Annotated in this window: 50 protein-coding genes and 1 pseudogene (2 of these 51 cut by a window edge); 17 read left to right on the top strand and 34 right to left on the bottom strand. The window is 66.1% G+C overall.

Annotation, left to right across the window (positions count from 1 at the left end; translation table 11 throughout):
• The 4 genes from ABIB26_RS09390 to ABIB26_RS09375 form a co-directional block, all read left to right on the top strand.
• Positions 1–516 carry the 3' portion of a DeoR/GlpR family DNA-binding transcription regulator gene (locus tag ABIB26_RS09390; protein ID WP_354241757.1) on the top strand. Its footprint begins 279 nt before the window's first position, so the window shows 516 of its 795 coding nt (coding positions 280–795); its start codon lies off the left edge, out of view; it ends in the stop codon at positions 514–516.
• Positions 517–794: 278 nt separating this feature from the next.
• The gene (locus ABIB26_RS09385) at positions 795–929 is read left to right on the top strand and encodes a hypothetical protein (protein ID WP_354241754.1); all 135 of its coding nucleotides are present in this window, start codon (positions 795–797) and stop codon (positions 927–929) included.
• Positions 930–1,064: 135 nt separating this feature from the next.
• Positions 1,065–1,421 carry a VOC family protein gene (locus tag ABIB26_RS09380; protein ID WP_354241752.1) on the top strand — a complete coding sequence of 119 codons (357 nt, stop codon included), beginning with the start codon at positions 1,065–1,067 and terminating at the stop codon, positions 1,419–1,421.
• Between the two features lie 121 nt (positions 1,422–1,542).
• Positions 1,543–3,957 carry an ATP-binding cassette domain-containing protein gene (locus ABIB26_RS09375; RefSeq protein ID WP_354241749.1) on the top strand — a complete coding sequence of 805 codons (2,415 nt, stop codon included), beginning with the start codon at positions 1,543–1,545 and terminating at the stop codon, positions 3,955–3,957.
• An 11-nt stretch (positions 3,958–3,968) separates the two neighbouring features.
• Here the strand turns inward: ABIB26_RS09375 and ABIB26_RS09370 are convergent, their stop codons facing one another.
• The gene (locus ABIB26_RS09370) at positions 3,969–4,622 is read right to left on the bottom strand and encodes a GntR family transcriptional regulator (protein ID WP_354241746.1); all 654 of its coding nucleotides are present in this window, start codon (positions 4,620–4,622) and stop codon (positions 3,969–3,971) included.
• Between the two features lie 125 nt (positions 4,623–4,747).
• Here ABIB26_RS09370 and ABIB26_RS09365 point away from each other — a divergent pair, with 125 nt between their 5' ends.
• Both ABIB26_RS09365 and ABIB26_RS09360 read left to right on the top strand, forming a co-directional pair.
• Positions 4,748–5,917: an ATP-NAD kinase family protein gene (locus tag ABIB26_RS09365; RefSeq protein ID WP_354241743.1), complete on the top strand. Its 1,170-nt coding sequence runs from the start codon at positions 4,748–4,750 to the stop codon at positions 5,915–5,917.
• 14 nt (positions 5,918–5,931) lie between these two features.
• Positions 5,932–6,690: an SDR family NAD(P)-dependent oxidoreductase gene (locus ABIB26_RS09360; RefSeq protein WP_354241740.1), complete on the top strand. Its 759-nt coding sequence runs from the start codon at positions 5,932–5,934 to the stop codon at positions 6,688–6,690.
• Between the two features lie 91 nt (positions 6,691–6,781).
• Here ABIB26_RS09360 and ABIB26_RS09355 read toward each other — a convergent pair whose 3' ends face one another.
• From ABIB26_RS09355 to ABIB26_RS09310, 10 genes are read right to left on the bottom strand one after another with little or no spacing between them, the layout of a single operon-like run.
• Positions 6,782–8,536 carry an MGH1-like glycoside hydrolase domain-containing protein gene (locus ABIB26_RS09355; protein ID WP_354241737.1) on the bottom strand — a complete coding sequence of 585 codons (1,755 nt, stop codon included), beginning with the start codon at positions 8,534–8,536 and terminating at the stop codon, positions 6,782–6,784.
• Complete coding sequence (locus ABIB26_RS09350) at positions 8,536–9,438, bottom strand: carbohydrate ABC transporter permease (protein ID WP_354241734.1); 903 nt, start codon at positions 9,436–9,438, stop codon at positions 8,536–8,538. The genes ABIB26_RS09355 and ABIB26_RS09350 overlap by 1 nt, the downstream gene beginning before the upstream one ends.
• 4 nt (positions 9,439–9,442) lie before the next feature.
• Entirely contained in the window at positions 9,443–10,405 is a 963-nt protein-coding gene (locus tag ABIB26_RS09345; protein WP_354241731.1) for a carbohydrate ABC transporter permease, read from the bottom strand.
• 4 nt (positions 10,406–10,409) lie between these two features.
• Complete coding sequence (locus ABIB26_RS09340; RefSeq protein WP_354241728.1) at positions 10,410–11,708, bottom strand: extracellular solute-binding protein; 1,299 nt, start codon at positions 11,706–11,708, stop codon at positions 10,410–10,412.
• Between the two features lie 33 nt (positions 11,709–11,741).
• Positions 11,742–13,355, bottom strand: a complete 1,614-nt coding sequence (gcvPB, locus tag ABIB26_RS09335) for an aminomethyl-transferring glycine dehydrogenase subunit GcvPB (RefSeq protein WP_354241725.1) — start codon at positions 13,353–13,355, stop codon at positions 11,742–11,744.
• 1 nt (position 13,356) lies between these two features.
• Positions 13,357–14,727, bottom strand: coding sequence for an aminomethyl-transferring glycine dehydrogenase subunit GcvPA (gene gcvPA / locus ABIB26_RS09330; protein ID WP_354241722.1), 1,371 nt, complete (start codon positions 14,725–14,727; stop codon positions 13,357–13,359).
• Positions 14,724–16,886, bottom strand: a complete 2,163-nt coding sequence (locus ABIB26_RS09325; protein WP_354241719.1) for a beta-galactosidase — start codon at positions 16,884–16,886, stop codon at positions 14,724–14,726. The genes gcvPA and ABIB26_RS09325 overlap by 4 nt, the downstream gene beginning before the upstream one ends.
• Entirely contained in the window at positions 16,883–17,704 is an 822-nt protein-coding gene (locus tag ABIB26_RS09320; protein WP_354241716.1) for a carbohydrate ABC transporter permease, read from the bottom strand. The genes ABIB26_RS09325 and ABIB26_RS09320 overlap by 4 nt, the downstream gene beginning before the upstream one ends.
• Positions 17,701–18,615 carry a carbohydrate ABC transporter permease gene (locus ABIB26_RS09315; protein ID WP_354241713.1) on the bottom strand — a complete coding sequence of 305 codons (915 nt, stop codon included), beginning with the start codon at positions 18,613–18,615 and terminating at the stop codon, positions 17,701–17,703. The genes ABIB26_RS09320 and ABIB26_RS09315 overlap by 4 nt, the downstream gene beginning before the upstream one ends.
• Before the next feature lie 3 nt (positions 18,616–18,618).
• On the bottom strand, positions 18,619–19,926 hold the full coding sequence (locus ABIB26_RS09310) for an ABC transporter substrate-binding protein (RefSeq protein WP_354241711.1): 1,308 nt from the start codon (positions 19,924–19,926) through the stop codon (positions 18,619–18,621).
• 264 nt (positions 19,927–20,190) lie between these two features.
• Here ABIB26_RS09310 and ABIB26_RS09305 point away from each other — a divergent pair, with 264 nt between their 5' ends.
• Positions 20,191–20,487, top strand: a complete 297-nt coding sequence (locus ABIB26_RS09305; RefSeq protein WP_354241709.1) for a hypothetical protein — start codon at positions 20,191–20,193, stop codon at positions 20,485–20,487.
• Between the two features lie 72 nt (positions 20,488–20,559).
• Here ABIB26_RS09305 and ABIB26_RS09300 read toward each other — a convergent pair whose 3' ends face one another.
• Positions 20,560–23,055: an ATP-dependent Clp protease ATP-binding subunit gene (locus ABIB26_RS09300; protein ID WP_354241706.1), complete on the bottom strand. Its 2,496-nt coding sequence runs from the start codon at positions 23,053–23,055 to the stop codon at positions 20,560–20,562.
• Positions 23,056–23,264: 209 nt separating this feature from the next.
• Here ABIB26_RS09300 and ABIB26_RS09295 point away from each other — a divergent pair, with 209 nt between their 5' ends.
• On the top strand, positions 23,265–23,693 hold the full coding sequence (locus ABIB26_RS09295; protein ID WP_354241703.1) for a hypothetical protein: 429 nt from the start codon (positions 23,265–23,267) through the stop codon (positions 23,691–23,693).
• 53 nt (positions 23,694–23,746) lie between these two features.
• Positions 23,747–24,565, top strand: a complete 819-nt coding sequence (locus ABIB26_RS09290; protein WP_354241700.1) for a DUF1206 domain-containing protein — start codon at positions 23,747–23,749, stop codon at positions 24,563–24,565.
• A gap of 135 nt (positions 24,566–24,700) precedes the next feature.
• Here the strand turns inward: ABIB26_RS09290 and ABIB26_RS09285 are convergent, their stop codons facing one another.
• The 3 genes and pseudogenes from ABIB26_RS09285 to ABIB26_RS09275 form a co-directional block, all read right to left on the bottom strand.
• A complete protein-coding gene (locus ABIB26_RS09285) occupies positions 24,701–25,093 on the bottom strand; it encodes a nuclear transport factor 2 family protein (RefSeq protein WP_354241697.1) in 393 nt (130 codons plus the stop codon).
• Positions 25,094–25,398: 305 nt separating this feature from the next.
• Positions 25,399–26,106, bottom strand: coding sequence for a hypothetical protein (locus tag ABIB26_RS09280; protein ID WP_354241694.1), 708 nt, complete (start codon positions 26,104–26,106; stop codon positions 25,399–25,401).
• A pseudogene (locus ABIB26_RS09275) lies at positions 26,103–27,881 on the bottom strand (CocE/NonD family hydrolase). Before ABIB26_RS09275 ends, ABIB26_RS09280 begins: the two are co-directional and overlap by 4 nt.
• Positions 27,882–28,002: 121 nt before the next feature.
• On the opposite strand from ABIB26_RS09275, the gene ABIB26_RS09270 reads away from it, so the two are divergent.
• On the top strand, positions 28,003–28,644 hold the full coding sequence (locus ABIB26_RS09270; RefSeq protein WP_354241692.1) for a TetR/AcrR family transcriptional regulator: 642 nt from the start codon (positions 28,003–28,005) through the stop codon (positions 28,642–28,644).
• Positions 28,645–28,867: 223 nt separating this feature from the next.
• The gene (locus tag ABIB26_RS09265; protein ID WP_354241690.1) at positions 28,868–29,299 is read left to right on the top strand and encodes a DUF309 domain-containing protein; all 432 of its coding nucleotides are present in this window, start codon (positions 28,868–28,870) and stop codon (positions 29,297–29,299) included.
• A gap of 50 nt (positions 29,300–29,349) precedes the next feature.
• Here ABIB26_RS09265 and ABIB26_RS09260 read toward each other — a convergent pair whose 3' ends face one another.
• The 6 genes from ABIB26_RS09260 to ABIB26_RS09235 all read right to left on the bottom strand — a co-directional run bounded on the left by ABIB26_RS09260 (position 29,350) and on the right by ABIB26_RS09235 (position 35,507).
• Positions 29,350–30,669, bottom strand: a complete 1,320-nt coding sequence (locus tag ABIB26_RS09260; protein WP_354241687.1) for an amidohydrolase — start codon at positions 30,667–30,669, stop codon at positions 29,350–29,352.
• The gene (locus ABIB26_RS09255; protein ID WP_354241684.1) at positions 30,651–31,763 is read right to left on the bottom strand and encodes a mandelate racemase/muconate lactonizing enzyme family protein; all 1,113 of its coding nucleotides are present in this window, start codon (positions 31,761–31,763) and stop codon (positions 30,651–30,653) included. The genes ABIB26_RS09260 and ABIB26_RS09255 overlap by 19 nt, the downstream gene beginning before the upstream one ends.
• 108 nt (positions 31,764–31,871) lie before the next feature.
• The gene (locus ABIB26_RS09250; protein ID WP_354241681.1) at positions 31,872–32,678 is read right to left on the bottom strand and encodes an amino acid ABC transporter ATP-binding protein; all 807 of its coding nucleotides are present in this window, start codon (positions 32,676–32,678) and stop codon (positions 31,872–31,874) included.
• Positions 32,675–33,667: an amino acid ABC transporter permease gene (locus ABIB26_RS09245; protein WP_354241679.1), complete on the bottom strand. Its 993-nt coding sequence runs from the start codon at positions 33,665–33,667 to the stop codon at positions 32,675–32,677. The genes ABIB26_RS09250 and ABIB26_RS09245 overlap by 4 nt, the downstream gene beginning before the upstream one ends.
• The gene (locus tag ABIB26_RS09240; protein ID WP_354241676.1) at positions 33,664–34,614 is read right to left on the bottom strand and encodes an ABC transporter substrate-binding protein; all 951 of its coding nucleotides are present in this window, start codon (positions 34,612–34,614) and stop codon (positions 33,664–33,666) included. Before ABIB26_RS09240 ends, ABIB26_RS09245 begins: the two co-directional genes overlap by 4 nt.
• Positions 34,615–34,640: 26 nt before the next feature.
• Positions 34,641–35,507, bottom strand: coding sequence for a hypothetical protein (locus tag ABIB26_RS09235; protein ID WP_354241673.1), 867 nt, complete (start codon positions 35,505–35,507; stop codon positions 34,641–34,643).
• Between the two features lie 275 nt (positions 35,508–35,782).
• Between ABIB26_RS09235 and ABIB26_RS09230 the strand changes: the two genes are divergently transcribed.
• Positions 35,783–37,210, top strand: a complete 1,428-nt coding sequence (locus ABIB26_RS09230) for a PucR family transcriptional regulator (protein ID WP_354241671.1) — start codon at positions 35,783–35,785, stop codon at positions 37,208–37,210.
• Between the two features lie 126 nt (positions 37,211–37,336).
• Positions 37,337–37,645, top strand: coding sequence for a hypothetical protein (locus ABIB26_RS09225; RefSeq protein WP_354241668.1), 309 nt, complete (start codon positions 37,337–37,339; stop codon positions 37,643–37,645).
• Positions 37,646–37,671: 26 nt separating this feature from the next.
• On the opposite strand, the gene ABIB26_RS09220 is transcribed toward ABIB26_RS09225, so the two are convergent.
• On the bottom strand, positions 37,672–38,865 hold the full coding sequence (locus ABIB26_RS09220; protein ID WP_354241665.1) for a type II toxin-antitoxin system HipA family toxin: 1,194 nt from the start codon (positions 38,863–38,865) through the stop codon (positions 37,672–37,674).
• On the bottom strand, positions 38,855–39,058 hold the full coding sequence (locus ABIB26_RS09215) for a helix-turn-helix transcriptional regulator (protein ID WP_354241662.1): 204 nt from the start codon (positions 39,056–39,058) through the stop codon (positions 38,855–38,857). Before ABIB26_RS09215 ends, ABIB26_RS09220 begins: the two co-directional genes overlap by 11 nt.
• 546 nt (positions 39,059–39,604) lie before the next feature.
• Between ABIB26_RS09215 and ABIB26_RS09210 the strand changes: the two genes are divergently transcribed.
• A complete protein-coding gene (locus ABIB26_RS09210) occupies positions 39,605–39,808 on the top strand; it encodes a hypothetical protein (RefSeq protein WP_354241660.1) in 204 nt (67 codons plus the stop codon).
• Positions 39,809–39,929: 121 nt separating this feature from the next.
• Here ABIB26_RS09210 and ABIB26_RS09205 read toward each other — a convergent pair whose 3' ends face one another.
• The 6 genes from ABIB26_RS09205 to ABIB26_RS09180 all read right to left on the bottom strand — a co-directional run bounded on the left by ABIB26_RS09205 (position 39,930) and on the right by ABIB26_RS09180 (position 47,375).
• On the bottom strand, positions 39,930–41,543 hold the full coding sequence (locus tag ABIB26_RS09205; protein WP_354241658.1) for a zinc-binding metallopeptidase family protein: 1,614 nt from the start codon (positions 41,541–41,543) through the stop codon (positions 39,930–39,932).
• 174 nt (positions 41,544–41,717) lie between these two features.
• Complete coding sequence (locus ABIB26_RS09200; protein ID WP_354241948.1) at positions 41,718–43,088, bottom strand: NAD-dependent succinate-semialdehyde dehydrogenase; 1,371 nt, start codon at positions 43,086–43,088, stop codon at positions 41,718–41,720.
• Between the two features lie 5 nt (positions 43,089–43,093).
• The gene (locus tag ABIB26_RS09195) at positions 43,094–44,692 is read right to left on the bottom strand and encodes a thiamine pyrophosphate-binding protein (protein ID WP_354241655.1); all 1,599 of its coding nucleotides are present in this window, start codon (positions 44,690–44,692) and stop codon (positions 43,094–43,096) included.
• 90 nt (positions 44,693–44,782) lie between these two features.
• On the bottom strand, positions 44,783–45,541 hold the full coding sequence (locus ABIB26_RS09190) for an amino acid ABC transporter ATP-binding protein (protein WP_354241652.1): 759 nt from the start codon (positions 45,539–45,541) through the stop codon (positions 44,783–44,785).
• A gap of 5 nt (positions 45,542–45,546) precedes the next feature.
• The gene (locus tag ABIB26_RS09185) at positions 45,547–46,437 is read right to left on the bottom strand and encodes an amino acid ABC transporter permease (RefSeq protein WP_354241649.1); all 891 of its coding nucleotides are present in this window, start codon (positions 46,435–46,437) and stop codon (positions 45,547–45,549) included.
• A 2-nt stretch (positions 46,438–46,439) separates the two neighbouring features.
• The gene (locus ABIB26_RS09180; RefSeq protein WP_354241646.1) at positions 46,440–47,375 is read right to left on the bottom strand and encodes a transporter substrate-binding domain-containing protein; all 936 of its coding nucleotides are present in this window, start codon (positions 47,373–47,375) and stop codon (positions 46,440–46,442) included.
• 202 nt (positions 47,376–47,577) lie between these two features.
• Here ABIB26_RS09180 and ABIB26_RS09175 point away from each other — a divergent pair, with 202 nt between their 5' ends.
• From ABIB26_RS09175 to ABIB26_RS09165, 3 genes are all read left to right on the top strand, one after another.
• Positions 47,578–48,258 (top strand): TetR/AcrR family transcriptional regulator, encoded by a 681-nt coding sequence (locus ABIB26_RS09175; protein ID WP_354241643.1) that lies wholly within the window; start codon positions 47,578–47,580, stop codon positions 48,256–48,258.
• Positions 48,259–48,271: 13 nt separating this feature from the next.
• Entirely contained in the window at positions 48,272–49,591 is a 1,320-nt protein-coding gene (locus ABIB26_RS09170; RefSeq protein ID WP_354241640.1) for a M20/M25/M40 family metallo-hydrolase, read from the top strand.
• Positions 49,592–49,668: 77 nt separating this feature from the next.
• The gene (locus ABIB26_RS09165) at positions 49,669–50,880 is read left to right on the top strand and encodes an aminotransferase-like domain-containing protein (protein WP_354241637.1); all 1,212 of its coding nucleotides are present in this window, start codon (positions 49,669–49,671) and stop codon (positions 50,878–50,880) included.
• A 176-nt stretch (positions 50,881–51,056) separates the two neighbouring features.
• Here the strand turns inward: ABIB26_RS09165 and ABIB26_RS09160 are convergent, their stop codons facing one another.
• The 5 genes in view from ABIB26_RS09160 to ABIB26_RS09140 are tightly spaced (at most 57 nt apart) and all read right to left on the bottom strand, a layout consistent with a single transcriptional unit that may run on beyond the window.
• Positions 51,057–52,730, bottom strand: coding sequence for an amidohydrolase (locus tag ABIB26_RS09160; protein WP_354241634.1), 1,674 nt, complete (start codon positions 52,728–52,730; stop codon positions 51,057–51,059).
• 55 nt (positions 52,731–52,785) lie between these two features.
• Positions 52,786–53,838 carry a C-terminal binding protein gene (locus tag ABIB26_RS09155; RefSeq protein ID WP_354241631.1) on the bottom strand — a complete coding sequence of 351 codons (1,053 nt, stop codon included), beginning with the start codon at positions 53,836–53,838 and terminating at the stop codon, positions 52,786–52,788.
• Positions 53,828–54,634 carry an amino acid ABC transporter ATP-binding protein gene (locus ABIB26_RS09150; protein WP_354241628.1) on the bottom strand — a complete coding sequence of 269 codons (807 nt, stop codon included), beginning with the start codon at positions 54,632–54,634 and terminating at the stop codon, positions 53,828–53,830. The genes ABIB26_RS09155 and ABIB26_RS09150 overlap by 11 nt, the downstream gene beginning before the upstream one ends.
• Positions 54,631–55,365: an amino acid ABC transporter permease gene (locus tag ABIB26_RS09145; protein ID WP_354241625.1), complete on the bottom strand. Its 735-nt coding sequence runs from the start codon at positions 55,363–55,365 to the stop codon at positions 54,631–54,633. The genes ABIB26_RS09150 and ABIB26_RS09145 overlap by 4 nt, the downstream gene beginning before the upstream one ends.
• Positions 55,366–55,422: 57 nt before the next feature.
• Positions 55,423–55,903, bottom strand: the 3' portion of a protein-coding gene (locus ABIB26_RS09140; RefSeq protein WP_354241622.1) for a transporter substrate-binding domain-containing protein. Its footprint extends 374 nt past the window's final position; only the last 481 of its 855 coding nucleotides appear in the window; its start codon lies beyond the right edge, outside the window; its stop codon occupies positions 55,423–55,425.

Raw genomic sequence — 55,903 nt, 5'->3', positions numbered from 1 at the left:
GGCATGGCGGTGGGGCTCAGCGCCGGCACCACCACCTGGGCGCTGGCCCGGCTGCTGGCCGCCGGGCCCCGGATCACCGTGGTCACCAACTCGGTACGGATCGCCGACGTCTTCCACCAGAGCCCCTCCCCGTCCACCGTGATCCTCACCGGCGGCGAACGCACCCCCTCCGACGCCCTGGTGGGGCCGCTCGCCACCGCCGCCCTCAAGCAGCTCCACCTCGACGTGCTCTTCCTGGGCGTCCACGGCATCGACGCCGACGCCGGATTCACCACCCCGAACCTGCTCGAAGCCGAAACGGACCGCGCCTTCGTGGCGGCAGCCCGCCGGGTGGTGGTGCTCGCCGACCACACCAAGTGGGGCATCCTGGGCATCAGCACCATCGCCGGCCTGGACGACGCCGACGAGCTCATCAGCGACGACCAACTCCCCGGCGAAGCCCGCCGCATCCTCAGCGAACGCGTCGGCCGGCTGCGGCTGGCCACCACCGGTACTGCCGAGGCAGCCGTCGGGTAGACCTCAAGGTCCTGCGTCCAGGAGCGGCGGCCCGCTTCACAGGTCAGGGGTACGACGACGGGACCTCCCGCCAATGCCCAGGAAGAAGCCGACGATGCCGAAGATCAGCGACTTTTCCTTGAATTCGTGTCAGACTCAACGCAATTACGGCAACGGGGGATGCATGGAATCATCAGGTCTACGTTCGTGCAGACTGTGCAGACGGCCAACGTCGGAGCATGAGCGGGATCTCCGGCTCTGGGGCCCGGATGCTGTCCTGGACAGCCCGGAGCAACCCAGTGATTCTTGATTTCATCCTCGCTGTCCTCGAAGTCGTGATGGAGGCCGTGAGCGGCTTGCTTCGCCACCGGAAGCGCGGCGCCAAACCTCGTCAGCAACGCAGAGTCGGCAAGGATTCCGCGGACCAGGACTGACCTTCCACCGGAGCACGCCAGGGGCGCTAGACAACTCCGGTGGGACGTGGCACCATCGGGCACGTCGATTTCCGGACTTCCCGTTCGTCTTTAGGCCAGACAATCCCGACCAGACCCACGACTTCAGGAGTGACCATGACAGGCTCTTCCACCCAGGGAATCAAGACCGTGCTGCATCCCGTTTCCGATCTGGCGACGGCCAAGGCGGTGTACGCCGCCCTGCTCGGCGTACCGCCGCAGACCGACGGCCCCTACTATGTCGGCTTCGAGGCCGCGGGCCAGCACATCGGGCTGGTGCCGGGCGGTGGACCGCAGGGCATGACCTCGCCGGTGGCCTACTGGCACGTGCCGGACCTCGAGGCGAAGCTGGCCGAGGTGACCGCCGCGGGTGCCGTCGTGAAGGAGCCGGCGCACGACGTCGGTGGCGGCCGCCTGGTGGCCACCGTCACCGACCCCGACGGCAACGTGCTCGGGCTGCTCCAGGACCAGTGAGGTAGACAGCGGATCGCGCCGACGAAATGGGACCAGATGTACCGCTCGAAGCTGGTTAGATAGAGCCAGACGACGCCGGCGGAGACCGCGAAGGCGGCCCCGCTTAACAGATGGAGACACGATGAGCATGGCCACGAGGACGGACATGGAGTCGCCCGCAGAGCACGTAGCGGACAGCCACGATCTGATCCGCGTGCAGGGCGCGCGCGTGAACAACCTCAAGGACATCAGCCTCGAGATCCCGAAGCGCCGGCTGACGGTGTTCACGGGCGTCTCCGGCTCGGGCAAGAGCTCGCTCGTGTTCGCCACCATCGCCGCTGAGTCGCAGCGGATGATCAACGAGACCTACAGCGCCTTTGTGCAGGGATTCATGCCCAACCTGGCGCGGCCCGACGTCGACCTGCTGGACGGGCTGACGACGGCGATCATCGTCGACCAGGAGCGGATGGGCGCGAACCCCCGCTCCACGGTGGGCACTGCCACCGACGCCAACGCCATGCTCCGGATCCTCTTCAGCCGGCTGGGATCGCCGCACGTCGGGCCCCCCACCGCTTTCTCCTTCAACGTCCCGACGCGGAAGGCCAGCGGGGTGATGAGCACGGAGAAGAGCGGCAGGGTCGAGAAGAGCGTGGTGCAAAACGCGGTCTACCTCGGCGGCATGTGTCCGCGCTGCGAGGGCATGGGCTCGGTCTCCGACTTCGACCTGACTGCGCTCTACGACGACAGCAAGTCGCTCGCCGAGGGCGCACTGACGATCCCCGGCTACAGCATGGACGGCTGGTACGGCCGCATCTTCAGCGGCGCCGGCTTCGACATGGACAAACCGATCGCGAAGTTCACCAAAAAGGAAATGCACGACCTGCTCTACAAGGAACCCACCAAGATCAAGGTCGAGGGCATCAACCTGACGCACGAGGGGCTGATCCCGAAGATCCAGAAATCGATCCTTTCCAAGGACGTCGACGCGATGCAGCCTCACATCCGGGCCTTCGTGGAGCGCGCCATCACGTTCCAGTCCTGCCCCGAGTGCGACGGCACGCGGCTCAGCCCGGAGGCCAGGTCCTCGAAGATCCGGGGCAAGAACATCGCCGAGCTGTGCGAGATGCAGATCAGCGACCTTGCCGCGTGGGTCCGCGAGCTCAACGAGCCGTCGGTCGCGCCGCTCCTGAAGGGCTTGCAGCACCTGCTCGACTCGTTCGCCGAAATCGGGCTGGGTTACCTCTCGCTGGACCGTCCGGCGGGCACCCTGTCTGGTGGCGAGGCCCAGCGCACCAAGATGATCCGGCACCTGGGCTCGTCCCTCACGGACATCACCTACGTCTTTGACGAACCGACCATCGGGCTGCACCCGCATGACATCGAGCGGATGAACCAGCTGCTGCTGCAGCTGCGCGACAAGGGCAACACCGTGCTCGTGGTCGAGCACAAGCCGGAGACCATCGCCATCGCCGACCACGTCGTTGACCTCGGCCCCGGCGCAGGCACGGAGGGCGGCAGCGTCTGCTTCGAGGGAAGTGTGGAGGGGCTGCGGCAGAGCGACACCATCACCGGCCGCCACCTCGACGACCGGGCCGCGGTCAAGGAATCGGTGCGTACGCCGTCCGGCACGCTCGACGTGCGCGGTGCCTCGACGCACAACCTCCAGGACGTCGACGTCGACGTTCCGCTCGGCGTGCTTTGTGTGGTCACGGGTGTCGCGGGTTCGGGCAAGAGCTCGCTGATCCACGGCTCGGTGGCCGGCCGCGACGGTGTTGTGGTGGTCGACCAGGGTGCCATCAAGGGGTCGCGGCGCAGCAACCCCGCGACGTACACGGGCCTGCTCGAGCCGATCCGCAAGGCGTTCGCGAAGGCCAATGGCGTGAAGCCGGCGCTCTTCAGCTCCAACTCGGAAGGCGCCTGCCCCACCTGCAACGGCGCGGGCGTCATCTTCACCGAACTAGGCGTTATGGCCACCGTCGAGTCCACCTGCGAGGACTGCGAGGGCAGGAGGTTCCAGGCGTCAGTCCTGGAATACAAGCTGGGCGGCCGCAACATCGCTGAAGTGCTGGCAATGTCGATGACCGAGGCCGAGGTGTTCTTTGGCGAAGGGGAGGCCCGTACGCCGGCGGCCCACAAGATCCTCGACCGGCTCGTGGACGTCGGGCTGGGCTACCTCACCCTCGGCCAGCCGCTCACCACGCTGTCCGGCGGCGAGCGGCAGCGCGTCAAGCTGGCCACCCAGATGGCAGAGAAGGGTGACGTCTACGTCCTCGACGAGCCCACCACCGGCCTGCACCTCGCCGACGTCCAGAACCTGCTGGGCCTCCTGGACCGCCTTGTGGAGTCCGGCAAGTCGGTCATCGTCATCGAGCACCACCAGGCGGTCATGGCGCACGCCGACTGGATCATCGACCTCGGTCCCGGCGCCGGCCACGACGGCGGCAGGCTCGTCTTCGAGGGCACACCCGCCGGCCTCATCGCCGCCCGTTCCACCCTCACCGGCGAGCACCTCGCGGCCTACGTCGGCACCGGACCGGGGCTCTCGCGGACACCGTGAGACGAGCTCGCTCATCTGTTTGTTTTGGCGTCCACGACGTCCAGCAGACGGACGGTGCCGTTGTTCCAGTTGGCCTTGAGCGCCGCAATGCATCCTTCAACGTCGCCGCTGATGAGGCGCTCTGCTATCTCCTCGTGCTCCGAGGCTGACCGCTCGATGACCTCCGTGCCGGCCACGAGCAACCTTTCATAGCGGCGCAGGGCGAGTTTCAGTGACGCGATGATTTCACGGAGGCGCCTGCTCGGACACCCGGAGGTCAGCAGGGTGTGGAACTCATCGTCCCGCCGATCGATTTCGTTCGAAGACTCCATTGATGCAGTGAACGACTGGGCCTCCTGCAGCAATCTGGGCGCGATGCTGTCCAGCGCCTCTTGGGGGGTCAACTCAATGGCCAGTGCCTCAAGTGCCGCAATGATCTGGACTACCTCTGCGAAGTCAGCCGCGCTGACCGGAGCCCAGCGGAAGCCTTTGCCGGATTCCCGTTCGATGACGCCCTGCTGCGTAAGCGATATAAGGGCCTCCCTCAATGGAGTCCTGCTGACCCCGAGCTCACTAGACAGCGCCACCTCGTTGATCGGCGTGCCCATCGTGAAGTCGCCGGCACCGACCCGGTCCATGATCTCAGTCTCTATTTGCTCGCGAAGCGACTGACGCTGTATGGACATGTTCATCTCCTAGTGCGGTGGCCCGAGTCGCGCAGCCGGAAGCTTGATCGACGATCCCAGCCTAGGCGACTCATTGCCTGTTCTCTACATTCAGTATACTGTATACAGAGAGGAAAGGGGCGACGTTGCCACGACCATTCATTGTCGGACTTATTGTCAATCCCGTCGCGGGGCTGGGCGGATCCATTGCGCAAAAAGGCAGCGATGCGCCGGACATCCGGGAAACTGCCCTTGCCGCCGGTGTGGAACCCCAGGCACCCGCACGTGCGCGCCGGGCGCTGGAACAGCTCGTCGGCATGCTTGGACGGAGCGGGCGGGAGTGCCTCGTCATGACGGGCGAGGGGGAACTGGGCGCCGACGCCGTCGCCGGCCTGTGCCCCGTGGAACTGCTCTCCTCGCGGGACGAATCCGTCCCCGAACGAACCGATTCTTCCGCTGCCGACACCCGAAGGCTCGCCGCCGCCATCAAGGACGCCGGAGCCGAGCTGCTCCTCTTTGCCGGCGGAGACGGAACCGCCCGCGACATCCTTGACGCCGTCGGGCCGGACCTGCCGGTCGTCGGCATCCCCGCCGGTGTCAAGATCTACTCGGCCGCCTTTGCGCTGACGCCCGTGACCGCTGGGAGCTTGGCTGCCGCCTGGCTGATCTCGGAGCGACGGCAAACCTCCGAACGCGAGGTGGTGGACATCGACGAGGACGCCCTGCGGGCAGGCGCTGCCTCACCTTCGCTCCATGGCTGGCTTCGCGTCCCGGTCGACCCCAGCCGTCTCCAGGACCGGAAAACCCCGACGCCGGCAAGTGATGGTGCCGCTGTGGAAGCCCTGGCACGAACGGTCGCCGGCTCCATGGTCCCTGGCCGCAGTTATGTTCTGGGGCCGGGCGGCACCACGCACGCCGTCGGCCGTGCGCTGGGTTTGGAACTGAGCAGGCTCGGTGTGGACGTGGTGCGGGACGGCCTGCTCTTGGCGCGCGATGTGACTTCCCACCAGCTGGAGCGACTCATCGACTGCACGCAAACCACGGTGGTCCTGACGCCCTTGGGTGGCCAGGGCTTTATCGTGGGCCGCGGAAACCAGCAACTCACGGCCGCTGTGACTGGTGGTGCCTGCGTTCAAGTCATTTCGACGCCGGCGAAGCTCGCGTCACTGGGCGGCAGCCCCCTTCACGTTGACACCGGCAGCACGGAAGCCGACGCCAGGCTGAGCGGGTTCGTCAAGATCCTCACCGGACCAGACACGGCAACTGTGTACCCGGTCGGTAACTTCACAACCGAACAATTCGCTACACATCAATGAGAATGGAGAACGGAATGCGACTGCAGAACAAGAAGGCGCTCATTACGGGCGGAGGCTCGGGCATTGGCCGGGCGACAGCCCTCGCGATGGCTGCGGAGGGTGCCGACGTCGCAGTCGTGGACATCAACCTCGCGGCCGCGCAAGCAGTCGCCAAGGAAGTTGAGGCGCTGGGCGTCAAGGCACTCGGCATCGCCGGCGATGTGGCGGACGAAGCCTCCGTGCAGGCTGCCGTGGCCGAGGCTGCCAGCGCCTTTGGGACCATCAGCGTCCTGTTCAACAACGCCGGAATCATTCGTCGTGCAAACGTCATTGACACAACGACGGCGGAATGGGACCAGGTCATGGGGGTCAACGTCCGCGGCGTCTTCTTGATGTGCAAGTCCGTAGTGCCCCTGATGATCGCCAACGGCGGAGGCTCCATCATCAACACCGGCTCGGGCTGGGGCCTGAAAGGCGGCGGCGATGCCCTGTCCTACTGCGCCTCCAAGGCTGCCGTCGTCAACATGACGCGCGCGCTGGCCATCGACCATGGCAAAGACGGCGTACGCGTCAACTCGGTCAACCCGGGAGACACCAACACACCCATGTTGCGCGAGGAAGCCCGTCAACTATCCCAGGAGGAGGCCAGCTTCCTGACCGAAGCCAACGACCGGCCGCTGCAGCGGATGGGCACGCCGGAAGAGATCGCCGAGGCCGTCGTTTGGCTTGCCAGTGACGCCAGCAGCTACGTGACCGGATCTGCCCTGGTGGTCGACGGCGGCGGCATCGCCTGACCGGCGTGTCCGGCATGCTGTAGCGCAAGAGCCAGTGAAGCCCCGTCCTGCGTGCAGGACGGGGCTTCACCAATCTCAGGAAACGCCGCGGTCACCCGTCACGGTGCGCGAGCCACACGGCCAGGTCAATGAACAACGCCGCCGACCAGCCGAAGCCAGTGGTCGCACCGGCCGCCCTCCGGCCGGTCAACGGATTCCAGTACTCGTGCAGTCCGCCACTGCAGACCACCATTTCCACCGTCTGCTCCGCCAGCGCGGCGGCCTCGGCCTCGAGCCCGCTGCGCAGCAGGCCCTGGACAACCAGCCAGTTCACGTTCAGCCACACGGGTCCGCGCCACATCCGGTCCGGGTTGAACTCCGGCTCGGAGAACCCCACGGTAGGCAGCGGGAAGGATGTACCCAGGGAAGCCGGATCCGCCAGCTGCGCGGCCAGCGCGGCCTTGACCGGCTCCGGCAGGCGCCCGGTCAGCAGCGGCATCAGCGCAAACGGGGTCACCGTGGTCCGGCGCCCGGCCGGAGTCCGGGCCACAAAGCGCCCCAACTCCGGATCGAAGCGCCGGTCCACCAGCTGTGCCGCCGTCTTGTCGGCGCGTGCGCGGTGGCGGGCCGCCGCGGCGGCGTCGCCGGCGTCCTCGGCCAGGTCGGCCATCGCATCCAGCGCCACCACCAGGTAGCTTGGGAGATCCGGCGCGAACACCGGTCCGCCGTCGTCGAACAGCGGCGAATCGTCCAGCCCGGAGGAATAGACATGCTCGTAGCCGGGCAGCCCGTCCGGTGCAGGGCGGGCGAACCACCACTCGTGCAGCCGGTCCAACCCACCCCGAAGCTCGCTCTGCAGCGTGGTCCCGGCGACGGCATCGACGGCGCGGGCCGCCCAGGCCGCCAGCGGCGGCTTGGTGATGGGCATACCGGATTCGGTGACCATGGGCGAGTCCGCTCCGTGGATCCGGGCCATGGTGGCCAGGTCGCCGGGCGGCATGTCCCCCACGCAGGACAGCGTGCCGTGGTCGTGGACCACGTCCGGCAGGCCGCCGTCGGGTGACTGTTCCGCGAAGAACAGCCGGATCTGGTCCGCCGCCAGCCGGCCGTCGCCGTGGCGCAGTCCGATGCTGATGAAGTAGGAGTCCCACTGCCAGGCGGCCACGTATCCTTGCTTGGAGGGCACGACGACGTCGATGCCAGGGTGGGTATCCAGCTGGACGATGTTGCTGGCCAGGATCCACCAGGCGTAGCGGGCCAGTTCCAGATCCGTGCCGCGGACGGCCGGCAGCCGGGTGAACCAGTCCGCCCAGCGGCCTGCCGCGGCCGCCAGCAGCGCGGCGTGGTCGCCGGGTTCCGGGGCCTTGGCCACCGGTCCCCCGATCCGTAGCAGCAGGCTGCCGCCGGGCTGCAGCAGCACCCGGACGGCGCCGTGCGCATCCGGCGACGCTACAGTGCCCTCGGTGCCGTGCCAGTGGATGGGGGCGGCGTCCACCTCGGAAACAGCCTGCCCGTCCGTGCCGGTGCCGAAGGGTTCCAGCAGCACCGTCACGGCTCCCCCGGTGTTGGAGGAGCCGATGCTCAGGGAGTCGGCACCCACCAGCGCCAGGGACGCGGCCGAGGCCCCAAACGCGATGCCCTCCGGGCCTATGGCGGTGATTTCCAGCGGCCGGCCTGCGCCGTCCAGCACGGCGATCCGGCGCAGATGGGTGGACTTTCCCGGGCTGCGCTCGTAGACGGCGCCGGCAACCCGCAGACCCCCGCCGTCGCCGTCATCGGTCCTGTACACCAGCAGCCGCGATCCGCGGTCCGTCAGCGGCACCTCAAGCAGGTCAATGAACCGCTCCGCACCCTCCCAGGCACGCATCAGGAGCCGCCCATGCCGGACATGGCCATGGAGTTGAGGATCTTGCGGTTGCCGATCAGGAAGGCGATCAGCATCGGGACGATGGAGATGGCTGAGGCGGCCATGACCAGCGAGTAGTTGATCCCGCCGTATTGGCCGGTGAACTGGGAGAGCAGCAGCGGCACGGTGAACTGGTTCTCGCTGTTAAGCACGATCAGCGGCAGGAAGAAGTTGTTCCAGGCCGCCAGCGCCACCACGATGGACAGCGCGGCCAGGCCGGGCTTAATGTTCGGCAGCACAATGCTGAACAGGATCCGCCAGCGGCCCGCCCCGTCCAGCCGCGCGGCTTCCTCCAGCTCCACGGGCAGCGAACGGATGAACTGGCGGACCAGGAACACCGCAAAGGGATTGCAGAGCACGGCCGGGATGATCAGCGCCAGATGGGTGTCCACCCAGCCCAGGGCCGAGAACACCATGTACAGCGGCACGATCGTCACCTGCTGCGGGACCATCTGGGTGGCCAGGAAGAGCACGAACAGGAACTTGCTGCCGCGGAAATCGATCCGGGCAAACGCATAGGCCGCCATGGACGCCGTCATGATGGTGCCGGCCACGGTGAGCACGCAGATGTAGATGCTGTTCCAGTAGGCCAGCCCAAACGGCGCCGCGTTCCAGGCGTCGGCGTAGTTGGCGAAGTTCCACGGTGCCGGGAACAGTCCCAGCGGGTCCGCGATGATCTGCGGCAGGGACTTGAAAGACGTCAGCAGCATCCACAGGAACGGTGCCACCATGAGGAAGCCGCCCACGCCCGGCAGTACGTGCAGGAGCACCCGGGATGCCAAGCCGCTGCCGCCGCGGCGCCGGGCCGGGGCCTCAGAGACTGAAGAGCGGACCGGGGGGTCTTGGATCAATGTTGTTGCCACGGAGTCAGCTTTCGTAGTGGACAAACCGGCGCTGCAGCCCGAGCTGCACGGCCGTGACGAGGAGGGTGAGGAGCAACAAGATGATCGAGGCGGCGCTTGCCATGCCGAACTCGAAGTTCTTGAAGCCGTCCTCATAGATCTGGTACACGATGGTCCGTGCCGAGTCGTCCGGTCCACCGCCCTTGGTGAGGATGAAGACGACGTCGAACGTCTGGAAGGAGCTGATCACCGCCACCACGGTGGAGAAGAACACCACCGGGGACAGCAGCGGAAGCCTGATCCGCAGCATGGTGCGCAGCGGGCCCGCGCCGTCCACCTTGGCCGCCTCCAGGATGGCCGGCGAGATGCCCTGCAGACCGGCCAGAAAGATGATCACGTTCAAGCCCAGCGAGGACCAGATGGTCACGATGCACACCGCCGGCAGCACAAAGCGCGGATCCCCCAGCCAGTCCGGACCGGGGATGCCGAACACCTTGGCGAAGGACGCGTTCAGCGGCCCGTCCGCCCGCAGGATCTGCTGCCACACCAGCGAAATGGCGATGGAGCTGGTCATCACCGGAGCGAAATACATGATCAGGTAGCCCGTGCGTCCGCGCAGCCGGTCCAGCCCCACAGCGATCAGCAGGGACAGCGCCAGCCCCACCGGGACGGTGATAAGGGCGATCGCCACGGTGTTGATGATGGCCCGCAGGAACTCCGGATTGCCCAGCTGGGCGGCAAAGTTGTCCGCGCCCACCCATTCCAGCGCCGTGAGCCCGTCCCATTTGGCGAAGGCCAGGACCATGCCGACGGCGAACGGCAGCAGGACAAAGACGATCATGCCCAGCAGCTGCGGGCTGACGAAGACCAGCCCCATCCAGCGGTCGCGCTTGCGCCAGCCGGCTTCCTTGCGTTCCACGGTGGGGGCCTTGTGGGTGCCACCGGACGGGCGGCCGCCGGAGCGGCTGCCCGTCAGCGTAGTTGCCACGACGTCAGGCCGCCTTTTCCATCAGTGTGGTCAGGGATGCCACGACATCGTCCACGCCGGCCTTGCCCTCGTACAGGGAAAGCATCAGTTCGCTGACGTCCGAGGACAGTCCGGGAACCCTGGCCTCCTTGGCGTAGTCGGAGAAGCCGGCGTCGCGCAGGTCCAAGAAGGTCTGGGCGTGGGCCGGGTAGGACCCGTCCAGGACCACGGCGTCGGCGCCCTTGATCGACGGGACGGCGTTGCCGCCGTCGGCCAGGCGGAGCGACTGGCCCTTGGCGCTGAGGAAGTCCGTCAGGAATGTGGTGGCGGCCTCGGGCGACTTGGACTTGGCGTTGATGACCAGATAGGAGGCGGCCACGCCGCTGGCGCCCGGCTTGCCGGAGACGGAGGGCCACGGCGCGATGTCGTAGTCATCCTTGTTGCCGGACTGCGCCGCGGTGGCAATGCCGTAGCGGCCCTGGACGTAAAAACCGGCCTTGTGGGTGGCGAAGAGGCTGTCTCCGCCGGATCCCTCGGGCAGCGTGTCGGCCACCGTGAACAGCTTCTGCTGGAAGCCCTCGCCGAGGCTCTTCAGCGCCGCCTTGGCTGCGGCATCCTCGGGCAGGACAAAATTGCCCGCGGCGTCGAACACCGTGCCGCCGTTGGCCGCAACCCAGCTCCAGTGCGTGGCCCAGTAGTTCCAGAACAGTGCGCCGTGCATGCCGGCGGCGGCCAGCTTGGAGCACATCTCCAGGAACTTCTCCACGGTCCACTTTCCGGCAGCCGCCAGCTCGGCCGGGTTCTCCGTGATGCCTGCGGCGGCCAGTGCCTTCTTGTCGAACCACATCACGTCCGGGTTGCAGTCGTTCGGCAGGGCGAAGAGGCCCTTGTCCGTCCTGGCCGCACCGAACAGGGCCGCGTTGAAGTCCGCGGCCTTGATGGAACCGCCGGCGGCATTCACCACGGAGTCCAGGTTCATCAGCACACCTGCATCGACGAACTTGCCCATGTAGTCATCGCCCACGTAGAAGACGTCCGGCGCCGTGCCGGAGGTCAGCTGGGTGAGGAGCTTGGAGTGGTAGTCCGAGTAGGACGGCACCATCTGCAGCGTGGCGGCGATGGTGGCGTGGTCCTTCTTGAACTGCTCATTGAATTTCTTGAACCGCTCGCCCTCCTCCGGGGTGCCCCAGGTGGACCACGTGATCTTGGCCGACTTGTCGGCAGCTGCCTGTCCGCCGCCGCTGCAGGCCGCGAGGGCCAGCAGCGAGGCCGCACCGAGCGAACCGGCAAAGAACGTACGGCGGTTAAGGGTGGAACTGGTCATGGTGTTCTCCTCAGCAGTGCGGGTGGACGGGTGTCAGCGGACGGCGGGATCGGCGACGGCGGCCGGGGCTGGAGCCGTGGCCGGACCGGTGCCGAAGTACTTGCGCTGGTAGGCGCGCCAGGTGATGGCCCAGCGCTCCGGCGCATCAAGATCGTCGTGGTGGATGTGGTGGACCGTCTGGTTGTGCGGGGCGGTGCGCACCGTTTCCGGTTCCTCGCGGCATTCGCGCACCACCTCGGCCAGGGCCGCCACGTACTCGTCGATCTCGGACTTGGAGTAGGACTCGGTGGGCTCCAGCGTGAAGGGCTGCGCCACCAGGTAGGGGTGGTGGCTGGTCCAGTAGTGCATGCCGAAATCGGAGAGCCGGATGCCGATCTCCTCCGAGGAGATGCCCGTCTCCTCGAAGAGGTCCTGCCAGGAGTAGCGGACCTGCTCGATGCGCCGCTTGCCCTCGGCGTAGGGGGCGCTGGCGCCGGGGATGGCCAGGACCTGGCCGAGCAGGTAGTTGTTGTTCAGCACGGCGATCTCGGCCACCTGGCGCAGGCCCTCGGCACCGAGGGCCATGATCCAGGCGTAGGCGCGGATGATGTTCGGGGTGACGCCGTAGAACGGGGCGATCTTGCCGACCGACTGCGGGCGGTCGCCGTTGATGACGAACTTCTCGCCCACCTTGTCGATGGTCGGGCCCGGCAGGAACGGGACCAGCTTGGCCGAGACGGCGCTGGCACCGGCGCCCGGACCGCCGCTGGCGTGCGGGGTGCTGAAGGTCTTGTGCAGGTTGAAGTGGCACAGGTCAAAGCCCGCTTCCCGGGCGCGGGTGATGCCCAGGATGCCGTTGGCGTTGGCCTGGTCGTATGCCGCGAGGCCGCCGACGCCGTGCACCAGGTCCACGAACTCGCGGATCCGGGCGTTGTAGATGCCGGTGTCCTCCGGGTTGGTGATCATCAGCGCTGCGGTGCGCGGGGAGATGGCGGCCTTGAGGGCCTCGATGTCCGGGTAGCCGTCGGCGTCGGGCATCAGGGTGATGACCTTGTATCCGGCGGCCTTGGCGCAGGCGGCGTTGGAGGGGTGGGAGAAGATCGTGGTGATGACCTCGTCGCGGGTCCCGCCCTCGCCGTTGGACTCGTGGTAGGCGCGGATCATGGCGATGTTGGACCAGATTGCGGCCGATCCGCCCTGGGTCTGCAGGCTCACGCGCTCCAGGCCGGAGATCTCCGCCAGCAGCTGCTCCGTCCGCCAGAAGATCTCCAGGATGCCCTGGACCTTGGCCTCGTCCTGCAGCGGGTGCAGGTCCATGGCCTTGGTGGTGCGCAGCACCACCTCGTTGATCTTCGGGCTGTACTTCATGGTGCAGGTGCCCTGGCCGATGTCGACGTTGAAATCGGCGCCCAGGTTCTCCTGGCTCAGGCGCAGGAAGTGGCGCACCACGCGCATCTGGGCCAGTTCGGGCAGGGCGGGGGCGGCGCTGCGCTTCACGGCGGCCAGCTGGCCGGCGCGGCGCTGCAGGGCCTCGGATTCCCGGGCCGCGGGGCGCTGGACCAGCACACCGCGTTCGCCGGGGGTGCTCAGTTCGAAGATGATCGGCTCATCCCAGCTGGCCTGGTGGAAACGGCGCAGGGCTGGCTTGGGTGCTACGGGAAGGCTCATCTCAGTTCTCCTTGAAGGTGGTGGCCAGCACGGCGGCCAGCTGGTCAATGTCGGTGGTGGCGGTCAGCTCGGTGACGCACACGAGCAGGCGGTGCTCACCCACCACCACACCGGCGTCGATGTCGGCCGCGCGCAGCAGCTCCACCAGGCGGCGTGCGCTCACGCCGGTGGCGGCGAAGTCGATGGTGAACTCGCGCAGGTGCAGCGCCGTGTCGGTGAGCTCGACGCCGTCGAGCGCCGCCAGCGTCTGGCGGGCGTAGGCGGTGCGGGCCAGCAGGGTTTCGCCCAGTTCGGCCATGCCGGCCGGTCCCATCACGGAGAGGTACACGCCGGCGGCGATGCCCCAGAGGGCGGCAGCCGTTCCCACCCATTCCTTGCCCTCTTCGCGCAGCGCAAAGGACGTCCGGTCCCAGGCCACGTCGCCGAAGCCGTACTCGCCGGGCACGGTGGTGCTTTCGATGCCGAAGAGGCGCGAGGGCATTTCCAGCACAAACCTGGGGTCGTCGTGGACGGCGATGAAGCCGCCGCGGCCCCCGCCGAACCACTGCCGCACGCCCAAGGACTGGATGTCGCCGCAGACAATGTCGGCTCCCCAGTCAGCCGGCGGGGCCAGCACGCCGTAGCCAATCGGGTCGGTGCCGACAACCACCAGCGCGCCGCGGCAATGGGCCGCTTCGGCCAGCTCTGCGCCGGCCGCCTCGAGCGCACCGAAATAGCTGGGGGCCTCCAGCCAGACGGCGGCCGTCTCGTCGCTGATCAGGCTGCGGACCGCGGCCAGGTCGGCCGTGCCGTCGATGGTGGGGACAACCACCAGGTCCAGGAACGGGCGGACGTAGTCGCGGACCTTGGACATCTTGTCCGGGTGCACATCGCTGGCCACGATGACCGAGCGGCGGCCGGTGATGCGGCCTGCCATGGCCAGCGACGTCGCCGTGGCCTGGTACCCGTCGTAGGTAGGGACGTTCACGACGTCCATGTTCAGCAGCTCGGCCATCAGGGACTGGTACTCGAACAGGGCCTGGAAGCGTCCGTGGTCCTCATAGGGCTCCCCGGCGTAGGCCGTCAGGAACTCGCTGCGGTTGATGACATCGTCCACCACGGCGGGGATGTAGTGGTTGTAGGTTCCAGCCCCCAGAAAGGTCAGGTATTCGCGGGTGCTGGTGTTTTTGGCCAGCAGCGAGCTGACATGGCGTTCCAGGTCCGCCTCGGCCAGGAAAGGCTCGGGCAGGTTCAAGAGGCCCTTAACCCGCAGCTCGGCGGGGATGTCGGCGTAGAACTCCTCGATGCTCTCCGCGCCGGTGGCTGCCAGCATGGCTGCCCGGGACTCGGGGGCGGTGTTCGGGATATATGGATGGACGGCTTGTTCCGTCATGAGGTCACCTCTGCTGTTGGAGTGGAAAGGATGGTCGAAAAGGTTGTGGTGCCGGCCGGCTCCGGGCGGAGGACGACGGCGTCGGTGTGGGCGTGCTGGACCACCAGCACGCCGCGGGCGGGAAGGGTGTGGACGGTGGACGGGCCGTCGGCGGACCGGCCGTCGGCGGACCGGCCGTGGGCGGACCGGCCGTCGGCGGGTCCATCGCCGACAAGGATGAGGGCGCCGGCCGGAAGCCGGGCCGCCACGGGGTCCGTGCCGCGGTTGAGCACGAAGGTGAACGCGGACTCCGGTCCGCGGCGCACCACCAGCTCCACGGCCTCGCCGGCCGCGGTGGTGGCCGGTGCCGGGCGCAGGACCACGCCCGCCTCCTCGAGGATCTCCCCGACCAGCGCGCGCAGGCCGTCGTCGTCCAGGGCCGCGCTGAGGTACCAGGCGCTGCCGGCCCCGTGCGTCCGGACGGTCACGGCGGCGCGGCCGTCGAGCTCGCCGCCGCGGTAGCTGGCCACGGTGCGCGCGTCAACGGGCTCCAGCCATTCGCTGATGGTGTGGACACCGTGCGGTGTGCCGGCGAGCACGATCTCCCCGGTCTCGCCGTCGGGCAACGGCCACACCTCGTCCACTTCGACCCCCAGCAGGGGTCGAAGCAGCCCGGGGGCGCCGCCGTCGTGCATGTGGTCGTTGGCATCCACCACGCCGGAGAATGGCCCAACGACGACCGTCCCGCCGCCGGCGGCGAAGGCCTCCAGCTGGGCGGCCAGCTCGGCCTGCACCAGGTACAGGTTGGGCACCAGTAGCACCTTGTAGCCGGACCAGTCGGCCCCGGCGCGGACCAGGTCCACGGTGGCGCCTCGCCCGAAGGCGGCACGGTGCCAGGACCGCGCGGCCTTGATCCAGGTCAGCCGGTCCGTCGGCAGCGAGTCCGGGGCGGCCAGCGCCCAGTTGGAATCCCAGTCGCAGAGCATGGCCACGTCGGCGGCCACCCGGCTGCCCTTGACAGCGGCCAGCCCGGCCAGTTCGGCGCCGAGGGCCTTGCATTCGGCGAAGGTGCGGCTGCGTTCGCCGCGGTGGCCAAGGATGGCGGCGTGGAACTTCTCCGGGCCGAACCTGGCCGCGCGCCACTGGAAGTACATGATGCCGTCGGCGCCGTGGGCCATCGCCTGGTAGCTGTCCAGCCGCATCACGCCCGGGGCCTTGGGCACGTTGACCTCGCGCCAGCTGACGGCGCTGGCGGACTGTTCCAGCAGCAGCCACGGCGCGCCGCCCTTGGCCCCGCGCATCAGCGCGTAGTTCAGCGCCGCGTCCACGTGGGCGCGGGGGTCGGCCGGGTCCGGGTAGGCATCGTCGGTGACGATGTCCTCGGCGTCGGCGAACTTGAAGTAGTCCAGATCGGGCAGGATGGACATGAAGTTGGTCGTGACCGGAAGCTCCGGCGTGACCTCGCGCAGCACCGCCACCTCGGCGGCGAACAGTTCCAGCATGGCGTCGGAGGAGAAGCGCTCGAAGTCCAGCCGCTGCGTGGAGTTGATCGGGCCGGTGGCCAGCCGCGGCGGTTCGATGGCCTCAAAGTCCAGGTAGTGCTGCCCCCAGCAGCTGGTCCCCCAGGCCTCGTTCAGTGCGCCGATACTGGCGTACTTGGCCCGCAGCCAGGTGCGGAAGTGCGCCCCGGAGGCCTCGCACCAGCAGCGGGAGACGTGGTCGCCGTACTCGTTGGAGACGTGCCACAGCCGCACGGCCGGGTGGGTGCCGTAGCGCTCGGCCATCGCACGGGTGAGCTTGAGCGCGTACTCGCGGAACACCGGCGAGCTGAAGCAGTAGGCCTGCCGGGAGCCAAACTCCAGGCGCACGCCCTCGGCCGTCACCGGGAGGACCTGCGGGTGCCTGCGGACCAGCCAGGCCGGCGGGGTGGCCGTGGCGGTGGCCAAGTCGACGGCGATCCCGGCGTCGTGCAGCAGCTCGATGACCTCATCCAGCCAGCCGAAATCAAAGCGGCCCTCCTCCGGTTCCAGCAGCGGCCAGGAGAACACGGAGACGGTGATGAAGTTGACTCCGGCCTCCTTCATCAGGCGCACATCCTCGGCCCAAACCTCCCGCGGCCACTGCTCGGGGTTGTAGTCGCCCCCGAATGCGATGCCGTCGAGTTTCACAGTGCGGGTCATCCTTTGACCGCCCCTCCCATAAGTCCGGATACGAATTGCTTTTGAAAAACCACAAACACGATCAGCAGCGGCAGCGTGGCCAGCAGCGAGCCCAGCATCAGGCCGGAGTAGTCCACCCGGGACAGCCCGATCATGGTGTTCAGCGCCACCGGCAGGGTGTACTTGTCCTCGCTGTTGAGCATGAGCAGCGGCCAGATGAACGAGTTCCACTGGCTGATGAAGGTGTAGATCATCAGCGCCGCCAGCTGCGGCCGCGCCACCGGAAGGACAATCCGGTAGAACGTCTTCAGCTCGCCAGCCCCGTCGATCCGGGCCGACTCGATCAGGCTGTCCGGGAATTCCTGGAACGCCTGGCGCATCAGGAAGATGCCGAACGAGTTGGCCAGGAACGGCAGGATCAGGGCCTGGTAGCTGTCCACCCAGCCCAGGCTCGCCATCATCTGGAACAACGGCACCAGCAGCACCTGCATCGGGATCATCATGGTCAACAGCACGGCGCCGAGCACCAGGCCGCGGCCGCGGAAGCGGAACTTGGCCAGGCCATAGCCGCACATCGCACTGACGATCGCGGAGAAGAAGGTGTAGACCACGGCCACCAGCAGGGAGTTGACCATCACCTGGCCAAAGTTGGTCTCCGCCTGCAGCCGGGCCAGGTTGGTCCACAACTCCCCGCCCGGCAGCAGCGGCAGCGGCGAGGCGAACAGCGACGACGTTGTGTGGGTGGAAGCGATTACCATCCACAGGAACGGGATGATGCTCAGCACCGCGCCGGCCGCCAACGCGAGGTAGACGGGCAGACGCTGGAGGGTCTGGATCACGGCTTCTCCCTCATGATGCGGAACTGGACAACGGAAATGATGGCGATCAGGGCCACCAGCAGCCAGGCAATGGCCGAGGCGTAGCCGAAATCAAACTGGCGGAAGCCCACTTTGTAGAGGTAGAGGACCGGGGTGAGGGTCGCGTCGCTGGGACCGCCACCGGTGAGGATGAAGTTTTCGTCGAAGAGCTGCAGGGCTCCGATGGTGGAGGTGACGGTGCTGAAGAGGATCACCGGGCGCAGCTGCGGGATGACAATCTTGGTGAACGTGGCCCAGCGGCCCGCGCCGTCGATCCGGGCGGCCTCGTACAGCTCGGCCGGAATGCCCTGCAGGCCGGCCAGGATGATGATCATGTTGTAGCCGGTCCAGCGCCAGATGATGGAGGCGATCAGCGCCACCCGGGCCCAGACCTCGCTGTTCAGCCAGTCGACCGGCGCCATGCCCACCATGCCCAGCAGCTGGTTCACCGCTCCCCCGTCCGTGGCCAACATGATCCGGAAGACCAGGGAATAGGCCACCAGCGTGGTGACGGCCGGCAGGAAGTGCAGGGCCCGGAAGCCGGTCTTGAAGCGCAGCCAGGACTGGTTAAGCAGGTAAGCCAGACCGATGGCAATGCAGATCATCAGCGGCACCTGGATGACCAGGATCAGGAAGGCGTTGAACAGGCTCTTGGACACCAGCGGATCCTGGAACAGCCGCACGTATTGGGCACCGCCGACAAACTTCGATTCCCCACCTGTGGTGGTGAAGAGGCTCTGCCACAGGGAGGAGGCCAGGGGGTAGAGAAAGAAGACAACAAAGAGCGCGGCGGCCGGCAGGACAAACCAGAAGCCCGGACGACGGCGGCGCGGCCTGCGGGCGCCGTCCCGGCCCGCCGCCTTCGCGGCGGCCCGGAGAAGCGTTGAGGTCATGAGCTACTGCGCAATCTTGCGGCTGGTGGCGGTGGCAATCTGGTCCGCGGCCGACTTCAGCGCCGCGGCCGGATCCTCGTGGTTGAGCACGGCGGCCACCACGGCGTTGGCCACGATGTCCCCGGCCTTGGAGTTGTCACTGGTGTAGCTGATGGAGGGGATGTTCCGGGTCTGCGCAGCGAACAGCTCGTAGGCCTTCTGGCCGGCGAAATACGGCTGCGGTTCGTGGAACAGCGGAGCGTCCAGGGCCGGCAGGTAGGACGGGAACAGACCCTCCTCCTGCATCATCGACACCTGGTTGTCCTGGCTGGCCAGGACAAAGCTGATGAAGGAACCCGCCAGCTGGGGGTTCTTGGCTTGCGTCGGGATGGCCACCGTGGAGCCGCCATTGTTCGAGGTGCGGGCGCCGCCCGCGGCGAAGGCCGGCAGCGGCACCACGGCGTACTTTCCGGCCAGTTCGGGCATTTCCGAGGTCAGCGTGCCGGTCCACCAGACGGCCTCGGGGGTTACAGCGGATTTGCCGTCCTTGGCGGCGCTGACGCGCCCGTCCCAGCCCTTGACGTTGTTGAGCAGGCCTTGGTCGTTCATCGCCTTGATGACGGACAATGCGCTGACGGCCTCATTGGAGCTGACATCAATGTCGCCTGCGCTGGTGAACAGGCCCTTGCCCTGCTGCTGGAGCATCATCTGGAACAATCCGCCGGTGGACAGGTCCGTGGAGACCAGCGTTTTGCCGGTGGCGGCCTTGATCTTTTCCCCGGCCGCGAGCAGCTGGTCCCATGTGCCCAGCGACGCCGGGTCCACGCCGGCCGCCGCGAGGTAGTCGGTGCGCACGTACAGCGCCACGGTTCCGGAGTCCCAAGGCAGCGAGAGCAAGTGCCCGTCGGCATCGGTGGAGGCGGAGACCTTGGACTGGTCAAAGTCCGCCTTGCCCGCGCCCACCAGCGGCACCAGGTCCGTGAATCCCTTCGGGAACTGGTGGATGTAGCCGGGCATCCGGTCCGTTTCAACCGTGACGACGTCGGGAAGTCCACTGTTGGCCTGCAGCCCCACCGACAGCTTGTCGTAGGCGTTGTCGTAGCCAACGTCCACCACGTTGACGGTGGTGCCGGGGTGGCTGGCCGTGTAGGTGCCGGCCAGGCGCTTGAGTGCGGTGGCGGCGGTGTCCCAGCTCCATACTGTGATCTCGCCGGACACTGCGGCATTTGACTCCAGGCGGGTGCCGGATGGGGCTGGCACACCGCCCGCTGCGCAGCCGGACACCAAGCCCAAGGCCAGCAACGGGGCTCCCAGCTTCACGAATTTGAGCATTTGACTTCCTTGTCTCGACCAAAATTCTGTATACAGTACACACTGTACAACATTGATTGTGATGGTCAACACGTTTCTGACACGCGAAGGCGCAGAAGGGGGACATGGTTGATCCGACGCTCACGCTCAGCGAGACGCCGGTAACAGCGCATGTCTCGCCGTCTCCGGGATGTGTTGACGAAACTTCCCGCCGGGCGTAGACCGGGCCATATCGTTTATTCGCGGGCCGTCGCCTGATGGCCTGCATGTTCTGAGGAGCAGGCCATGGCAGTCGCAATCATTATGGAATTCACCGGCGCCACCTTGGCGCAATATGACGAGACCATCAAAAAAATGGGTCTGACCCCCGGCGGCCCGGCTCCGTCCGGCGCCATATCGCATTGGGCAGTCGCTACAGAGAACGGACTACTCGTCACTGATGTCTGGAAGTCCCGCGAGTTGTACGATGCCTTCGCGCAGGAACAGATCGGTCCGATCACAGCTGAGGTCGGTTTTCCGGATGCTCCGAAGGTGACTTACTACGACGTCCACAGTTACTTCACTCCCGGCGCCGACGCCTGATCCCCCGAGCCCTGCCGGCGGCGGCCCAGCCACGTGATCGTGCCGGTTCCTGCTGATCGGAAGTGGGCGCGGTTAGCTCGCGGCAGGCAAGGCGTCCGGGATGCGGGGCTTGGCGTTGCCGGCGAACGTGAACTTGGCGTCGTCGCCTTCGCCTTCCACATCCACCACCACGATGTCGCCGCCGTGCAGTTCGCCGAAGAGGATCTTCTCGGAGAGCTGGTCCTCGATCTCGCGCTGGATGGTGCGGCGCAGCGGCCGGGCACCCATCGCCGGATCGTAGCCGCGGGTCGCCAGGAGCACCTTGGCCGCGGGTGTGAGCTCGATGCCCATGTCCTTGTCCTTGAGGCGCTTCTCCAGCCGGCCCACGAACATGTCCACGATCTCGATGATCTCGTCCTGGGTCAGCTGCGGGAAGACCACAACGTCGTCAACACGGTTCAGGAACTCGGGGCGGAAGTGCTGCTTAAGCTCCTCCGTGACCCGGGCCCGCATCCGGTTGTAGCCGGTCTGCGTGTCCGTGCCGGACTGGAAGCCGGTGGCAACGGTCTTGGAGATGTCCCGGGTGCCGAGGTTCGTGGTCATGATGATCACGGTGTTCTTGAAGTCCACCACGCGGCCATGGGAGTCGGTCAGGCGGCCGTCTTCCATGATCTGCAGCAGAGAGTTGAAAAGATCGGCATGGGCCTTCTCCACTTCGTCGAACAGCACAACGGAGAACGGACGGCGCCGGACCTTCTCGGTCAGCTGGCCGCCCTCGTCGTAACCGACGTAGCCCGGAGGGGCACCGAAGAGACGCGACACCGTGTGCTTCTCCGAGTATTCGGACATGTCCAGGGTGATCAGGGCATCTTCTTCGCCGAACAGGAACTCGGCGAGGGCCTTGGCCAGCTCGGTCTTGCCCACGCCGGTGGGGCCGGCGAAAATGAACGAACCGCCCGGGCGCTTCGGGTCCTTCAGGCCCGCACGGGTACGGCGGATGGCCCGCGAAACCGACTTAATCGCCTCCTCCTGGCCCACAACACGCTGGTGCAGCTCGTCTTCCATCTTCAGCAGCCGGCTGGATTCCTCCTCGGTCAGCTTGAAGACCGGAATGCCGGTGGCATTCGCCAGGACCTCGGCGATCAGTTCCTCATCGACTTCGGAGATGTCGTCCATGCCGCCGGTCTTCCACTGGCGCTCCTTCTCTTTACGCTCGGCGGCGAGCTTCTTCTCCTTGTCGCGGAGCGCTGAGGCGCCCTCGTAGTCCTGCGAATCAATCGCAGATTCCTTCTCCAGCTTCATCGCGGCGATCTTCTCGTCCATGACCTTGAGCTCCGGCGGGGCCGTCATCCGGCGGATGCGCAGCCGCGCGCCGGCCTCGTCAATCAGGTCGATCGCCTTGTCCGGCAGGAAACGGTCCGAGATGTAACGCTCGGACAGGTTCGCCGCAGCGACCAGCGCGCCGTCGGTAATGGTGACACGGTGGTGCGCCTCGTACCGGTCCCGGAGCCCCTTGAGGATCTCGATCGCGTCGCCCACGGAGGGTTCCTTGACCTGGATCGGCTGGAAACGGCGCTCCAGGGCAGCATCCTTCTCGATGTGCTTGCGATAGTCATCCAGCGTCGTCGCACCGATGGTCTGGAGCTCGCCCCGGGCCAGCAACGGCTTCAGGATCGAAGCCGCATCGATGGCACCCTCGGCCGCACCGGCACCCACCAGGGTGTGGATCTCGTCAATGAACAAAAGAATGTCGCCGCGGGTGCGGATCTCCTTCAGGACCTTCTTGAGGCGCTCTTCGAAGTCACCGCGGTACCGGGAACCTGCCACCACGGACCCGAGGTCCAGGGTGTAGAGCTGCTTGCCCTTGAGGGTTTCGGGAACATCACCACGGACAATCGCCTGCGCCAGGCCTTCGACGACGGCTGTCTTGCCGACGCCGGGCTCACCAATCAGCACCGGATTGTTCTTCGTGCGGCGGGACAGGACCTGCATGACGCGTTCTATTTCCTGCTCGCGCCCGATCACGGGGTCCAGCTTGTTCTCGCGCGCCGCTTGGGTCAGGTTGCGGCCGAACTGGTCCAGGACCACGGAACCGGCGGGGGTGCCCTCGGCCTGGTCCTGGCCGCGGCCGGCACCGGTGGTTTCGTTGCCCTGGTAACCCGAGAGGAGTTGGATGACCTGCTGGCGGACCCGGTTCGGGTCCACGCCGAGCTTGACCAGCACCTGGGCGGCCACGCCTTCACCCTCACGGATGAGGCCGAGCAGGATGTGCTCGGTGCCGATGTAGTTGTGTCCCAGCTGCAGGGCCTCGCGCAGCGAGAGCTCCAGCACCTTCTTGGCGCGCGGGGTGAAGGGGATGTGGCCGGACGGGGACTCATGGCCGGGGCCGAGAATCTCCTGCAGCTGCTCGCGGACGCCGTCGAGCGAAATGCCAAGGGACTCCAGGGCTTTGGCGGCAACACCTTCACCCTCATGGATCAGACCCAGGAGGATGTGTTCGGTACCAATGTAATTGTGGTTCAGCATGCGTGCCTCTTCCTGGGCAAGCACAACTACGCGACGGGCACGGTCCGTGAATCGCTCAAACATTTCGCCACCCTCCTGGCTGCCACCTACCTTGATGCTACGTCGCTTCGGACCCGCTTGGGGCGTTGGCCGGAGGCAGGATATTAGAGAACCTGATTCATCGGACGTGTCCGATCCGCCGTCGCGACCCATTGTCCTCGACGAGCTGCCCGCCGGGAGGTAAGCTGGCTTACTACCGAGAAGCGGCAGACATCAATCGCAAAGGTAAGCCGATGACCGAGAATCCGCACGGCGGCCAGGAGGCTGCGTCCCAGGCCCGGCGTCCCGCGCCGAGTGCCGACGTCCCGGCCGATCAAGCCCGCAGCGGTGCAGACGTGGGCGAGGCGGTCGACATCGCCGAGTCGGGCACCAAAGCGCAGGGCGACCACTCGCATCCGGAACGGGCCAAATCAGGCGAGGCGCCCGTAGAGCAGGTGTTCAACGACCCCGCCATGACCGAAGGACAGCGGACCGCCACCCGCTCTGCGACGACAGCCGGCGCCGTGCCGCCTGGACCGTCACCTGCCGAAGCCGGATCCGGCGGGGCCCAGTCCCCTGTTGGGGCTCGGGAGTCGGACCGTCTCGCGGCCGGCGAGCCGCCGACCACAGGTAAGCCCTTCGACGCCGGCACAAAAGACGCCGAAACCGACACCGACGGCTAGCCCGTTTGCGCTGAGCCCCGCATTCGCATCGCGTCTGCACCAAGGATCGAAAAATGAAGAAAGAGCTGAACGAGGCCGCGGACGCGGTCGAGGAGGCATCGAACTCCAGGGCTCTTGTGATCGCTGCCAGGTCAGGTTTTGCCGTCAGCGGACTGTTGCACGTTCTGACCGGCTCCGTCGCCATCCAGTTGGCCTTCGGCAAGGCGGGACAGGCCGACCAGGGCGGTGCCGTCGCCCAACTCGCCGGCCAGCCCGAGGGACTGCTGCTGCTGTGGACCGGATTCGCCGCCTGTGTGGCCCTGGCCCTCTGGCAAACCGGAAACGCCGTGTTCGGCTACGGTCAGCAGGAAGCCAAGAAGAAGGTCGGGAGGAAATTTTCCGCAGGGGGCAAGGCGGTGGTGTTCGCCGTCATTGCGCTGACGTTTGCTGCCTCCGCCAGCGGAAACAGCAAAAGCAGCGGACAGTCCACCAGCGATTTCACGGTCTCAATCATGAAAGCACCTTGGGGTCCATTCCTGCTGATCGCCATCGGAGCCGCGATCGCCGTCGCCGGCATTGTCTTCGTGGTCCTCGGAATCAAGGCGTCCTTCAAGAAGGATCTGCGGCTGCCGGCCTCGGAGACCGGCCGGTCCGTTGTGATGGGGCTGGGCGTGGTGGGCTACGTAGCCGAGGGCGTCGCACTGTTTCTGGTGGGCTTGCTGTTCATCATTGCCACCCTAAACGCCCGCCCGCAGGAGTCCACTGGCCTGGATGGCGGATTGAAGGCGCTGCGCGAGCAGCCGTACGGGGTATATCTGCTGACCGCCGTCGGCGCCGGCCTGATCTGCTACGGCCTATACCTGATGGTGAAGACCAAATTCGCGCGGATGTAAGCTGCCCGTCAACGGCCGGCTCCTGGTCCATTGACCTGAGGGGAACGGCCGGGCCGCCCTGGACGGCAGCCACGCCGAGCGCCCCGACAGGCGGCGGGGCATCAAGCCATGGCGGGTGGCCGTCCTGGCTGGAGGCTATGCCCAGAATGCGTCACCCTGTGCTGTGTCTGCGAAGAACTCCCGGCCCTCAGTAATCTGTCCGTCCCGAAGCTGGAACGCGAGTGCGCCGTCCCTGTCCAAAGTTTTGCCGTTGCTCTCAGCATGCTCGTGCTGCAGCGCCACCGAGTGGTCTTCCCCTCCGATGATCTCCTGGACGGTCACTTTGAAGCTGCCGTCGGAGCGTGTCCCCAGCTCGCCGAAGTACGCCAGGATCGCCTCGCGTCCCTGCTTCGTACCCGAAAGGACGCCGTTTCCGGCAGCATGCCAGACTGCGTTCTCCGCGAATAATCCGCCGAGCGTCGCCACATCCCCTGCAATGAAGGCCTCGTATCCGCGCCGGACCAGTTCAGCATTCTCTTCGGTTCCCATGCCGGGTACCTCTCCGTCATCGTCGTCGGGTCACTCTCGAACGGCTTAAGGCTATTCCCGGGCAATGTTCTTGTCGATGGGTCATCGGCATCGGCTAAACCGCCAACGAATCTGCGAAAAAACCGCCAAATGTTGTGAATCGCAGCGGTGAGTGGCGGTGTTCTGCCGGCGCTCGGTGACGTAGTCACCTAACGCCGGGACGAGCAGGATCGATCACCTGGACGAGAATACCGACGCGGGGCTGGTGCACCTCGACCGCGACGCCCTTGACGCCGGGCGCTGAACGCACACCCGGCGCCTGAGGCTCACGACACCGCTGACTCGGGACCGGCTGGCGCGGCCGCCGCCCTGAGGATCCACGTCCGGAACTCCACCGCGAAATGCTCCAGGTGCTGCTGGATTACATCCGGCCCGCAGGTGGCCGGCAAGGTCACCGAAAGCGTCGCAGTGAACCCGTCGGGTTCCTCATCGAACGCGTTCGCGATCGAGCCGACGACGGTGCCGTCCTCGAGGAGCATCTGGGATCGGCGGCCGGCCGGCTTCGCGCTGGTGTCGGACGGCCGCTTCACCACGACGCTGTCATCCCACTCGCGCATGAAGAACGAGCAGACATACTCCCCGAGCGTCTCGACGATGTTCACGGTGAGTCCTGGCTCCGCGTGGATCGAGTAGTGCTCCGGATGTCCGGTCAGCATGACGTCCTCGCGGCCGAAGGCGCGTGCGAGCCAACCAGTGAACTGCGCTGCCGTGATGCCGTGTGCGCGGAGCCTCGTGGTACCGGTCGTCTCCTGACCGCTGGAACGTTCGACGTTGGTCCGAAGGAAGGCGTCGCCGGCCGCGATCTCGTCGCGCAGGAGTTCCAGGAGACGTTCGCGTCCGAGCTTTCCTTTTAGCAATCCCAGTGCTCTGCGGGCGGAGAACAGTTCGAAGCCGTCAATGCTCTGGTCGGTGTCCTCACCTACCAGGCGCACCCAGTGCTCCGGCGTGGATTCCACGGGCGCGTCGATATTCATCGCGTACCGTCCGCCCTCGGAGCATTCAGCTGCGGTTCGAGGTCCTGGATGGGCAGCTGCATGTACGAGGCGTGCTGACCGCCGGTGTGGATGACGTGCTTGCCGGTATTGGCGCCGACGTACTCACGGATCGCGGGCATAAGGGTTCCGAGTAGGTTGCGGGAGCTGATGATGAAGCGCAGTTGTTCGCCGGGGTGGAACGCGAGACCGATTGGGAAGAGATCAATTTCGATCTCGACGATCTCGCCGGGTGAAAGTTTCTGGATTCGGTCGAAGCTGTGCGCTGGTACGTCATCGCTTGTCAGTGTCTCGTCTAAGTGGCGCGCTGACACGCGGAGCCGCCCATCGGATCCCTTGTACCGCAGGATTGTTGCTCCGTGGTCGGTGAGGTCGTGCGCCATGGCGCTCTGGTTGGGAACGGTGAATGCCTGCAGCGGGGTTCCCTAGGCGTCGAGCTTCTGCACCAGGACGAAAAGGTCCATGTCGTCGGCGCCGTCCGCTTCGACCCAGAGGTGTGCCTTCGGGTAGCCGACCGTCACCGTCTCCTGATCGAACCGGGTCAGGAATGACACCGCGTTCGGGTTAGAGGTCACGGCGTAGCCGGCCTTGGCCTCCTCGGCCGGCACGTCGGTGGTCAAGGTGCGCGAGCGGGCGTCGAGGTAGAACTTCGTGGACACCATGTCCCTTGGCGGGAATGCGTCCGCAGGTACCCCGACCCGGTCGCCGCCTTCGAGGTCGAGGACTGAATAACGCACACGCGGCGTGGCTTCCCAGCCGTTGTCCTCATCCTTCAAGTAGCGGTCAAAGAATCGGCGCAGGTCCTCTACGTTGGCCTCGTCGTAGTAGTCCGGCCATTCCTGCCGGTTGTGGATCCGCAGCCATTTCTCCTCTGAAGCGATCCGGCGCCAGGCCCGGAACGTTCCCGCCGTGTGAAGTGTGTTCGAGTAGCTGGCCACGATGTACGCCGGTACGGTGATGCGGTCAAAGGCGGGGATCTTGTTCTCCCACAACTCGTTCATCAGCGGGTAACGCTCCGCCTCGGCAAGGATGTCTTCTTTCTGGTTCTTGCCGAAGAAGCTGCCGTCCTGCAGTTGCTGAGCGAAGCCGGTGTCGGGCATGCCGCCGCGCATCACAAGGTCACGGTAGACATCGCTCACGCCCTCCCACGGGTTGATCGCCGCTAAGTGGGGTGGCTGCTCGGCCGCTGTGAACCACTGTGAAACGGCCAGATAGGACGTTCCGCTCATACCGACCTTTCCGGTGCACCAGGGCTGTTCCGCAAGCCACTCGATCAGGTCGTAGCAGTCGCGCCCTTCCTGGCGGTCCCAGAGTACGCTGTCGCCCTCGGAGTCGACCACGCCGCGGACATCCGGGTTGCAGACAGCGTACCCTTGCGCGCACCAGTAGGCCGGGTCCGGGGCCTCGAACTTTTCCAGACCTGAAACCACACCGTTGTCCAGGCCCACCAAGCCGAAGACGCCCATCACGCTGGCGGAGGTCCCTTGGCCCTTGCCGTACGGGCTCCAAGCCACGATGACCGGTACCTTCTCAACACCGACGGGACGGAACACATCAACGTGGATCGTCACACCGTCCCGCAGCTCAACGGCAGCATCCTTTTCAAACACAACATCCACCTGCAGAGGACGGAACTGAGGCGCTACCTTGAAGCCCAGCTCCAGGGTTCGGGTGCCCGGATCGAACCCGGTCAACAGACCGGTGCGGGCAGCCGGCAACGGATGGGATGGGACGAATATCTTCTGGTCTTCGCTCATGACGGACTCCTTTTGGCTCGTGGCCCTGGGACAACTCTTAATTCGATGCGAGCGTACGCCGTATCAATCCATTAAATCAACAGCTGTTGAGAAAATTGCCGGGTCGGACTAGATTTGAGGCATGACGATGAAGGACAGCACAGCACACAAGGTGCGCCGAGGGCGGCGGCCTGGAACGTCGAACACGCGCCAGGCCATACTCGAGGCCGCTCGTGCACGTTTTGCGAACGACGGGTTCGCCGCCACCACGATTCGACTCGTCGCCGCCGACGCCTCTGTTGATGCATCCCAGGTGATGCAGTTCTACCGCTCCAAAGACGAGCTCTTCGCGGCCGTCATGGCCATTCCATCCGAGGCTCTTGAGCGGTTCAATACGGCCTTCGAAGGACCCGACGACGACCTGGGCGAGCGGGTCGTCCGCGCCTACTTGAGCGCATGGGAGGGCGCGCACGACGTGTCGGAGCCCCTCATGGCGATGCTCCGCGGTGCGATCGTCAACGAAAGCGCCGCCGAGCAGCTGCGCAGCTTCATCCAGTCCCGACTCCTCGAGGGAACCCGCGAACGCACGGATACGGATGCCGCGCTGCGGGCAGGCATCGCCTCATCCATGCTCGTCGGCGTCGTCACGGGCCGGCAGATCATCGGCGTACCCACACTCCTCGCGGCAGGAACCGAGGAACTGATCACCGTCCTGGCCCCGGCCATCCAACAAGTGCTGGTACCGCAACCGCCACTTCGAGCCGAACCGGAGAGCCACGCATGAGTCAGATCGACGTCCACGTCTAGTCGTCGCGTCGTCTTACTAAAGGCTAGGTTTATGACACATCGGTACGGGTCTCCATGCACAAACCGCGTAAACAGTCACACACATGTTGTTCCAAGAATCTCGTCTCCGACGAGCGTACGGGACAGCTTTCGGTGCGGTGCCGGTCGTAGCATTAGGCGTATGAAGGTTGGTAACGTCAACGCTCAAGGCGGAAACTGCAATGACCGATGACAGGGATCGGGACGCATCAAGGCGCCCGCGGCAGGCCCGGCCACGTGACGCTCTTGGGCGGCCGCTGCCGTACGGAAGCGCCGGCGTCGAGCCGGTCTCGGAGGAGCCGCTGCCGCCGGTGCAGACGCTGGTCTCGGCCCGGAGTCTGGTGGAAGCCGGCCGGCCGTTCGCTGCCCACGAGGTACTCGAGGCCCGCTGGAAAGCCGGGCCGGCCGAAGAACGCAACCTGTGGCAAGGTCTCGCCCAGATCTGCGTCGGGCTCACCCACGCCGCCCGGGGTAACAGCGTTGGCGCGCTCCGGGTCTTCGAGCGCGGTGCGGCCCGGCTCGAGGAGTACGGTTCCGGCGAAGGGCCGACCTACGGGCTCGACTTGTCCGCCGTTGTGCGTTGCGCACGTGCTCGGATGCGCACCTGCCACTGAGCTTGCGACCAGCATCCCCGCGGCCGGTGCACGCCAAGGTCCGTTAGTTTCTACGGCTCTACGCAACAGCTGTCATTCAACGCAATTGGCAGCGTTGTGGAGTCGGCACCGGGATGATCTTCAGCGTCGCGGCAGACTGCCTTTCGGACCGTATGAGACGCAGGATGCAGTTGCTCGTTGTCTCCGGCACGAGTGAACGTCTGTCGATATGGACCAGTCGAACGCCGCAAGGATTGACGCCGCCCCAGCGTCTGCCGGCAGGCTTCAAGGAGCACCCTGACCGCCCGTTCCATGGCGTCGGCTTCGAATGTCATGGACGGGTCGTGAAGTCCTGGCTGGACGTTCGCTCCGACGGCGAGCATGGCTGCCTGAACTTCGGGGTTTCGCAGTGTGTAGAAATGGAAGTCGTCCGATCCGGACGTAACAATCCGCGGCCGCAAGTGGCCGTCGCCCAGCTCCGTCGCCACTGCCGATGCAAGGGCGGCTTCGGCCCGGGGTCCGATCATGGCCGCTGGTACGGCGTCCCGGAAGTCGAGGTCGATCACTGCCCCTGTTGAGGCCGCCACCCGTGCGCAGACCGAGTCGAGTCCTGCGCGGAGGGAGGACATGACTTCGTTGGTTTGGGCGCGGAGGTCCACTCCAAAGCGTCCGCTGCCCGGTATGACGTTGAGGTTCTCCCCACCGGCGTGGAGCATGGTCATCTTGGCCGAGCTGGGAACTTGCGGGTCAACCCTGAGGCGGCCCAAACCCTCGGAGATTTCGAGCGCAACCTCAACGGCGTTCGCCCCGAGGTGTGGACGCGCCCCGTGATGGTCAGTCCCCGTGATGGTTCCGGAGGCAAACATGCATGCTCCGTGCGAAATGGACGGCGCGAAATAAGGAGCCGGGAGTTCATTTTCCGGGCGTAGGTGCACTCCGAAGAGATACTCAAGCTCATCACTCACGCCAAGGGCCGCCACGAGTTCGGCACCGTTGCCCAGCTCTTCGGCCGGCTGGAAGATCGCCCGCACGGAGCCTTCCAGGACGTCCCCGAGTTCTGCCAGCTCAAGCATGACGGTGGCGATTATTGCCATGTTGGCGTCGTGGCCGCAGGAGTGGACCGCCGTCGGCTCCCCCGCAATGTTTTGTACCAGGGCGTCCATTTCTGCCCGCAGTCCAATCACCGGAGCGCCCGTCCCGACGTCGGCCGTGAAACCCGGGAGGAAGTCGAACCTGCGAACCTTAAGGCCCGCTTGCTCCAGAACCCCCGCGAGGTACTCCGCTGTGGCGAATTCCTGCATGCTCGGTTCAGGATGGTTGTGCAGGTGAGTCCAAATCTCCGCCAACCGGCGGCGCCTCGTGGCGCCGCCACTCACGCGTTGACTTCGCATTCGCTCACCGTGAGCTCGGCAAGAATGTCCGTGTCCACGTCGACTCCGAGCCCAGGCCGCTCAGTGATCTGGACGTTGGGAAGAATGTACTGGAGGTCGCCAGGCTCCTTAGCGAACTTCACGGGACCGGAGAGTTCGGTGGAAACAATGTTCGGGTGGCTGAGGGCCAAGTGGAATCCGGCGGCGGAGGCAATGCTGGTTTCCAGCATGGAACCGATCTGCACTTTGAGTCCGCCGAGTTCAGCCTGAGTCGCCAGGCGATGGCAAGGCGTGATGCCGCCACTCTTCATCAGTTTGAGGTTGACCATGTCCACCGAGCGGTCGCGGACGAACCGCGCGATGTCGCTGGCGTCAACCACGGACTCGTCGGCCATGAGGCGGGCGCTCGTGTCCTGGCGGAGCAGCCGGAAGCCGTCGATATCGTCCGCGAGGATTGGCTGCTCCACCCAGTCAATCCCGAATGGTCCAAGGGCGCGGATCATGGTGCGTGCGGTGGCGGCATCGCCCCAGCCCTGGTTGGCGTCCACCCGAATGGCCAGGTCGTTGCCGATCGCGGCCCGGACCGCCCGCACGCGCTCGATGTCCTGCCCGTCATCGCTGCCGAGCTTCATTTTGAGGTGGCGGTAGCCTTCCCTGCGCGCCTGGAGTGCCTGTGCCGCCAGGACTTCCGGTTCCAGGATGCTCATCACCTTGGCGATGGTTGGTTGTTCAGGCCGCCGGCCGCCGAGCAGCGCATAGATCGGGCGCCCGGCCGCTTTTCCAGCCAGGTCCCAGCAGGCAATGTCGACGGCTGCTTTCGCCGCGCCGCAGCCCTTGAGGACCTGGTTGAGCCGCTGATGGACGGCAGTGATGTCCCGGGGATCCAAGCCCATCACGGCGGGAAGCAACTCGGTTTTGAGGGCTTCGACGGTCCCGGTGGGGGTCTCTCCGGTGATGTGTCCGTCCGGAACGCTCTCGCCGTACCCTGTTTCCCCGTCGTCGGTCTCGAGGGTGAGGATAACGCTCGGCATTGAGGCGTAGGAGGCGTAGGCGACGACAAAGGGTTCCAGCAATGGAACGTCGATGAGGGTGACGGTAGCGCGGGAGATTTTCATTGAGGGCTCACTGTTCGTGGGGAGGGTAGGAACGAGGTACAAGGCATGGAGGGGCCCAACCGCAGCCGCCAAACATGACACTTGGTTTGGTGGTGCATAGGCGGCCGCCTACATGACGCTGTTGAGGAAGGCGGTGGTCCGGGGGTTTTGCGGGTTGTCCAGCACGGCTGCCGGTGCTCCTGATTCCACCACCACGCCGCCGTCCATAAAGACGACGTTGTCTGCGGCGCTACGGGCGAAGCCAATCTCATGAGTGACAACAATCATGGTCATGCCATCGGCGGCCAGCGTGCGCATAACGTCGAGGACGTCGCCTACCAGTTCCGGGTCCAGGGCGCTCGTCGGCTCATCGAACAGCAAAAGTTGGGGATCCATGGCCAGCGCCCTGGCAATCGCTACCCGCTGCTGCTGACCGCCGGAAAGCTGCGCCGGATAGGCCTTCGCCAGGTGCGCCAGGCCCACCCGCTCCAGCAGTTCCATTCCTCGCTTGAGCGCTTGCTGCTTGGGCACTTTTTTCACTCCCACCGGCGCGGCCGAGATGTTCTCCAAGGCAGTCATATGTGGGAAGAGGTTGAAGCGCTGAAACACCATGCCGATGCCTCGCCGCTGCCTGGCCACTTGACGGGGATTCATTTCAAAAATCCGGTCCTGACGCTGGGTATAGCCGATCAGGTCCCCGCCGACGGAAATCCGTCCGCCGTCGATCCGCTCCAAATGATTGATGCAGCGCAGGAAGGTGGACTTGCCGGAACCGGATGGGCCTAATAGGCACATGACCTCCCCGGCGTTGACAGTCAGCGAGATGCCCTTCAATACCTCCACGCTGCCGTAGTGCTTGCGGACGTTGCTGGCAACGAGGAGCGGCGGGGCTGAGGAGCCGATCGCGTGCTCATGGGTGGCGAGGGCCTCGGTCATGGCTGGAGTCCTTTCGATTCTGCGTGGGGCTTGCCTTTGCGGAGCGCCGACAGCATCCTGCCCAGGGGTGTGGGGGCCTGCTGGCGTGCGTTTCCGCGGCCGTAGTGCCGTTCCAGGTAGTACTGCGGAACGGAGAGCACCGTGGTCAGGAAGAGGTACCAGCAGCTGACCACTACGAGCAGTTCCACTTGGCGGAGGTTCTGCGAAGAGATTTGGGTGGCCACGGTGTAAAGCTCGAGTACCGCGATGACAGACAACAGCGAGGTGTTTTTCAGCATCGAGATGGTCTCGTTGCCCATCGGCGGAATGATCACGCGCATCGCTTGCGGCAGCACCACCCGGAAAAGGGCGAAGGCCGGTGACATCCCGAGGGAGTACGCGGCTTCGTGCTGGCCGGTATCCACTGAAAGCAGCCCGCCCCGGATTATTTCCGCTGAATACGCGGCCTGGTTCAGCGTCATGGCCAGCAGCCCTGCCGTGAACGCCGGAACCAGGGTGTTGGTGTCTACTGAGAACACCGTGAAGTCTGTGAACGGGATGCCGAGGGAAATCTGTGCATAGAGCAGCCCCAGGTAGCCCCAGAAGACGATCTGGATCAGCAAGGGGGTGCCGCGGAATACCCACACGTAGAGCCAGGCGAAGGCGTTCATCACCGGATTTTTGGAAAGCCGCATCACCGCGAGCAGCACGCCAAGCAGCGTGGAGACCAGCATGGACACGACCGTCAGCACCAGGGTAAGGCCTATTCCGCCGAGGATCCGGGGGTGGAAAAGGTAGTTGTTGATGGTCGAGTGGTCGATGTTCGGGTTGGACCACAGCGATGAAAAAAGGGCCACCAACCCGAGAGCCAACGCCGCCGCGACCACCCAGCGCCACGGGTGCCGCAACGGAACGGCTACAACGTCGTCGTCGGCAGTGCTGACGATTGCGGTTTCGGTTCCGGTCCCTGCCGCTTCCTCCCGGGAGGGGAGCGTGTTTGCCTGTTTCATGGTTTGGCCGTACCCAAGTTGAGGCCGGTTTCCTTGACCATGTAATCGGAGAGGTCGTACTTCTCGAGGATCTTGCCATAGCTGCCGTCGGCGATGACCGACTGAAGGGCTGCCAGCACGGCCTTGCTGAGCTCCGCATCCTTTTTCAGGACACCGATCCCGGTGTAGACCGGGTTGTAGCCGGCCGGGTTTGCGGGGTCCTTGACGATGTCGAAGATCTTGCCGTCCCCGGCAGTCTTTGCGGCGTAGGCTGCCGCGGCGGAATCGACGACGTCGGCTGCGGCTTTTCCGGAACGGACGGCAGTCTGTACATCCGTTTCCAGCGGCAGCTCGGAGACGCTCACCGGTTCTGATCCCTTGTCCTTGCACTGCTGGTCATAGCTGCGAAGAATCTCCGCCTGCACAGTCGCCTTCTGCACCGCAACGTTCCTGCCGCAAAGGTCCAGCACGGTTGTGATGCTGTCCGGGTTACCCTCGGGCACGAGGATGGAGAACCCGGCATGGAAGTAGTCCACGAAGTCCAGGGTCCCCTGACGCTCAGCGGTGTCGTTCATCCCTGACATGATGATGTCGTTTTTGCCCGACTGCAGCGACGGAATGATGCTGTCGAACGCCTGGGTCTGCAGTTCCAGCCGCACCCCGAGCTTCGCGCCCAAAGCCTGGGCGAGGTCGTAGTCCAGGCCCGTGAGTTTTTGGTTTTCATCGAACATCTCCATGGGCGGATACGGAATGTCCGATGCCACCTTGATGACCCCGGCTGATTTGTAGCGCTCGGGCAGGGCCGCTGCTGCGGCGGGGTCGACGTCGGCGGCGGAGAAAGTCTGCGAATCCGCGACCGGCACTGCTCCTGCCGAACAGGCCGTTAGTCCGACGGCGACGGTCAGGCTGGCAGCGCCAAGGACCTGGCGCGCGATACGCGCGGTAACTGCACGATTGCTGGGGCGCATTCTGTACTCCTGGTGTTGGGTAAGGGTCATGCCTGGTTGGTTTTTGTCAGCCGGTACCAGCCGGTCCGTGTGACTCCGGACGCGTTGTAGCCGGAGGCGAAGGCCGATTCGAAGATCCCGCGGATCCGCAACCGCCACATTCCTGCTTCATCGGAGCTCGCGGCCCTCAGCGCCACGATGTCCTGCGGTGCACGGCACCAGAGGGTGTCCGGGGTTTCGAGGAGTACCGGCCTGGAGTCCGGGCCGTACTCCAGAATGTTGTTCAGGGCCGTTTCGGGCAGTTCCAGTTCTTCGACGGAGGCTTCGCTGCAACTGATGCTCCGCTCGGAGGACAAGGGCCAAATGGCGACGAGCCGGTCGCTTTCATCATTGGCGTTGATGTCGTCGTGCATTTCGCCGTAAAAATCCCGGGCGTACTCGAAGGCATGGGCTCCTAGTTTCGTGAGGTTGAAACGAGCGTTCCGGCTGACCAGCGGGTCAAAGGTCCACGTCATCGTTTCGATTCCGCGGGCCAGCGACCACGCCCGCTGATGCTGTTTGAGGGCGAAACCGACGCCTTTGTCCGCCGCGCCGGGCAGGACACCGGCGATCAGGGAATAGGTAGCCGCTCCAACGGGGGAGACGATGCCAACGGCGGCCCCACACAGCACCCCGTCCGCGTTGTACGCAGCGGAAACATTGCAGCCCGCGTGGGAGATGCTCCGCAGCAAGTCGAAAGGAATAGGCGCTCCGTGGGGAGACATTCCCCAGATCGCAACGAGCAGCCCTTCAACGTCCCGCAGCTTGTCGCGGTCATGTTCATCGACGACTCGGACGCCGGCCCTGGCCGCTGCCGCGGCTGCCGCTTTCCCGGCCTGGCGTGCTGTTGGATTGGCTTCAACAATAAGTGACATGCATCAACTATGGGCTTGGCCCCTACGGCCTGACTTCGGTGCCGGGCACCAACATCGGCACCGAATCTTGTGGGCCAGCACTAGGAGCAGTAGATTTACACCTTGTGGCAACCATCCCGAAAACCCCGGACAGCATCGATTTGCCTGACCTCCTGCAAGTACTGGCGAGCTCCGGACTGGTTCTCCGCTCACACGGAAATTCACCCAGGCTCTCCCTGACGAGCCCAACACTCTATGACCCCCTCGCCCCTTTGGAAGGGTTCCGCGGAGGGATCTTGCTGGGGATAGGCCTCCACCCCGCAGAACCGGAAACAGCCGTCGTGGTCCGGGACGCAGCGCAGGCAGGCTTCGGCGCGATCGTCCTCAAGCAGCTCTCGCAGGACATCGAAGAACTCGCGAACACCGCTGACCAGGCCGGCATAGCACTGTTGGTCGTGGACGACGCCGTGGGGTGGCGGCAACTCGACGCGCTCCTGGACTCGGCCCTCAGTGCCTCCGCGGAAGCCAGCAGATCGCACTCGCCGCTCGGAGTGGGTGACCTGTTTGCGCTGGCCAACGCCATAGCCGCCCTGGTGGGCGGTGCCACCGCCATCGAGAACCTCCAGGAACAAGTTCTCGCATACTCCACCCTGCCCCACCAACCGATCGACGACGACCGGCGGAACGGAATCCTGGGGCGCCAGGTTCCCTACCTACCGGAGAATGCCGGTCAGTATGCCGCCGTGTTCCGGTCCCGCGGCGCCGTGCGCATCGAAGGGGTCCGTCCGGCGATGGACCGTCTGGCCATCGCTGTTCGCGCCGGTAACCAACCGCTGGGGTCCATCTGGGTAGTCGACGCCAGCGGGGATTTGGATTCCGACGCGGAGCAGGCGCTGGAGCGCGCCGCGGATATCGCAGTCCTCCACATCCTGAGGGCACGAAGCACCATTGACCTTGCGCGGCAACAACGGGCCGAGCTCCTCCGCCGGCTTCTCGAAGGCGGAGACGACGTCCAGCTCGTCGCGGAACAGCTCGGGCTGAAGCACTCGGCTCCCTTCGTCGTCGTGGCTTTCCAACTGGAGCTCGGGCAGTCCGACGAGTTGTCCCTGATCCGGCTCGTCGACCTTGTCACGACCCAATGCGAAGCGCACCGGCAGGGTGCGCAGTGCGTACTCATCGGCACCACCATTTATGCGTTGTTCGCCGAGGCCCCCGCCTCAGGCCCCGGGTCCATTGAGACCCTGGCCCGCCGCCTGATCGAGCGCTCAGCGGCTTCGCTGCGGGTCAAGCTGCGGGCGTCAACGGGCTCCACCGTCACCACCGCCGCAGACATCAGCCGGTCCCGGCACGACGCGGACCTTGTCCTGCTGATGCTCGCCTCCGGGCGGAGCGCCGGTGACTATGCCAACGCCCAGGAAGTGCGCAGCCGCCTGACCCTGCTGGAACTCGGCGCACTGTTCCGGAACACGCCCCGCCTCATGTCCCCGGCCGCGGCCAGCATGCTGAAGTACGACGCCGAATCAGGAACCGAATACGCGAAGACCCTGCGCACCTACCTCGATTTCTCCCGCGATTCCGCCAAAACCTCAGCGGCGCTTTCAGTGCACCAGAATACGCTCCGCTATCGCTTGCGGCGTCTTCGGGAACTTTTTGGAATTGATGTGGACCAGCCCGAAGACACAGTGGTTTTGTGGCTCAGCCTGCACGTTCAGGAGTTGTTGTAAGGAAATCGCCCCCTACCGCGATGCGTCTTTTGGAGTAAACGCGAGGAAGCTGCAGCAGGGGCGCCTCTAGGTGGACGGGTAGTCCCTGGATACGGTCGCGCACCCGGAGGCCGTAGGATCCGGAGCATGATTACTTTCGAACGGGCCCGGCAGATCGCCCTCGACACGATCGGTCCTACCTGGGTAGCGGACGAGTGCGGCGATTACGTCGTTGCCGACTACGGCTTCCAGGACGACCGCGCCTGGTGCCTCGTGGACGGTGGCCGCCGGCTCATCATCGACGGTGACTACACTTGCCAGCTCGTCGGCCGAGGCTCCACGCTCGTCGATAAGGAATCCGGCGAGGTCTACTCCTTGAATTACCTGGAAGACCCGGACCGGTTCAACGCCATGACCGAGGTCGGCCAGCACCCGCCGGGGGATTCTGCCGGCTAAAAGACGCGTCCGTTGGGCAGAAGTACCTAGCCGGACAGCTCCTGACGCCGCTGCCGCAGCTCCCGGACCGTGTGATTGAGCGGTGAGCCGGTGAACGGCAGAGCCTCCAGGTCGATCCCGGCTGCTGCACGCAGGGCGAGCGCATTCGCCGATGCGGCTGCCCGCTGGGGAAGACCGATAGAGTCCGCGAACTCCTGCCAGTGCCCGGCCCTCAAATTCTTTGCCCGGCCGGCCACCGGCAGCGCCATGGTGTCGTCCCCGTACAGGAGGGTGCAGGGGATGTCGTAGACCGGCGCCACGACGAAGCCTCCGTGCCGGCCTCCCAGGATGGCGACGTTCTTGGCGTGCAGGTCGCCGTTGCCGGTCAGCCAGGCGAACACGAACTGGAGGTACAGGTTCCTGACGGCGACGACGGGTGCCTTGCAGGCGCCGGCGAGGGCGGCAACAACCTCCTCAGAGGTCACGTTGTACTTGGACGACGGCGGCAGACCCAGGACCTGGGCGCCGTCTTCCATCGCCAGGTGCCGCCACTCGCCGCCGTCGCTCGTCCGGTCGAAACGGGTGACCAGGAGGCCCGGAAGGCCGTTCCGGTCCTCGACGACGGAAGCGGTCGAGACGGGGATTTTCAGCGCTTTTGCCGCTGCCAGGTGCCTGGCCTCGTTGTGGACCAGGTGCGGGTGGTTCGGCGGATCCAGCTTGAGGATGTACCGGCCGTCGCGTGCTGCCAGCGGTGCCGAGAGCATGGAGGCGCTGGCCTTTGGCTGGACGCCGGGCAGGGCATGGAGGTCTACCGCAACCGCCAGAGCACCAAAGTCCAGGTGGGACGGGTCAGTAGTATCGGCCAGCGGGTCCGGTTCGGCAGGTGTTTCACCGGCCGGGACGATCTGCACGTCACCGGGAGCGTCGGCGCCGACGGCCAGGAGCAGCGTCAGTTCGTCGCTGAGGCTTGTCTTGGCCGCATCCTTCAGGACCCTCAGGCGGTGACCTTCGGGAAGGAGTCCTGCGAAGAACGCGGGCAGTCCGCCGCCCGGCGTCTCGATGACCACATCGCGCGCCGGCAGGGTCGTGGCCACGCCGGGGAGTCCTGCTTCCAGGTAGTCCGGATCGTAGGCGAAGGAGGTGCCCCCGGTAGCGGTGCGGCTCAGGTGGCCGGCCAGCTTTCCCTGCCGGTAGACGTCGGCGGCGGGCAGGAACCGCAGGCGCTGCAGATCAGCTGCCATCGGTCATCACCCGCAGTCCGAGCACGTTGGCGACGGCGACGACGGCGGCCAGCGTCGGGTTGCCGGTTCCGGTCTCGATGGCCCGGACGGTGCGTTCCGACACTCCGGCCAGATCCGCCAGGTCGCTTTGCTTCAGCCCGGCCTCTTTTCGGGCGGACCGGACGGTGGCAGCGATGGACTCTACGTCCCCCATCAATGTCCTCCCATCGGCAACATATTGCCGTTTCCTTACTCTTCCGCCTATTCTCGGTCATCAGAGGGTCTTTCGGCAATATGTTGCCGCTTTTCGGTCCAAGGGACTCCTGCTGTGTGATTAGAAACCCAACCGGCAAGATGCTGCCGGTGGCAGAGGGCGAACTCGAATACTCGGGCCGCCTTCAGGACCTGGGTGCGGAGCACGCAACCGGCACGGCCCGGCTCCACCACGATAGCCACCCAGCTGTGATGAGACTCACCCGCAAAAATCGCCATCTAGCTTGAGTCGTTTGCGCCGCGCCATGCACTATGGAAAGGCACGGCAGGGAACCCAAATTCCCGCCACAGCAACCCTGACCACTCCGGCAATATGCGCAGGCAGTGGATCAGCGGCAAAGTTTTACCCATCCTGGTGGACGCAATGAGGCCAAACCGGTGAGCTCGCAGAGCTGCCCAGAGGTCTCAGTCGTTCCTGGTTTGGCCCCAAGGCTCCGCATCGGTGCGGCAGCCGGACACCCGGATTCATGAATGGAAGCACTGAACAATGACGTTTGAAACTGCCAACTCCGTAACCCACAAGCTTTGGGACCGCTCCACGATGCACCACGAGCTGGACGCCCTGGTCCACGACCTCTCGGTCCGGCACAACACCGCGAAGAGCAACATCGCGGTCCACGCCAGCGGGCCGAACACTTTCACGCTCAGCCTGAACCACGGCGAAGCCAACCTCGAGGCAGTTTCGGCCTAGTAAACCCAACGGCGCTGAGCGGACTCCAGCGCGAGGCCATCCGTAGGATGACCTGCCGCAGCAGTGAAACGGACGACGGCGGGACTTCCCCGCCGTCGTCCGCCTGCGTTTGGCGGGTGCTTTACGGTGCCGTGTTCCAGACTTCCTCGGACACGGGGATCCACCAGTCACGGGCCTCGCCCGCACCGATGTAAGCGGGCCAGCGGAAGTCCGTGGGCGCAGTGAATTCGGCGGGCAGGAGCGGGGCCACGGATCCGCGCCGGACCTTCTCGGCATCGAACTCGGCCTTTGCCGCCGCCAGGAGATCCGGCTGGGTCACCAGGTCCAGCACCATGCCGGCGATCATCTTGCCGGTGGCGGTGATGGTGGGGTCGATGGTTTCCGGGATGCCGCCCATCGCCGTCATGGCCCAGCCCGGGTAGGCGGTGCCCTTGCCGTCCGGGGCCAGGGTTGGCCGGGCGGTGTAGAAGCGGATGGTGGGCGCGTACCAGGTCATCTCCACGTAGTCGTCGCTGGTCCAGTTCTGCTGCGTTGCCGGAATGTGCCGGCGCAGCTCCGTCTCGGCGTCCTGCGGGCTGATCAGTTCCGCCGTCGCCGGGTGGAACGGGTTCTCCATGGGCTCCACCCCGCACGAGGCCTGGATTTCGCGGCCGATCTCCCGGGCCCGCTCGTCCAGGACCGGTGCCCCGACGGCGGCGATGTTCTCCCACGCCAGCTGCGCCACCGTGTGGTTGGCGATGCCCGGCCGGTTGCGCGCCACCCAGCGCGAACTGACGGTGCAGTGCGAGGCAGCCGCGGCCAGTTCGGCGTTGCGGTCCAGCACGGCGAGCACGGAATCCGCCTCGGCCAGGCTCGGGCAGCGCCAGGAGTACTGGATCTGGGCCAGCCCGGCCGGCTGGTTGTCCGCCGTCGCCTGGCCGGCGGTGAGGATCGCCTCGGACAGCGACCAGCCGCCGGCCTGCGGAAGCATGGAATCCTGGGTGGTCTTGGTCAGCGAGAACATCGTGAACAGGGCCGCGTCGGCGCCGGGAGCCCGCGCGGCGGAGTGCGAGGACGGGATGGGGCTGTCCCCGTAGGTGTTGTTCCAGCCTTCCGGGTTGTCGCAGGTGAAGGTGTAGATCTTGCTGTAGTACGAGCCGCAGTGGGTGTCCCAGCGCGCGGTGTTGCACAGCGGCATCATGTAGAACGGGTGGTACGAAATGATGGCGTCGAGGTTGTCGTAGTAGCCGCGCAGGCCGTGGACCACCTTGGAACCCTGGACCTTCTCGGCCGGCTCGCCCGTGTACGCCAGGGTGCCCGGGATGCCGTGCCGTTCCATGGCGTCCTTCGCCGCGAGGAACCCGGCGAGCGTGGAGATGCCCAAGGCGGAATGCGGGTCCGTGTGGCCCGGCGCGAACCGGGACATCCCGGTGCGGGGCTCGCGCTTGGTGGAGGCGGCCTGGCAGTTGCCGGGGATGGCGTCGTATTCGGCGTAGCCCAGGATCCGGGCGCCGGGGCCGGCGGGGCTGGTCCACTCGGCGGCGAAGGCAGTGGGCATGCCGCCGCTGCCTTCCTCCACAGTGAAGCCGTGTTCGCGCAGGGTTTTCACGTACCAGGCGCAGGACTCGTACTCGCGCCAGGCCGGTTCGGCGAGCTCCCAGATGTTCGTGTGCCAGGCGGAGAGCTGTTCCTTCTGCTCCTCAACCCAGCCCCACGCGGTGGTCTTCAAATCTGCGTTCTTGAGCGTTTCGCTCATGGCATTCCTTCCAAAAGTATCCAACGTTCTTGAGAACACCGCTCCCACCCCGGCGACCCTCTATCACCTTTCACGGCTTTCCACCGGACGCTCTCTCACTTCCTCAAAGAAAGTGAGAGAGCGTCGATCAAAAAGAGCGCCAAAAGTGAGAGAGCGTCGGGGGAAGGAGGCAGTTCAGCGGACCAGCAGTTTCCGGTTCACGAATTCGTCCATGCCAAGCGGCCCCAGTTCGCGTCCCACGCCGCTGTTCTTGACCCCGCCAAAGGGCAGCGCGGCCGACGACGGCGCGAGCCGGTTCACGCTGACCATGCCGACTTCCAGCCGCTCGGCGATGCGGCCTGCCCGGCCGGCGTCGGCGGTAAAGACCGTTGCGCCCAGTCCGTACGGCGAATCGTTGGCCAGCCGGACGGCGTCGTCCTCATCCTCGGCCCGGTAGACCACGGCCACCGGGCCGAAGAGCTCCTCGCGGTAGGCGCGCGTGCCCGGCCGCACACCGGTCAGCAGCGCCGGTGCCACGTGGGCTTCCCCCGCCGCCGTGCTGAACCCGCCGCAGTGCAGCGTGGCACCGTCGCCGACGGCGCCCTCCACCTGCGCGAGCAGTGTCCGGGCCGCAGCGGCGGAGGACATCGGGGCAAGCCGGGTGGCCGGGTCCAGGGGGTCACCGGGCACGTACGCGGTCAGCCTGGCCGCCAGCCCGGCGACGAAGTCCTCGTACAGCGGCGCCCCCACAATGAAACGCTTGGGCGAGGTGCAGGCCTGGCCGGCGTTCTCCATCCGCGCCGCCGCGGCAAGGCCAACCACGGAGTCCAGGTCCTCGCTGTCCAGGACAATGAAGGCGTCTGATCCGCCCAGCTCCAGGACGTGCTTCTTGAGTCCGGCCCCGGCCAGGGCCCCCACTGCTACGCCGGCCCGTTCGCTTCCGGTGAGCGAGACCCCCTGGATGCGGGGATCGGACACCAACACGGCCGTCTGTTCCACGCCGGCCAGCACGGTGCGGTACGCACCTGCCGGCAGTCCGGCGTCGAGCAGCAGCTCTTCGAGGGCCTGCGCCGAACGCGGGCACGCCGGCGCCGGCTTGATCAGCAGCGTGTTGCCCAGCATGAGGTTCGGCGCCGCGAAACGGGCGATCTGATAGTACGGGTAGTTCCACGGCATGATGCCAAGGATCGGCCCCAGCGGGCGTCGCTGCAGCACCGCGCCGGCGTAGTCCAACGTCTGGTCCGCCAGGAAGCCCGGCCCGTGCTCGGCGTAGTACGCGAAGATCTCGGCGCACAGCTCCACTTCGGACGCGGCTTCGGCCAGCAGTTTGCCCATTTCCTCGGTGGCAAGCCGGGCGAGCTTGTCCTTCCTTTCGAGCAACAGCCCGGCGGCGGTCCGCAGCACCGCGGCCCGCCGTTCCGCCGTCGCCGGTCCCCAGCCGGCAAAGGCGCGGCGTGCCGAATCGACGGCGTCTTCAACCTCCGCCGCCGTGGCCTCCGCGTACTGGGCAAGCACCTCTCCCGTGGCGGGGTTGAGCACCCGGAACGCGGTGCCGGCCCTGGCCATGGTGCTCACTGGATGCTCACGTGGATGAGGCTGGGGCCCTTCACCGCAAGTGCCTTGGTGACGGTATCGGCCAGGAGGTCGAGGGACTCGACGTTGAACGCCGTGAGGCCGAAGCCCTCGGCCAGGCGGACCCAGTCCGGCTGCGTCAGGTTCACCCCGACCGGAGCCAGGTCGCGGTCCTCCATGTTCTGCCGGATTTCGCCGTATCCGCCGTTGTTGATGCAGATGATGGGCAGGTCCACGCCCTGTTCCACGGCGGTGATGAATTCCTGCACGGCGAACATGAGCGCACCGTCGCCGATCAGGCCCACCACGGGACGGTCCGGATCGGCCACCTTGGCGCCGATCGCGGCCGGCAGCCCGTAGCCCAGTGTGGCGTAGGCCGGGGTGTAGAGGAGCTGGTGCGGCTGCTGCATGGGGAAGAAGGACGTGGTGCCGAAGTAGGTGATCTGCGAGGAATCGCCGGCGATGACGGTGTCCGCCGGCAGTGCAGCGGCGAGGATCTCGTTGATCCGGGCCAGCACGGGCGCCATGGAGCGGGCTTCGGTCTGCAGCCCGGCGCGCAGCGGGGCCAGGTCCGGCGCCGCTGCCGGCACGTGCCCGGCGAGGGCCGCGAGCAGCTGGGGCACGACGGCGGCCGCGTTGCCCAGGAGTTCCAGGTCCGGGCTGAGGTTGCAGTGCAGCTGGACGGGGTCGATGTCGATCCGGATGCAGCCACCCTGCGGGAGGATCTTTCCGCCCCACATTTCGGACTCGCCCAACTTGCTGCCGATGACCAGCAGCGCATCGGAGGAGTTGCACATGTCCTGGGCCGCGGCGAGCCGGATCTCCGAGCCGAGGGACAGCGGGTGTGCCTCCGGGATGGCGGCCTTGCCGTTGATGGTGGTGACCACCGGGGCCTGCAGGAGCTCTGCCAGTTCCAGCAGGGCGGCGCCGGTTCCCAACGATCCGCCCCCGGCCAGAATCACCGGGTTAGACGCGTTCCGGAGCATGTTCGCCGCGGCCGCGACGGCGTCGTCGGCAGCTTTCTGCGGGGCACCCAGGCGGCGGGCCTCCAGCACGGCGGGGTCCACGTCGGAGGCGGACTCCAGCACGTCCAGCGGGATCTCGATGTGGACCGGGCGCGGCCGCCCGTGGGCGAAGGACGCAAAGGCCTCGTGGATCAGTTCCACGGCCTCGCTGCCGCTGGAAACGCGGGTGCTGCGCCCGATCAGGGCCCGGACGGCACCGGTGGGGTCCTTGGTTTCATGCAGGAGCCCGATGTCCGAAAATTCGCTGCCGCGCGGGGCGCCCGGGGACAGGATGATCATGGGCCGGGATTCGCAGTAGGAGGTGGCGGCGGCGGACATCGCGTTCAGCAGTCCGGGACCGGAGGTGGTGATCACGACGCCGGGAAGCCCCTTGAGCTGGCTCCAGCCGTCGGAACCGTACCCGGCACCCTGCTCGTGGCGGGTGGTGACCGGGCGGATGCCGAGCGGCAACAGGTGCCGGTAGAACTCCAGGTTGTGGGTACCGGGGATGCCGAAGATCGCGTCGATCCCGTAGTTCCGCAGGGTGGTCATGACGGCGAGGCCGACGTTGTTGGTGGGGATGGCGCTGGTCACGGTTGGATCCTTTTGCAGGTTGGTTGGGGTCCGGCCCGTGGTGCAGACGCCTGTGGTGCAGACGCAGGGGAACCGGACAGGGAAGGGGCCCTAGAGCACTTTGGAGAGGAACGCCTTGGTGCGCTCGTGCTGGGGACGGGTGATGATCTCGGTGGGATCGCCGGCTTCGACGATGACGCCGCCGTCCATGAACGCCACCACGTCCGCCACTTCGCGGGCGAAGCCCATCTCGTGGGTCACCACGATCATCGTCATGCCATCACGGGCCAGGGCCTTCATTACGTCCAGGACTTCGCCCACAAGTTCGGGGTCCAGGGCGGAGGTGGGCTCGTCGAAGAGCATGAGATCGGGCTTCATGGAAAGCGCCCTGGCAATGGCCACGCGCTGCTGCTGGCCGCCGGAGAGCTGGGCGGGGTAGTGGCCGGTGCGGTCCGCCAGGCCCACCTTGGCCAGGAGTTCGCGGGCTTCCGCCTCGGCCTGGGCCTTGGGGACCTTGAGGAGTTTGACGGGCCCCATCATCACGTTCTCCAGGGCCGTCATGTGGCCGAAGAGGTTGAAGGACTGGAACACCATGCCGATCCGGGAGCGGCGCTTGTTGATGTCCTTCTGGTGTGCCTCGATCAGCCGGTCGCCGTGGACCTCGTAGCCGATCATGCGCCCGCCCACCAGGATGGTCCCGGAACTGGTGGTTTCGAGGTGGTTGACGCAGCGCAGGAGGGTGGACTTGCCGGAACCGGAGGGCCCGATCAGGCAGGCCACCTGCCCGGCTTCAACGGTGAAGTTGATGCCTTTGAGGACCTCCATGCCGGAGAAGTCCTTGTGGACATTGAGGAACTGTACTTCAGACATTGCCGTTACGCCTTTCGTGCCTGGAGGACGTTGCCGCGGGAGTACCGCTTCTCAATACGGGCCTGGATGAGCGAGAGGATGGTGGTGAGCAGGATGTACCAGAGGCTTGCGACGATCAGCAGCGGGATCTGCTGGAGGTTGCGGGCGTAGATCTGCTGGGTGTTGTACAGCAGGTCCCCGACGCCGATCACGATCACCAGCGAAGTGGTCTTGAGCATGGAGATGGTCTCGTTGCCCACGGGCGGGAGGATGATCTTCATGGCCTGCGGGATGACCACGTGGCGCAGGGTTTCCATCCGGCTGAAGCCCATGGCGTGCGAGGCCTCGGACTGCCCGGCGGGAACACCCATGAGGCCCGCGCGCACGATTTCAGCCATGTAGGCCCCCTCGTTCAGGCCCAGCCCCAGGATGCCGGCCACGAACAGCGGCAGCAGATCGTTGGTGTTCCACTCCACCAGCATGGGGCCGCCGGGGATGCCGATGCCGATGGTGGGAAACAGTACGGCGGCAAAGCCCCAGAAGAGCATCTGGACCAGCAGCGGAGTGCCGCGGAAGAACCAGATGTAGGCCCCGGCCACGCCGCGCAGGAGGGAGTTGTCCGACATCCTCATGACCGCAATCACCAGGCCGATCACGAAGCCGAGGACCATGGCGATGACCGTGAGCTCGATGGTGGTCAACAGTCCGTTGAGGATGCGGATATCGAACAGGTACTTGGCCACGGTGGGCCAGCCGAAGCCGGGGTTGGTGACGATCACGTAGCCGCCCATGAGTGCGAACAGCCCCACCACCACCATGGCGATCAGCTGCCCGGGCCGCTTCCGCCTGAGCACCGGCCGTGACGCCAAGTCCGCAAAGTCATGCCGCTTTTCGGCGACGACGGATTGTTCGGACACGGTCATGACCCTGCCGTCGGGTTGACCTCGGACGTGGTGATGACGCCGGACTTGAGGTTCCAGGCCTCCATGATCTTGGTGTAGGTCCCGTCGTCCATGAGGGACTGGATTGCTGCCTGGAAGGCCTTGGACAAGCCGCCGTCATCCTTGGGGCTCACCACGCCTGACAGGGACGGTTCCACCAGGATGGAGTCCACGGAGGTGAAGGCGTCCGGCTGCAGCTGGGCGTAGTACCCGGTCAGCGCGTTGTCCGCCACCAGGGCCTGGGCGCGGCCTGCCGCCACTGACTGGTTGACGTTGTCCTGCTGGGGCAGCAGCAGGGAAACGGGCTTTTCCTTGCCCGCATCCGCGCACTTCTTTTCGAAGGCCGGGAGCACGTTCAGGGCCTGGGTGGTGCCGGTTTGGGCGGCGACGGTCTTGCCACAGAGGTCCATCTCGGACTGGATGCCCAGCGGGTTGCCCTTGCGGACCATGACGGAGGTTCCGCCCCGCATGTAGCTGACCATGTTGACCTTGTCCTTGCGTTCCTCCGTGATGGAGAACGCGGCCCAGGAGGCGTCGTAGCGGCGGGCCTCAATCCCTGCCAGAATGCCGTTGAAGTCGGCTTTCTCGATGGCGATGGTGAGGCCCATCTTCTTCGCCACGGCCAGGGCCATGTCCGGCTCCAGGCCAACGATCTTGCCCTGCTCGTCGGTGAAATCGATCGGAGCATAAGTGGGGTCGGTGACCAGCGTCAGCGACCCGTTGCCCTTGACGGCGGCCGGGACGAGTTCCTGGACCTTCGAATCCGGCTGCACTCCCTGCGCAAGTTCCTGCCCGCTCTGGCCGCCGCTGGCTGCGTTGCCTGATGCGGTGGGCGGCGCGCCCTCGGCGTTGGTGCAAGCCGTTGTCAACGCCAGGAAGCTGATGGCAGCCACAGCCACGAGTGACCTTTTCACGCCTTTGTGCATCATTTGTGGATCTCCACTTCGGATTGGGTTGAAATAACAATATGTTCAACTTATTGTGAGAGGAGCAACAACGCGTGTCAAGGGACCATGGCAACATCGTGGAGAGATGACAACCCCCGCCCACAAGGCGCCGCACCTGGACCAGCGCGAGCAGACAATCCCGCGGCCAGACAAACCAAGGAGCAACGGCATGAGCGAGACAACCCCGGGCCGCCGTACGCGAAGCGTCACCGCGGAAGCGATGGCCGAACGCCGGCAGAGCATTCTGCATTACGCCTCGCAGGTCATCTCCCGCGGGGGTGTGGAAGGCTGCTCCTTCGGTGAGCTCTCTGAGGTCTCCGGCTTCAGCATCGGCATGATCCAGCACTACTTCCGGCACCGGGACCGGCTGATCGGCGCCGCTGTGGAGTACCGCATAGAGGAATCCCTGGCGGAATGGCAGCGCATCTATGAGCGGGGCGACAATGCCCTCGAACGGCTCCACGATCTGCTGACCTTCTCCATCCAGGGCGATACCCCCTTCGAAGAGGCCTGGGGCTTCTGGCTGCAGATCTACGCGGCGGCCCACAAGAACGCTGAAATCCGCGAAAGCGTCGGGTCAGTCTGGAGTTCGTGGCGCGGCCTTTTCGTCCGGGCGCTTGAAGAGGCCGCGGACGAGAAACTCCTCCGGCCCTCCATCGACGTCAACGAACTGGCAACGCTGCTTGTGGCCACCATCGATGGGCTCGCCATCCAGTCGCTGAACGGGGTCCACAACTTCACCCCGGACGAACTGGTCGAAACCCTGCACCGCTTTGCGGCCCGCGAGTTCGGGATCGATGCCGAGGAATTCACTCTCAAGAAGCGCTCCAAACTCGTGGACGCAGGCTAGGAAGGGACTAACCGTGGGGGAACAGCATGAGGCCATGGCCGCCGAGGCCGTGGAGTTCTGCCGCCAACTGATCCGGATCGACTCCACCAACACCGGTGACCCGGCCACTACCGGCGACGGCGAAACACGCTGCGCCGAGTACATCCGGTCGCTCCTCGCGGAAACCGGTCTCGAGGGCCAGTGGCGCGAAAAGCTCGCAGGCCGCGGCAACCTTGTGGTCCGGATGAAGGGCCGCGACCCGGACGCGCCGGCCCTTCTGGTCCACGGGCACACCGACGTCGTCCCCGCGGACGTGACCGACTGGTCCGTGGACCCGTTCTCCGGCGAGGTCCGGGACGGCTTCATCTGGGGGCGCGGGGCGGTGGACATGAAGGACATGGTTGCCATGACGGTGGCCGCCGTCCGCCAACAGTGCCGGGAGGGCTTCGTGCCCAAACGCGACATTGTCTTTGCCTTCGTGGCCGATGAGGAAATCGCCGGAGAGTTCGGAGCCAGGTTCCTGGTGGACGAACATCCGGAGCTGTTCCGCGGCGTTAGGGAGGCGATCGGGGAAATCGGCGGCTTCTCCGTCCAGCTGCGTGAGGACCTGCGTGTGTACCTCCTGGGCGTCGCGGAAAAGGGTGTCGCCTGGGCAACGCTGACGGCCCGGGGAACCACGGGCCACGGCTCGATCGTGCCCAACGACGCCAACGCCGTCGCGCGGCTTTCGGCCGCCCTGGCCCGCATCTCCTTACGCGAGTGGCCTCTCGTCCCGAGCCCGTCGGTCTCTGCCCTGGCGGAGCAGCTGGGCGAGGCCCTGGGCCGTCCGCTGGATGTGGACGGGCTCGACGGCGAACTCGCCTCCTTGGGACCGCTCGCCGCGATGCTCCGCCCCGGATTGCGCACCAGCACCGTCCCCACCCAGTTCCACGCCGGCTACAAGACCAACGTGGTCCCCGGCACGGCCACCGCGACGGTGGACTGCCGCATCGCCCCCGGCACCGATGACGAGTTCAAGGAACAATTCATGGAGCTCCTGGGGCCGGGCATCGAGGTGGGCTGGGAAGAGGGCCGCTCGCTGGAAGCGCCGGCCAGTGGCGCCCTCCTGGACGCCATGAAAGCGGCGATCACCGCCGTCGACCCCGCCGGACGGGGACTGCCGTTTGTCATTTCCGGGGCCACGGATGCCAAGGCATTCTCGCAGCTGGGCATCAACTGCTACGGCTTCTCGCCCTTGAGGCTTCCCGAAAACTTTGACTTCGCCGGCATGTTCCACGGCGTCGACGAACGTGTCCCTGTCACGGCGCTCCAGGCCGGAACCCGAATCCTGCACCGTTTCCTTTCCGCCCAGTAGGGCAGCTCAGTAACCATCACCCCGGCGCGTTGCCGCGCCCCAAGCCAAACACCAAAGCCAACCACCAAAGGACCACCATGACTACCACAACAGCGCCGTCCCATGTAGACCGGATGGCCAAGCGCGCGGCCGGCTTCCAGCCTTCGCCCGTGCGCGCTGTCTTCGATATCTCCATGCAGCCGGGCATGATCTCCCTGGCCGGCGGCAATCCGTACCTGCCGGTGCTTCCGATGGACCGGATCGCCGCCATGGCGGGCGAGGTGGTTGCGCGCCGCGGGCTGGAGGCCCTGCAGTACGGCTCCGGCGCCGGAACCGAGGAGCTGCAGGCCCTGATCTGCCAGGTCATGGAGCTCGAAGGCATCAAGTCGGCTCCGGAGAACGTGCAGATCACGGCAGGCTCGCAGATGGCACTTGAGCTGGTCACCAAACTCTTCTGCGATCCGGGGGACGTGGTCATTGCCGAGGGACCCACCTATGTGGGCGCCCTGGGCGTGTTCGAAGGCTTCCAGGCCGAGGTGGCGCACGTCGCCATGGACAACGACGGCGTGGATCCTGACCGTCTGCAGGAAGTCATCTCCGGGCTCAAGGCAGCCGGCAAGACCATCAAGTTCTTCTACTCGATTCCCAACTTCAACAACCCCTCCGGCATCAGCCTTTCCTTGGAGCGGCGGCAGCGCGTGGTGGACATCTGCCGGGCGGAAGGCGTCCTGATCGTCGAGGACAACCCGTACGGCCTCCTGAGCTTCGACGGCACGCTGAAGCCCGCCATGTACTCGTTGGACCCGGACAACGTGTTCTACCTCGGCTCGTTCTCCAAGATCTTCGCCCCCGGGCTGCGCGTGGGCTGGGTGGTGGCGCCGCAGGACGTCCGCGGGCGCCTCCAGATCGCCTCCGAAGCCACCACCATCTGCCCCTCCGTTCTGAGCCAGCTGGTGGTGGAACAGTACATCGGCAGCTTCGACTGGCGCGGCCAGATCGCCGCCTACAGCGCTGTTTACGCGGCCCGCTGCCAGGCCACGCTGGACGCCTTGGCCGCCCACATGCCGGAGGGAACCAGCTGGACCACGCCCACGGGAGGCTTCTTCACGTGGGTCACGCTGCCCGGGGGGATCGACACCGAACGCGTGCTCGCCGCGGCCATCGAGGCCGGGGTGGTGTTTGTGCCCGGCAGCGCGTTCCATGCCGACGGCGGCGGCACCAACCAGCTGCGCATCGCCTTCTCTTACGCCCAGGAGGAACAGCTCACGGAGGGCGTCAAGCGTCTGGCCGAAGCCATCCGCAAGGCCTGAGCCTTTCGCCGAGCAACGCGAAACCCCGACGGCGGCACGCTGGTGAGTGCCGCCGTCGGGGTTTAACCGGGGTTCAACCGTGGCCGGACGCCGGAATCGCCGGAAGGCTGCGGAACCGCCGGGGCGTCCCGGCGAAACTGGCAGCTTTCCGGCGATCCGGCGCCGAGGGCGGCCGGCTAGCGCTTGTAGACGCGCGCGCCGTCCACCCAGGTCTCCACGACGTCGATGCTGCTGATTCGTTCGGCAGGCGCCGCCAGCGGGTCCTCGGCGAGGATCACGAAGTCGGCGAGCTTTTGCGGTTCCAGGGAACCCAGGTCCTTCTCGCGTCCCATGGCCCGTGCGCCGTTGATGGTGTGGGCGCGGAGGGCGGCGGCGGCGTCGATCTTCAGCCCGTCCGGGCCGAGCTGCACGCCGGAGCGGGTCTTGCGGGTCACGGCGGTCTGGATGGCCTCGAGGGGACGCGGATCGGCCACGGGGGCGTCCGAGCTCATGGTGACGGGAACTGCCGCGGCCACGAATTCGCCCAGGGGGTTGAAGCGCTCCCCCGGGCTGCCGATCGCGTCCAGCACACCCGGGCCCCAGTTGAAGTAGTGCTGGGGCTGGTTGACCGGAAGGATGCCGAGGCCGGCCATCTCCGTGATCTGCTCCGGCGTGGGCAGGCCGCAGTGCTCGATCCGGTGCCGGTGGTCCGCCCGGGGCGAGACGGCGGTGGCTTCCTTCACGGCGTCGATCACCAGCTGGATGGCCGTGGGCGACTGCGCGTGGGTGGCCGTCTGCAGCCCGGCGCTGTGGGCCCTGACCACCAGCGAACGGTATTCCGCGGGCTCATGGTAGAGCGAACCGGTGCGGCAGGGGTCGTCGCGGTAGCCCTCCGGGAAGTACGCCGTCCAGCCGCCCAGGGTTCCGTCCGCGTAGAGCTTGATGCCGGCGAAGGACAGCAGCGAATCGCCGAAGCGGTCCACGAGGCCCAGCTGCAGGACTTCATCCAGGAGGCTGGAGAGGAAGTAGGCGTTGATGCGGGTCACCAGTTCCCCGCGCTCCACCAGGTCAAGGTAGGCCGCGAATTCGCGCTTGGTGACCTGGGCATCGCCGATCATGGTGACGCCGTGGCTGAGGAACTCGCGCTGGGCGTGGAGCAGCTGACCGCGGTGCTGTTCCTTGCTGTCCGCCAGGTGGAAGTTGGGTCCGTGGTGGCCGAGCTTCACTCCGTCCTCACCCGTGAGGATGTCGCAGGCGGCGTCGGAAAGCTCACCGGTCAGCGAGCCCTCGGCGTCGCGGAAGAAGGTGCCGCCCGGCGGGTTGGGGGTGTTCGAGCCGATCCCAGCGTTGTCCAGGACAAATGAGTTCACGACGCCGCCGTGGCCGCTGGCGTTCATGACGTAGACCTCGCGGGTGGTGGAGACCGTGTCCAGTTCCTGCCGGCTGGGGTGGCGCTGCTCGGCCAGGTTGCGGTGCTCATAGCCGTAGCCCCGGATCGGGCCGTCGCCGGGGTTTTCCGCCGCGGCCTTGGCGAGGCGATCTAGCATGGTGGGGATGTCCGGCGCGGCAACAGGTCCGCAGTCCACCCAGGACAGCAGCTGCCCGTACATCAGCGGGTGGGCGTGCGGGTCCACGAACCCGGGAACCAGGGTGCGGCCCTGGAGGTCCACGATCGCCGGGACCGAGGTGGTGAGCTCAAGAGCCGCGGCGCGGCATTCCTGGGGGGTCCCGACGGCGGCGATGCGGTTGCCGATCACCAGCATCGCCTCTGCGACAGAATCCTCGGCGTCGACCGTCCGGATGAGGCCGCCGAAGAACACGGTTGCCGGCGGGGCTGCGGGGGGCGTTTCATGGGGTGCTGCGAATGACATGGGAATGACCTTTGCGTGTAGAAGTGGTGCGGTGCCGCTGCGAGCCAGCCGGCACTCAGCCTGCGGGTTCCAGCTCGAACAGCGGAGTGTCCGGGGTGCCGGTGCGGGCCTGGGAGATGACGTTCTGGGCCTGGATCCTGATGTACTCGGCCAGGGTGTGGTCCGAGAGGAAGCCGATGTGCGGCGTCACGAGGATCCGGGGGTGGCCCATGAGGGGGTGGTCGGCCGGGGCGGGCTCGACGTCGAGCACGTCCAGGGCCGCTGCGCGGATGTGTCCCGAGTCGATGGCGGCGCGGAGGGCGGCGTCGTCGATCAATTGCCCCCGGCTCACGTTCACCAGGTAGCTGCCCGGCCGCATGGCCGCGAGGCTTTCGGCGTTGATGATGTGCCGGGTCTCCTCCGTGAGCGGCATATGCAGGGACACGACGGCGGACTCCGCCAGCACCTCGTCCAGACCGGTCTGGCGGATGCCCGCCTTGGCCAGAATGTCCCGAGTGGCCGGGGTGTCCGGGAGGTAGGGGTCGTAGCCGATGACTTCGCCGAAGACGCCGGAGGCCAGCTTCCCGAAACGGCTGCCGATCCTGCCGAGACCGATCAGGCCCAGCCGCTCCCGGCTGAGCCGGAACACCGTGGTTTCCGGCCGCCCGTTCCAGTCGCCTTCAGCCACACGGCCCTGGAAGAACGGGATCTCGCGGGTGACCGCCAGGGCAAGGGCCAGCGCATGGGAGGCGACTTCCTCGGTGGCCACGCCGGGAAGGTTGCTGACCCAGATGCCGCGCTCCCTGGCTGCGTCCAGGTCCACGTTGTCGAATCCCATGGAGACCAGGGCGATGATCTTCAAAGCCGGGATGGCGTCCATGACCTCGGCCGTGACGGAGGCATAGCCCACCAGCAGGGCTTCGGCGTCCTTGGCCTGGTCCATGATGACGGCAGGGTCCTGGCTGCCGAGGTACCGGACGTCGTAGCCGTTCTCCTCCAGCAGGGCGGCGCCCGCGGAGTAGTCGATGTCCTCCATGTCCGTGTAGACGGCCAGGGGCCGGGCCCGCTTCGCGTCGGTGGACATGGCATTAGTGGACATGGTGCTGGTGGATATGGCGTTAGTGGACATGGCTGAGGAACTTCCTGGTGCGCTGGTGCTGGGGGTTGTCGAAGAACTCGTCCGGCGTGGCCTGCTCCACGATCACGCCGCTGTCGAACAGGGTGACCTGGTCCGCCACCCGGCGGGCGAAACGGACCTCATGGGTGACCACGATCATGGTCATGCCGTCGTTGGCCAGGCCTTCCATCACGTCCAGCACCTCGCCTACCAGCTCGGGGTCCAGGGCCGACGTCGGCTCGTCAAAGAGCAGCACGGACGGGTTCATGACCAGGGCGCGGGCGATGGCCACACGCTGCTGCTGGCCGCCGGAGAGCTCCGAGGGGTAGTGGCCGGCGCGGTGGGACAAACCCACCCGTTCGAGCATGGCCATGGCGCGTTCCTCGGCCTCCTTGTGCGGAACGCTCTGGACCGAGGTGAGGCCGAGCATCACGTTCCGGCAGGCGCTGAGGTGGGGAAACAGATTGAACTTCTGGAACACCATGCCGATGTCCTGCCGTTCCTTGGCGAGCTCCCGCTCAGGCAGCGGCACGGTTGTGGTGCCGCGCTCGCGGACGCCCAGGCGGCGGCCGCGAAGGAGGATTTCACCGTCATTGGCCGGTTCCAGGAGTGCCATGAGGCGCAGCATGGTGGACTTTCCCGAGCCCGAGGGGCCGAGGACGGCCTTCACCTGGCCCTGGTGGATGTCGAATTCAACGCCGCGAAGAACGTGCTGGTCCTGGTAGCTCTTGTGCAGGTTCCGCACCTGCAGCACGGGGTCGGCAGGCGTCCACACCGCGGCCTCCGTTGGCTGTGGCATCTGGGTCATGCGTGCACTCCTTGGCCGATCGGTTCCAGCGTGGATGTCTTCTTGGATTTTGACCGTGAGGTCCAGAGGAATTTCTTCTCTACGAAGTTCTGGAGCAGGGTCAGCAGGCTCACGATGATCAGGTAGTAGACGATGGCGGCCGCGTAGTACTCGGCGTAGCGGAAGGTGATGTTGACCCCCACCTGGGCCGTGGTCAGCAGTTCCTGCAGGGAGATGACGGACGCCAGCGAGGAGAATTTCACCAGGCCGATGAACTCGTTTCCCGTCGGCGGCAGCGCGATGCGGATGGCCTGCGGCAGCACCACTTTGAGCATGACCTTCGCCGGCGACATCCCCAGGGCACGTCCGGCCAGGTTCTGCCCGTCGTCGACGCTCAGCAGCGCGGAGCGGATGATTTCCGCCATGAAGGCTGCTTCCACGATGCCCAGGCCGATGAACGCGGCAATGAACGGGGTGAACCATTCCTGGCGCAGCACCGGGAACAGCTGCGGCAGCGCGTTCCAGATGATCAGCAGGACCAGCAGCGCCGGGATGGCGCGGAAGAACCAGGTGTAGAACCCCGCTGCACCCTGTGCGATGCGGCTCTGCGAAGTGCGTCCCAGGGCGACGGCGAACCCGACGGCGGTGGCCAGTATCAGCGCCAGCACGGCCACTGCCACGGACAGGAAGGCACCGTAGAGGTAGCTCGGGTTCACGAGTTGCTGGGCGAAGATGCCGATATCGAATTCCATCGGGCACTCCTTTCGAGTGGGGGCCGGGACCACGGCTCCGTGGTCCCGGCGCGATAGCTAGTGAACGTCGACGATGGCCGGATCGAGCTTGTTGTCCTTGGCGATCTGGGCGAGCGTGCCGTCCTTGTGCAGTGCCTTCAGGGCGTCGGCGAGAACCGGGGAGATCGGATCGTTTTTGCGGGTGAAGACGCCGAACGTGGTCTCCGTTTCAAAGACATCCGGGGCCACGGCCAGCTTGCCCTCGTTCTGGGCTGCCATGTAGGCAGCGGCGACATTGGTCTCGATCAGGGCGTCGGATTTGCCGTTCATGACGGCGAGCACGGTTTCCGCCGTCTTCGGGTATTCGGTGAGTTTCGGTTCGTCCTTGCCGGCGGCCTTGCATTCATCCTTGAGCTTGCTGATGCGCGCGGCGTTGGACGATGCCGACTGCGCGGCGACGCTGCGGCCACAGAGGTCCAGGGGCTGCTTGAGCTGTCCTGCCAGGGCGGGGCCGGCAAGAATCGACGGTCCGGTGTTCATGACGGGAGCGGCGTCGGCC

It is taken from the genome of Arthrobacter sp. UYEF20, assembly GCF_040546335.1.
In the GTDB taxonomy this organism is placed as follows: Bacteria; Actinomycetota; Actinomycetes; order Actinomycetales; family Micrococcaceae; genus Arthrobacter.
The sequence above is the reverse complement of the archived record's forward strand: the minus strand, read 5'-3'. Positions and strand labels throughout refer to the sequence as shown.

What these genes read in the sequence shown, in the direction of transcription:
- ABIB26_RS09160 (WP_354241634.1), bottom strand. Translation starts at nt 52,730, where the DNA reads ATGTCATTCGCAGCACCCCATGAAACGCCCCCCGCAGCCCCGCCGGCA.
- ABIB26_RS09265 (WP_354241690.1), top strand. Translation starts at nt 28,868, where the DNA reads ATGACCGATGACAGGGATCGGGACGCATCAAGGCGCCCGCGGCAGGCC.
- ABIB26_RS09145 (WP_354241625.1), bottom strand. Translation starts at nt 55,365, where the DNA reads ATGGAATTCGATATCGGCATCTTCGCCCAGCAACTCGTGAACCCGAGC.
- ABIB26_RS09190 (WP_354241652.1), bottom strand. Translation starts at nt 45,541, where the DNA reads ATGTCTGAAGTACAGTTCCTCAATGTCCACAAGGACTTCTCCGGCATG.
- ABIB26_RS09300 (WP_354241706.1), bottom strand. Translation starts at nt 23,055, where the DNA reads ATGTTTGAGCGATTCACGGACCGTGCCCGTCGCGTAGTTGTGCTTGCC.
- ABIB26_RS09285 (WP_354241697.1), bottom strand. Translation starts at nt 25,093, where the DNA reads ATGGGAACCGAAGAGAATGCTGAACTGGTCCGGCGCGGATACGAGGCC.
- ABIB26_RS09270 (WP_354241692.1), top strand. Translation starts at nt 28,003, where the DNA reads ATGACGATGAAGGACAGCACAGCACACAAGGTGCGCCGAGGGCGGCGG.
- ABIB26_RS09155 (WP_354241631.1), bottom strand. Translation starts at nt 53,838, where the DNA reads ATGTCCACTAACGCCATATCCACCAGCACCATGTCCACTAATGCCATG.
- ABIB26_RS09175 (WP_354241643.1), top strand. Translation starts at nt 47,578, where the DNA reads ATGAGCGAGACAACCCCGGGCCGCCGTACGCGAAGCGTCACCGCGGAA.
- ABIB26_RS09375 (WP_354241749.1), top strand. Translation starts at nt 1,543, where the DNA reads ATGAGCATGGCCACGAGGACGGACATGGAGTCGCCCGCAGAGCACGTA.
- ABIB26_RS09240 (WP_354241676.1), bottom strand. Translation starts at nt 34,614, where the DNA reads ATGCGCCCCAGCAATCGTGCAGTTACCGCGCGTATCGCGCGCCAGGTC.
- ABIB26_RS09205 (WP_354241658.1), bottom strand. Translation starts at nt 41,543, where the DNA reads ATGAGCGAAACGCTCAAGAACGCAGATTTGAAGACCACCGCGTGGGGC.
- ABIB26_RS09245 (WP_354241679.1), bottom strand. Translation starts at nt 33,667, where the DNA reads ATGAAACAGGCAAACACGCTCCCCTCCCGGGAGGAAGCGGCAGGGACC.
- gcvPA (WP_354241722.1), bottom strand. Translation starts at nt 14,727, where the DNA reads ATGACGGAACAAGCCGTCCATCCATATATCCCGAACACCGCCCCCGAG.
- ABIB26_RS09295 (WP_354241703.1), top strand. Translation starts at nt 23,265, where the DNA reads ATGACCGAGAATCCGCACGGCGGCCAGGAGGCTGCGTCCCAGGCCCGG.
- ABIB26_RS09380 (WP_354241752.1), top strand. Translation starts at nt 1,065, where the DNA reads ATGACAGGCTCTTCCACCCAGGGAATCAAGACCGTGCTGCATCCCGTT.
- gcvPB (WP_354241725.1), bottom strand. Translation starts at nt 13,355, where the DNA reads ATGAGCCTTCCCGTAGCACCCAAGCCAGCCCTGCGCCGTTTCCACCAG.
- ABIB26_RS09225 (WP_354241668.1), top strand. Translation starts at nt 37,337, where the DNA reads ATGATTACTTTCGAACGGGCCCGGCAGATCGCCCTCGACACGATCGGT.
- ABIB26_RS09260 (WP_354241687.1), bottom strand. Translation starts at nt 30,669, where the DNA reads ATGCGAAGTCAACGCGTGAGTGGCGGCGCCACGAGGCGCCGCCGGTTG.
- ABIB26_RS09315 (WP_354241713.1), bottom strand. Translation starts at nt 18,615, where the DNA reads ATGACCTCAACGCTTCTCCGGGCCGCCGCGAAGGCGGCGGGCCGGGAC.
- ABIB26_RS09165 (WP_354241637.1), top strand. Translation starts at nt 49,669, where the DNA reads ATGACTACCACAACAGCGCCGTCCCATGTAGACCGGATGGCCAAGCGC.
- ABIB26_RS09360 (WP_354241740.1), top strand. Translation starts at nt 5,932, where the DNA reads ATGCGACTGCAGAACAAGAAGGCGCTCATTACGGGCGGAGGCTCGGGC.
- ABIB26_RS09220 (WP_354241665.1), bottom strand. Translation starts at nt 38,865, where the DNA reads ATGGCAGCTGATCTGCAGCGCCTGCGGTTCCTGCCCGCCGCCGACGTC.
- ABIB26_RS09250 (WP_354241681.1), bottom strand. Translation starts at nt 32,678, where the DNA reads ATGACCGAGGCCCTCGCCACCCATGAGCACGCGATCGGCTCCTCAGCC.
- ABIB26_RS09305 (WP_354241709.1), top strand. Translation starts at nt 20,191, where the DNA reads ATGGCAGTCGCAATCATTATGGAATTCACCGGCGCCACCTTGGCGCAA.
- ABIB26_RS09280 (WP_354241694.1), bottom strand. Translation starts at nt 26,106, where the DNA reads ATGAATATCGACGCGCCCGTGGAATCCACGCCGGAGCACTGGGTGCGC.
- ABIB26_RS09370 (WP_354241746.1), bottom strand. Translation starts at nt 4,622, where the DNA reads ATGTCCATACAGCGTCAGTCGCTTCGCGAGCAAATAGAGACTGAGATC.
- ABIB26_RS09290 (WP_354241700.1), top strand. Translation starts at nt 23,747, where the DNA reads ATGAAGAAAGAGCTGAACGAGGCCGCGGACGCGGTCGAGGAGGCATCG.
- ABIB26_RS09340 (WP_354241728.1), bottom strand. Translation starts at nt 11,708, where the DNA reads ATGACCAGTTCCACCCTTAACCGCCGTACGTTCTTTGCCGGTTCGCTC.
- ABIB26_RS09215 (WP_354241662.1), bottom strand. Translation starts at nt 39,058, where the DNA reads ATGGGGGACGTAGAGTCCATCGCTGCCACCGTCCGGTCCGCCCGAAAA.
- ABIB26_RS09210 (WP_354241660.1), top strand. Translation starts at nt 39,605, where the DNA reads ATGACGTTTGAAACTGCCAACTCCGTAACCCACAAGCTTTGGGACCGC.
- ABIB26_RS09200 (WP_354241948.1), bottom strand. Translation starts at nt 43,088, where the DNA reads ATGGCCAGGGCCGGCACCGCGTTCCGGGTGCTCAACCCCGCCACGGGA.
- ABIB26_RS09150 (WP_354241628.1), bottom strand. Translation starts at nt 54,634, where the DNA reads ATGACCCAGATGCCACAGCCAACGGAGGCCGCGGTGTGGACGCCTGCC.
- ABIB26_RS09235 (WP_354241673.1), bottom strand. Translation starts at nt 35,507, where the DNA reads ATGTCACTTATTGTTGAAGCCAATCCAACAGCACGCCAGGCCGGGAAA.
- ABIB26_RS09325 (WP_354241719.1), bottom strand. Translation starts at nt 16,886, where the DNA reads ATGACCCGCACTGTGAAACTCGACGGCATCGCATTCGGGGGCGACTAC.
- ABIB26_RS09355 (WP_354241737.1), bottom strand. Translation starts at nt 8,536, where the DNA reads ATGCGTGCCTGGGAGGGTGCGGAGCGGTTCATTGACCTGCTTGAGGTG.
- ABIB26_RS09310 (WP_354241711.1), bottom strand. Translation starts at nt 19,926, where the DNA reads ATGCTCAAATTCGTGAAGCTGGGAGCCCCGTTGCTGGCCTTGGGCTTG.
- ABIB26_RS09255 (WP_354241684.1), bottom strand. Translation starts at nt 31,763, where the DNA reads ATGAAAATCTCCCGCGCTACCGTCACCCTCATCGACGTTCCATTGCTG.